Here is a 56,595-nt window from a genome sequence, read left to right as displayed (position 1 = left end):
CTACGCCTTCGGCACGCCGCCGACAGACGCTGAAGCGATCAAGGTTCGCCACGGCTGCGCGCTGGGGTCGATTGTCGGCAAAGATGAAAATGTTGAAGTGCCGAGCGTGGGCGGACGTCCGCCGCGTAGTCTGCAACGGCAGACGCTGGCCGAAGTCATCGAGCCGCGCTACACCGAATTGCTGAATCTGGTCAATGACGAGATTTTGCAGCTACAGGAACAACTGCGTCAGCAGGGCGTTAAGCACCATCTGGCAGCCGGGATCGTACTGACCGGTGGCGCGGCGCAAATTGAAGGGCTGGCCGCCTGCGCACAACGCGTTTTCCATACGCAGGTGCGTATCGGGCAGCCGCTCAATATCACTGGATTGACAGATTACGCGCAGGAACCTTATTACTCGACCGCAGTGGGACTGCTGCACTACGGCAAAGAGTCCCATATGAACGGCGATGCAGAGACGGAAAAACGCGCATCAGTGGGTAACTGGTTCAAGCGCATTAATAGCTGGTTGAAGAAAGAATTTTGATTTTAGAAAGGAGACCATGCTGGCACTGTTTATGGTCTCCAGGCGACAGGCACATAACGGAGAGAAATCATGTTTGAACCGATGGAATTAACCAATGACGCGGTGATTAAAGTCATCGGCGTCGGCGGCGGCGGCGGCAATGCCGTAGAGCACATGGTGCGCGAGCGTATCGAAGGTGTGGAATTCTTTGCTGTGAACACCGACGCTCAGGCGTTGCGTAAAACAGCGGTTGGCCAGACTATCCAGATCGGCACCAATATCACCAAAGGTCTGGGTGCCGGCGCGAATCCGGAAGTGGGTCGTACCTCGGCGGAAGAAGATCGCGAAGCACTGCGTTCTGCGCTGGAGGGAGCAGACATGGTCTTTATCGCTGCCGGTATGGGCGGCGGTACCGGCACCGGCGCTGCGCCGGTGGTGGCGGAAGTGGCTAAAGACCTGGGCATTCTGACCGTTGCGGTCGTGACCAAGCCGTTCAACTTCGAAGGCAAAAAGCGCATGGCCTTTGCTGAGCAGGGCATCGCCGAACTCTCTAAGCATGTCGATTCACTGATTACTATCCCGAACGACAAGCTGCTGAAAGTGCTGGGTCGCGGCATCTCTCTGCTTGACGCTTTTGGCGCAGCAAACGACGTCCTGAAAGGCGCTGTACAGGGCATCGCTGAGCTGATTACACGTCCGGGCCTGATGAACGTCGACTTTGCTGACGTACGCACCGTAATGTCCGAAATGGGCTACGCGATGATGGGTTCCGGTGTCGCCTGCGGCGAAGATCGCGCGGAAGAGGCAGCCGAAATGGCGATCTCCAGCCCGCTGCTGGAAGATATCGACCTGTCTGGCGCGCGCGGCGTGCTGGTCAACATCACGGCGGGCTTCGACCTGCGTCTGGATGAGTTCGAAACCGTGGGTAACACCATCCGCGCCTTCGCCTCTGACAACGCCACCGTGGTTATCGGTACCTCGCTGGATCCGGAAATGAACGACGAACTGCGCGTTACCGTCGTGGCAACCGGCATTGGCATGGATAAGCGTCCGGAAATTACCCTGGTGACCAATAAGCCAGCCAGCCAGCCTGTGATGGATCATCGCTACCAGCAGCACGGTATGTCGCCGCTGCTGCAGGAGCAAAAGCCGGCGGCTAAAGTGGTCAACGACCAGACTGCGCAGTCAAACAAAGAGCCCGATTACCTTGATATTCCAGCGTTTCTGCGTAAGCAGGCCGATTAGGAATAAGCTGAGAATTGGGATTCTCCGCTCTTTGTGCTAAAGTGTTCGCCCGCTGGTAAAGTATACTGGCGGTCGGATGGGTAATATTGCGAGATAATACGATGATCAAACAAAGGACATTAAAACGTATTGTTCAGGCGACTGGCGTCGGTTTACATACCGGCAAGAAAGTCACGCTGACACTACGCCCTGCGCCGGCTAATACCGGGGTCATCTATCGTCGCACTGACTTGAATCCACCGGTTGATTTCCCGGCTGATGCAAAATACGTGCGCGACACCATGCTGAGTACCTGCCTGGTGAATGATGAAGGCGTACGTATTTCGACGGTTGAGCATTTGAACGCCGCGCTGGCTGGTCTGGGTATCGACAACATCATTGTTGAAGTGGATGCGCCGGAAATTCCGATTATGGACGGCAGCGCCGCGCCCTTTATCTATCTGCTGATGGATGCAGGCATCGAACAGCTGAACAGCGCCAAGAAATTTGTGCGCGTTAAGCAGACTGTTCGCGTGGAAGATGGCGACAAGTGGGCCGAGATCAAGCCATACAATGGTTTCTCTCTCGACTTTACCATCGACTTCAACCATCCGGCGATCGACTCCAGCTCTCAGCGCTATCAGCTGAACTTCTCTGCCGACTCTTTTGTTCGTCAGATTAGCCGCGCGCGGACTTTCGGCTTTATGCGTGAAATCGAGTATCTGCAATCCAAAGGCCTGTGCCTGGGCGGTAGTCTGGATTGTGCGATCGGCCTCGACGACTTCCGCGTGCTGAATGAAGAAGGCCTGCGTTTTGAAGATGAATTCGTTCGTCACAAAATGCTGGATGCGATCGGCGACCTGTTTATGTGCGGCCACAACATTATCGGCGCGTTTACCGCGTTCAAATCAGGCCACGCACTGAACAACAAGCTGCTGCAGGCCGTCCTGGCGAAACAAGAAGCCTGGGAATGGGCTACCTTCGAAGACGAAGCGGAACTGCCGCTGGCGTTCAAGGCACCGAATCTGGTTCTGGCTTAATTACCCCGGAATTTTTAAAGGCTGGTATCTGCTGACAACCCTCTCCGGTCAGCAGCGCCAGCCTTTTTTATTGCGCTTTTTTTGGTCCCCTGAAATTTTCGGCATGCTTCGCAGCAAAGCGTGCAACGTTGCTGAAACGCTGAACAAACAGGCGGCTTTTCTTCCAGAGCGACTTTAAACACTGATGTGGGCGCCCCACATTAATGGTACTATCAGGCGCTCTGAGAAGCTGAGCGCCGCTGTTCAAAGAGAGCGGTAACCCCCTGACAACGACGCGGTCGTTGATGCGCAATGGAAGAGTTGTGATCGGAATTTTTCTACGCTGGCGACATTTAGGCAGACGCTATTTCTGGCCTCATCTCCTGCTGGGGATGGTGGCGGCCAGCTTTGGCTTGCCTGTCTGCGCCCAGAGCGCTGAATTCAACCCTTCATCCGAATCCTCTTCCAGCAGCCTTTTCGTCGGCAATGCCGCGCGCTTCGATCATCTGATCCGACTGCAGGAAACGGCGCGCCGTCCCAGCTTTACGATAGATTACTGGCATCAGCACGCCATCCGTACCGTTATCCGTCATCTTTCCTTTACCCTGACGCCGCAGGCGGAAACGCCCGATAACCTGCCGCTGGCTGCGCACAGGCTGGCGCTGATCGATTCGCTTCAGGCATTGCTGACCACTCATACTTCTTTACGCCAGCCGTCGCAGCCGGTCGCCAACGCGCCGTACGATGCGCTTGCTCCTGCCACTTCACTGGCCGACTGGCGCAGTAAAACCCATGCAATTCGCGCCGGACCGTCTACGCTGCTTGTCTGAAACGTCTTTTAAAATACCTTTATTCATTATCGCAGCCCGCATTACGCGGCTGAATTGAGAAGTTTTTAATATGTTAATCAAGCTTTTAACCAAAATGTTTGGCAGCAGCAACGATCGTACCCTGCGCCGCATGCGCAAAGTCGTCGACGTCATCAACAAGATGGAACCGGATTTTGAGAAACTTTCAGACGACGAGCTGAAAGCGAAAACCGACGAGTTTCGCGAACGCCTGAAAAAAGGCGAGACGCTGGAAAATTTGATCCCGGAAGCCTTTGCGACAGTGCGTGAAGCCAGTAAACGCGTCTTCGGCATGCGTCACTTTGACGTGCAGCTGATTGGCGGCATGGTGCTGAACGATCGCTGCATCGCGGAGATGCGTACCGGTGAAGGTAAAACGCTGACCGCGACCCTGCCGGCCTACCTCAATGCGCTGAGCGGTAAAGGCGTGCACGTCGTCACCGTCAACGACTACCTGGCGCAGCGCGATGCGGAAAATAACCGTCCGCTGTTTGAGTTCCTGGGGCTGAGCGTCGGCATCAACCTGCCGGGCATGCCTTCGGTGGCGAAGCGTGAGGCCTACGCGGCGGATATCACCTACGGCACCAACAACGAATATGGCTTCGACTATCTGCGCGACAACATGGCCTTCAGCCCGGAAGAGCGCGTGCAGCGCAAGCTGAACTATGCGCTGGTGGATGAGGTCGACTCCATCCTGATCGACGAAGCGCGTACGCCGCTGATTATCTCCGGTCCGGCAGAAGACAGCTCGGAAATGTATACCCGGGTTAACAAAATCATTCCTGGCCTGATCCGTCAGGAGAAAGAGGACTCTGACAACTTCCAGGGCGAAGGCGATTTCTGGGTCGACGAGAAAGCGCGTCAGGCGCACATGACCGAGCGCGGTCTGGTCAAGGTGGAAGAGCTGCTGGTGAGCCAGGGCATTATGGAAGAGGGCGAATCGCTCTATTCGCCGACCAACATTATGCTGATGCATCACGTCACCGCGGCTCTGCGGGCCCACGCGCTGTTTACGCGCGATGTGGATTACATCGTGAAGGACGGCGAAGTGGTTATCGTCGACGAACACACCGGCCGTACCATGCAGGGCCGCCGCTGGTCGGATGGTCTGCACCAGGCGATTGAAGCCAAAGAGGGTGTGGAGATCCAGAACGAGAACCAGACGCTGGCTTCCATCACCTTCCAGAACTACTTCCGCCTCTACGATAAGCTGGCCGGTATGACCGGTACGGCGGACACCGAGGCCTTCGAGTTCAGCTCTATTTATAAACTCGACACCATTGTCGTGCCGACCAACCGCCCGATGGTGCGTAAAGATCTGCCCGATCTGGTCTATATGACCGAAAAAGAGAAGATCGACGCGATTATCGAAGATATCCGCGAGCGTACCGCTAATGGCCAGCCGGTGCTGGTGGGGACCATTTCCATTGAAAAATCGGAAGTGGTCTCTAACGAGCTGACGCGTGCAGGTATCAAGCACAACGTGCTGAACGCCAAGTTCCACGCCCGCGAAGCGGATATCGTCGCACAGGCGGGGCAGCCGGGCGCGGTCACTATCGCCACCAACATGGCGGGTCGTGGTACCGACATTATGCTGGGCGGCAGCTGGCATGCGGAAGTCGCCGAGCTGGCAGAGCCGACCGAAGCGCAAATTGAAGCGATTAAAGCGGCCTGGCAGCAGCGCCACGATGCGGTACTGGCTTCAGGCGGTCTGCATATTATCGGCACCGAGCGTCACGAGTCGCGTCGTATCGATAACCAGCTGCGCGGCCGCGCCGGTCGTCAGGGCGATGCCGGTTCGTCTCGCTTCTATCTGTCGATGGAAGATGCGTTGATGCGTATTTTCGCCTCGGATCGCGTCTCTAACATGATGCGTAAACTGGGCATGAAGCCTGGTGAAGCGATCGAACACCCGTGGGTGACCAAAGCTATCGCCAACGCGCAGCGTAAAGTCGAGAGCCGCAACTTCGATATTCGTAAGCAGCTGCTGGAGTATGACGATGTGGCAAATGACCAGCGTCGCGCCATCTACAGCCAGCGCAACGAGCTGCTGGACGTTTCCGACGTCAGCGAAACCATCAACAGCATTCGCGAAGACGTGTTTAAAACCACTATCGACACCTACATCCCGCCGCATTCGCTTGAAGAGATGTGGGACGTGCCGGGCCTGGAAGAGCGCCTGCGCGCTGACTTCGACCTCGACCTGCCGATCGCCGAGTGGCTGGATAAAGAGCCGGATCTGCACGAAGAGACGCTGCGCGAGCGCATCATGACGCGCGCCCGCGAGAGCTACGCCAGCAAGGAAGAGATTGTCGGCGTCGAGATGATGCGCAACTTCGAAAAAGGCGTGATGCTGCAGACGCTCGATTCGCTGTGGAAAGAGCATCTGGCGGCGATGGACTACCTGCGTCAGGGCATCCATCTGCGCGGCTATGCGCAGAAAGATCCTAAGCAGGAGTACAAGCGCGAATCCTTCGCGATGTTCGCGGCCATGCTTGAGTCGCTGAAGTATGAAGTGGTCAGCACGCTGAGCAAGGTGCAGGTGCGCATGCCAGAAGAGGTGGAAGCGATGGAGCAGCAGCGTCGCGAAGAGGCTGAGCGTCTGGCGCAGCAGCAGCAGCTTAGCCATGTTGACGATGAGGCGGCCGCAGCCGCATCACTGGCGGCGCAGGGCGGCGAGCGCAAGGTCGGACGTAACGATCTTTGCCCATGCGGCTCTGGTAAAAAATATAAGCAGTGTCATGGCCGACTGGCCTGACAGTCGCAAAAAAGGCGCTTCGGCGCCTTTGAGCTTGTTAAAAAGTGCAGACGCGGGTGACAAGGCCCGATCGCAAAGACGCAAAAGCGGCATCCATGCCAGCTCGGCCCGCGCACTCCCTTGCGCGGGACGCTTTGCTCTTCAGTCCATGTCACCCGCGTTTAAAAATATGTCAGCTTTTAAAAGGCGCTTCGGCGCCTTTTTTCATGTCGACGCGGCGCGGTTAACTTTGCGCCATCCATGCTTTAAAATCAGCGCACCTTCACTTATCCGATGTGGAAAAAATTTATGAAGCACCTGCAGGTTGCCGTTGGCATCATCCGTAACGCCAATAAAGAGATTTTTCTGGCTCAGCGCCCGGCGTCGTCCCATATGGCGAATATGTGGGAGTTTCCCGGCGGTAAAATCGAGCCAGGCGAGAGCACGGAAGAGGCGCTGAAGCGCGAACTGCTGGAAGAGACCGGCATCGAAGTGACGCAGGCGACGGCGATTGGTGCGGCAGATCATACCTATGACGCGCTGCGCGTCACGCTCAACTTCTTTCTGGTGGAAGGCTGGGAAGGCGAGCCGTGGGGACGCGAAGGGCAGCCACAGCGCTGGGTTGCGCAACGCAATCTGGTCGCAGAAGAGTTCCCGCCAGCTAACCATGCGCTGGTTGCGCGTCTGGTCGCCAACGAGCTTTAATATCAGGGGCGCGAGCCCCTGCTGTCAGTGCTGTGCTTCACTCCAGTCATCGCTTTCGTTCAGATCGCCTTCGCTGGGGATCCGCTTCTCTTCGTCTGCCCATTCGCCTAAATCGATCAGCTGGCAGCGCTTGCTGCAGAACGGGCGCCACGGACTGAGCTCATCCCAGATTACATCTCTCCCGCAGTGCGGACACTGAACGGTAATCACTTCATTTTGCATAGCTACCTCTAACAACAGGCCAGTTCAAAGTTGAGTCGTGCGGGTACTTCGCCGCGTTCGCTGTCCAGCGGCAGAAAGCGGATGGCGTAACGACTTTTGTGGCCGGAAACCTGGGGATAAAGCGCATCCTCCAGCAGGAGCTGAAGGCGCAGCAGATCGGCACCTTCGGCGTTATCCTGATAAAAACCGTTCAGGCTGGTCTGATGGCGGAACGCGCCTGACTGGCGAATAAGATCCAGAATCATCGCCAGGCTCTGATGCAGCGGCGTCAGCGTCTCCAGCCAGGCGGCGACATGGCCGTCGCGCACCTCCTGCGGCTGATGCAGCCAGATATGCAGTCCTGGCAGATCGAAGCTGCAACAGCCGCCCGGAATGCTGAGCCGCTGACGCACCAGGCCGATAAGTCGATCTTCGCGCAGCTGCTGCCCCATCCTCGGCGCGCTGTTGAGCTGAACCGCCTGCGCTTTGAGCTTGTCGCGCAGCGCATCAACCACGGCCATGTCAACGCCCGGTACGTCTGCCCAGGCGCGCAGCTTTTGCTGCTGACGCTCCAGCTCCTTCAGCAGTTCGGTACGCATATCGCCGCGCTCGAAAATATCCAGCAGCTCGCCGATGATGCGGAAAAAGGTCAGCGCCGAGGCGGTGCGGGTAACCGGGACCGTTTCATGCAGCTGCTGAATTAAGAATTCCACGCGCAGCCAGGTGCGCATTTTTTCATTCAGGGGATGTTCAAACAGAACGACTGTACTCATGGCGTTAATCCTGTTGCGTTGCCGCCAGCGTCAGATAGCGCTGGTGCAGAGCGGCAACCTGCGGCAGCGCCTCATCGGGCGTGCCGCTGTTATTAATGACGTCGTCGGCTACGGCGAGGCGCGCGCTGCGCGTCGCCTGAGCGGACAGAATATTTTGCGCCTGCTGGCGATCGATGCCGTCACGCTGGATGGTGCGCCTGAGCTGCGTCGCTTCATCGACGTCGACCACCAGAACGCGATCCGCCTGATGCTGTAGGCCATTCTCGACCAGCAGCGGCACGACCCACAGCACATAGGGCGCGGTCGACAACGCTTTCAGCTGCTGCGTGCGGGCATTAATCAGGGGATGAAGCAGATTATTCAGCCAGGTTTTTTCATCGGGCGACTGGAAAATTATTGCTCTCAGTCGGGCGCGATTCAGTGCGCCATGCGCTGTCAGAATGCTTTCGCCGTGGCGCTCCGCTATTTGCCGCAGCGCCGCCGATCCCGGCTCGACCACTTCGCGCGCGATAACGTCCGCGTCAATAATCGGCACGCCAAGCGCCGCAAAAGCATTGGCGATGGTGCTCTTTCCACTGCCGATTCCTCCGGTCAGCGCCACGGTATAAGGCATATTACTCTCTCAGGCGCGCTACGCAGCGGGCAAGCCGAAGCGCAAAACTGAGCGCGCGATCACAATGAAAATTCTCAGCTAAATTTATCGGATTGTAGCTTAAATAAAGTGAAATTCGCAGTCTTGTCGGCAGACGCAGGGCGCGTATGATTATGCCACTGGAGCCGTGTGCGCTACCCGAACTGCGATTCGCTGCCACTTACCAGGACAATTTTTATGCGTATTGAAGAAGATTTAAAGCTGGGTTTTAAAGACGTGCTGATCCGCCCTAAGCGCTCCACGTTGAAAAGCCGTTCTGAGGTCGAACTGGCGCGTCATTTTACCTTTAAGCATTCCGGCCTGAGCTGGAGCGGCGTACCGGTGATCGCCGCGAATATGGATACCGTTGGCACCTTCAGCATGGCGGAGGCGCTGGCCAGCTTTGATATTCTTACCGCCGTGCATAAGCACTACGGCGTCGACGACTGGCGCGCCTTTATTGAGCGTTCGCCGGTGTCGGTGTTGAATCACATTATGGTGTCGACCGGCACTTCAGATGCCGACCTGCAGAAGCTGACGGCGATTCTGGCGCTCTCTGCCGATCTCAAATTCATCTGTATTGACGTAGCAAACGGCTATTCCGAGCACTTTGTCACCTTCCTGCAGCGCGCGCGCGAACGCTTTCCAGATCGCACCATTTGCGCAGGCAACGTGGTCACCGGCGAAATGGTAGAGGAGCTGATCCTCTCCGGCGCAGATATCGTTAAGGTCGGCATTGGCCCGGGGTCGGTCTGTACCACGCGTGTGAAAACCGGCGTCGGCTATCCTCAGCTCTCTGCGGTTATCGAATGCGCAGATGCGGCGCACGGCCTGGGCGGCCAGATTGTCAGCGACGGGGGCTGCGCGGTGCCGGGCGATATCGCCAAAGCGTTCGGAGGCGGCGCCGATTTCGTCATGCTGGGCGGCATGCTCGCCGCGCATGACGAGTGTGAGGGAACCGTAGTCGAGGAGAACGGCGAGCAGTTTATGCTGTTTTACGGCATGAGCTCGGAATCGGCGATGAAGCGCCACGTTGGCGGCGTCGCGCAGTATCGCGCGGCGGAAGGCAAAACGGTGAAGCTGCCGCTACGTGGTCCGGTTGCCGAGACGGCGCGCGACATCCTCGGCGGCCTGCGCTCAGCCTGCACTTATGTCGGCGCAGAGCGGCTGAAAGAGCTGACCAAGCGAACCACCTTCATTCGCGTCGCCGAACAGGAAAACCGCGTTTTTAACCGTTAACCTCTCTCTTTCATCAGGGTGCCTGGCGCACCCTAATGCATCACATTTCCCAGCCCAAACACCGGCAGATACATGGCGATCACCAGCGTGCCGACGATGGCGCCAACAATCACCATCATTGCGGGTTCCAGCGAGGCGGCGAGCATATCGGCCAGCGCCAGAGTTTGTGCCTCATGCCACTCCGCGAGCCGTGCCAGCATGGTGTCGAGCGCGCCAGCCTCTTCCCCGACATGCACCAGCTGCATGCAGAGCGGCGTAAACAGCGGATGATCCTGCATCGCCTGGTGCAGCGGCGCACCCTGCGCAATATGGTGCTGAAGCGCCACAACGGCGTCGCGCCACAGCCGCGTGGTCAGCGTCGCCTCCACCGCCTGTAACCCCTGTAGCAGAGTAATGCCCGCCCGCTGCGTGAGCTGCAAAACCGCAAAGATCTGGCTGAGCTGGCTGCCACGCCACAGATCCGAAAGCAGCGGCAGACGCAGCATCAGACGCTGCTCCCACAGCTGCCACGCCGGCGAGCGCCGACGCAGCGCGCGCCAGGCGGCAGCCACGACCAGCAGCGCGACCGCAACCCAGCCGCCCCAGCGCTGCAGACCGACGGAGAGCGCCATCACCGCCGCGGTAAAGGCGGGGAGCGGAGCATTAAACGAGGCGTAGACCGAGACGAATTCCGGCAGTACGAACAGCAGCATGCCGACGCTTACCGCCACGGCCACCAGTAAAATAAACAGCGGATAGCGTAGCGCCTTGACCACTTTATTCCACAGGTGCTGCTGACGCGCCTGCTGATCGGCCAGCTGGGCGCAGCAGACGTCAAGCTGCCCAGTCAGTTCGCCCACCTGCATCAGCGCGGCGAACAAAGGCGGAAAAATCTGCGGCCACTGGCTTAACGCCTGCGAAAAGGGCTCGCCGCGCACTATCCGCAGCCGCAGCGCATGCAGCAGTACGCGCCAGCCGGGATGCGGATGACCTTGCGACAGCAGCGCCAGCCCCTGTGCCAGCGGCAGGCCCGCTTTGAGCAGCGTGGCAAGCTGTCTGATAAGGTCGATCTTCTGCTGCCACTTCCAGTCGCGCGCGCGCCACGTCCTGCGGCGCTGCCAGCTAATCGGCAGCAGATCCTGTTGTGCCAGCTGCCGCAGCAGGCTCTCTTCATCAGCCGCCAGCAGCTGGCCTTCATGCAGCTGCTGCTGGCCATTGACCGCCTGCCAGCAATAGAGGCTAAGCCGGGACATCTTCCAGACCGGTCACGCGCTGCATCTCCTCCAGTGAGGTTTCGCCGCGGCTGACCGCCTCCAGCCCGCCGATGAACAGGGGGCGCATACCCTGTTTTTTCGCCAGCGCCAGTACGCTGTCGAGCGGCATCTCGGCGGCGATGGCGTTTTGCAGCTTGCTGCCGACCGGTAATATCTCAAACAGCGCGAGCCGTCCGAAATAGCCGGAAAAGCAGTGGTCGCAGCCGGGCGCGCGCCAGGTTTGCAGCGTGCCGGGCCAGACGTCGGGCGGAAAATGCGCCATCGCCTGCGCTGGCTGACGACAGTGCGGACAGAGGCGCCGCACCAGCCGTTGCGCCACGATGAGCCGTAGCGCCGGCCCGAGCAGGTAGCCAGGAATGCCCATCTGGCGCAGTCGCGTCAGGGTTTCCGCCGTCGAGTTGGTATGCAGCGTCGATAGCACCAGGTGGCCGGTCTGTGCCGCCTTGACCGCAATCTCCGCCGTTTCCGCATCGCGGATCTCACCTACCATAATGATGTCGGGATCCTGGCGCAGCAGGGCGCGCAGCACCCGGTTGAAGTCGAGTCCGCATTTAGGGTTGATCTGCGTCTGGTTAATGCCGGCAAGCGGAATTTCCACCGGATCTTCGACGCTGCTGACATTCATCTCCGGCCGGTTCAGCGTGCTCAGGCAGCTATAGAGCGTAAAGGTTTTCCCGCTGCCGGTTGGCCCGGTCACCAGGATGAGTCCCTGCGGCTGCGCCAGCGCGGCGCTCAGCAGACGGCGCTGCGCGGCGGGCAGGCCCAGCTTATCCAGCGACAGGGTGCTGCTTTCGCTCTGCAGCAGACGGATCACCGCTTTTTCGCCATACTGCACCGGCAGCGTCGCCAGACGGAAGGCGGCGGGTTTGCCCTCCAGCGTTAGCGTAAACTGTCCATCCTGAGGTAGCCGCCGCTCGGCAATATCCAGCCCGCCGAGGATTTTCAGCCTGGCGATCAGCGCGGCGGGCGGCGCCTCGCTCAAAGGCGTCAGCGGCTGCAGCACGCCGTCGATGCGCAGCCGGATGCGTACGCCGTCGCGCTGCGGTTCGATATGAATATCAGAGGCCCGCCGCCGCAGCGCCTGCTGCAGCATCTGGTTGACGGCGTCGACCGCCGATTCCGGCAGCGCCTCGCGCGGTACTTCCGCTGAGGCGCTACCGTGCTGGTGAAGGTCAAGCCGCGCCTGCGGCCAGCATTCGATCTCGATCTGACACTGGCTGGCGAAGTGCAGCGCCTCGCTGAGGCCCTCTGGCACCTGTTCCGCCACGGCGACGCGCAGCAGCGTCGCATCATGATGCAGCAACACGGCCCGATAGCGCTGGCACAGCGCACGTATAGCGGAATCAGGCATCGCCATCGTTAGCTCCTTTATCATCGAAGCGGAACTGCTCCAGACAGTTATCGCGCAGGTTGTCGCTGCTGCTGGTACAGCTGCGCTGCCATCTCAGGCTACCTTCCGCGCTGTCCCATACTGGCGTCATTTCGACGCTCAGGCCGTTCAGGCTCTCCTGACCGGTTAAGGTAATGACGCCGTTTACCACGCTGAGCGCGGAGACGTAACGCGAGCCTTTCGCCGCCGGAATGCCTTTCTCGCCAGCCTGACACTGCGCAGGGCCGCCGCGCTCCATGGCGCACAGCTCTACGGCCGTTTTATAAGGCACCATGGTTTGCAGCATGTCGGTGAGCGCCGCGCGCTGCAGGTAGTTTTGATAGGCCGGTAAGCCAATAGCGCTGAGGATCGCGACGATCCCCACCACAATCATCAGCTCGACCAGGGTAAAACCTTGTTGATTGGTCATGACATCGCCTCTTTCACGGAGAAGAGGGGGCAGAGTAGAAAAGCATGGGCGCTAAACCCAGCGGCGGATTTTCAGGCCGGAAAAAGGTGCGCAATAAAAGAGTTGGGTTGCAGTGCGGAGAACAATGAAGCGGAAGCTGACGCGCAAAAAAAGCCGTGCACGGCGGCACGGCGTAGGGACGTTACAGGCTGGTGAAGCGCATCGAGAGATCGAGCGCACGCACATGCTTGGTAAGCGCGCCGACGGAAACGTAGTCGACGCCGGTTTGGGCAATCTGCGGCAGCGTCGCTTCGGTCACGTTACCGGAGACCTCAAGCTGCGCGCGTCCCTGCGCACGCGCCACAGCCTCGCGCATCGCCTCGAGGGTGAAATTGTCCAGCATAATGATGTCAGCGCCCGCTGCCAGCGCCTGATCCAGCTCCTCCAGCGACTCCACTTCAACCTCCACCGGCACGTCCGGATGCAGCCAGAACGCTTTCTCTACTGCCTGCCGAATCGACCCGCTGGCGATGATATGGTTTTCCTTAATGAGGAAGGCGTCCGAGAGGCCGAGACGATGGTTCGCACCGCCGCCGCACAGCACCGCATATTTCAGCGCGGTGCGCAGGCCCGGCAGGGTTTTGCGCGTGTCCAGCAGCTGCGTGTGACTGCCTTCCAGCAGTTGTACATAGCGTCGGGTTTCGGTCGCGACGCCAGACAGCGTCTGGACAAAGTTCAGGGCGGTGCGTTCGGCGGTCAGCAGCAGGCGAGAAGGGCCGCTCAGGGTAAACAGCGTCTGATCGGGCGTCAGGCTATCGCCATCCTCGACCTGCCAGCTCAGCGTGGCATGGCCGCCAAGCTGATTAAACACTTCCTCCACCCAGCGTTTACCACAGAAAACACCCGCCTCGCGCGTGATGACACGCGCCTGGGCCTCACTCTCTTCAGGAAGCAGCTGGGCAGTGATGTCGCGGTCGGCGTCGATTTCGCCGCCCAGATCCTCCTGCAAAGCGCGCGCGACCGTGGCAGGAATGTCCTGTTCGATTCGGGCGATTAGCGCCTGGCGACGGCTATCGGCATTATAACGGCGGGTTGGCATAGCGATTTCGCTCCTGATGACCTGAACAAAGAGGAAGCCACAATAGATCGAAACGGCGCATTTCACCAGTCGAAGTCAAATTTTTGTTTAGTATACTTAACTTGAAAACGGGAGGCGGCACCGCCGCACCTTTAGGCTGCAAAAAGTTATCGAAAATCATGCTATTCTCAGCCGGACTTTGCTAAGGAAAAACCAGCATGAAACTGGAACAGGGCTGGCTGACCGACATTCGTCAGGTGCCGTCGCCGCATTTTAATCAACGTCCCAACGACGAGGCTCCCTCGCTGTTGGTGATCCACAATATCAGTCTGCCGCCGGGCGAATTCGGCGGGCCGTGGATCGATCGGCTGTTTACCGGCACCCTGCCGCCCGATGCCCATCCCTATTTTGCTGATATCGCTCACCTGCAGGTCGCGGCGCACTGCCTGATTCGCCGCGACGGCGAAATCGTGCAGTATGTCTCTTTCGGTCATCGCGCCTGGCACGCTGGGGTTTCCTGCTATCAGGGCCGCGAAAACTGCAACGACTTTTCCATCGGCATTGAGCTGGAAGGCACCGACGATCTACCCTACACCGATGCGCAATACCAGGCGCTGGCAGCCGTCACGCAGCTCCTGCTGCAGCACTATCCTTTAACGCCCTCGCGCATTACCGGACACAGCGATATCGCCCCGACGCGCAAAACCGACCCGGGTCCGGCTTTTGACTGGGAGCAGTATCAGCAGCGGTTGGCGCAGACTTCTTTTTGATTTTCGCGGAGCGGATATGACGTTGTTTTCGTTGTTACTGGTTTTAGGTTGGGAGCGCCTGTTTAAGCTGGGCGAGCACTGGCAGCTCGATCATCGGCTGGAGCCGATCTTTCGCCGCCGTCGCCGTTTTTCGCTGCTGCGCACGCTTGGCATGACCCTGCTGGCGATGGCGCTGACGGCGGTGGCGATCTGGAGCATAAAAGGGCTATTGTTCGGCATCGTGCAACTGCTGTTCTGGATCCTGATCGGCCTGCTCTGTATCGGCGCCGGATCGGCGCGCCTGCACTATCACGCCTATTTAAAAGCGGCGAGCCATGACGATGTCGCGGCGCATCAGGCGATGGCGGCCGAGCTGACGCTGATCCACGGCGTGCCGGTGGAGTGCAGCGAGCGAGAATTTCTGCGCGAGCTGCAAAACGCCCTGATCTGGATTAACTTCCGCTTTTACCTGGCGCCGATGTTCTGGTTTGTGGCGGGCGGCCCCTACGGGCCGGTGCTGCTGGTGGGCTATGCCTTCCTGCGTGCCTGGCAGAGCTGGCTGGCGAAACATCAGTCGCCGATGGCGCGCGCGCAGTCAGGCGTCGACGGCCTGCTGCACGTGATTGACTGGATCCCGGCGCGGCTGGCTGGGGTTGCCTATGCGCTGCTGGGGCACGGCGAAAAAGCACTGCCCGCCTGGTTCGCTGCGCTGACTGACCGTCACCGTTCGCAATATCAGGTGCTGACCAGCCTGGCGCAGTTTTCGCTGGAGCGCGATCCGCACCTGGACAAGGTCGAAACTCCGCGCATTGCGGTGGCGCTGGCGAAGCGCATCTCGCTGGTTCTGGTGGTAGTGGTCGCGCTGCTCACCATCTACGGCACGCTGGTATAATCCGCAGGCGGCACGCCGAAATCGGGCGTGCCGTCGTCGCGCCAGACAAAATGTTTCAGCCGCGTATGGCGATTGGGATCCCACAGTGGATCCCCTTCGATTTCCGTATAGTTGCGGGCATGATAGACCAGCACATCCTTACCGTTCTCATCCTGAGTAAAGCAGTTATGACCCGGCCCATACTGATGGTTATCCCAGTTTGAGGTAAAGACCGGCCGCGCCGATTTGTGCCAGTTAGCGGCATCAAGCAGATCCTGCTCAATGCCGATCGACAGCAGCCCCATACAGTAATTTTCGTCGGTGGCGCTGGCCGAATAAGTGACGAACAGCCGATCGCCATGCTTGATCACCGCCGCTCCTTCATTGACGCTAAACCCGGCGCACTCCCACTCATACTCCGGTCGGCTCAGCATCGTCGGCGCGCCTTTCAGCGTCCAGGGGTTAAGCAGCTCCGCCAGGTAGAGATTGGAGTTGCCTGGGATCGCCGGATCCTTCTGCGCCCACAGATACCAGTTTTTGCCCTGATGCACAAAGTGGGTGGCGTCCAGGGCAAAGGTATCGAACTGGCTAAACACCCGGCGCGGCGCCTGCCAGCGTCCGCTAAGCGGATCGGCGTCGTCGCATACCAGCGCGTACATGCGATGCTGAAACAGCCCGTCTTTTATGTCGCGCGTCGGCGCAGCGGCGAAATAGATCACCCACTGTTCGTCGATGCGGTGCAGCTCCGGTGCCCAGATCAGCTCGCTGCAGGGGCCGCTCTCCGGCTTGCGCCAGACCACGACCGGTTCGGCATGGCGCAGATCGAGCAGCGTGCTGGCGCGACGCAGCTCCAGCCAGTCATAGGCAGGTACGGAGGCGATAAAGTAGTAGTGCTGCTCATGGCGCAGGATAAAGGGGTCGGCCCGCTGTTCAATAAAGGGATTCGGCCAGGGTGTGCTCATTTCGCTTCTCCGGGTTGGGTGGTGACGCCGTCGCGCTGATGAATTTCATGCAGTTCGCGGAAGTTGGCGCGGCGCAGCGCAAGATCTTCCTGAATCGTGCGCATTAGCGTCCGATCAACCTTCAGCAGGCGCACGACGCCTGCGGTAATCAGGTAGCCAACGCCCGGGATAACGGTGAAGAGCAGCATAATGCCGTTTACCGCCTGCGAGGATTGCTGTTTCGCGCCCGCGTCGTAGCCGTAAATTGAGAGTAAAAAGCCGACCATCGCGCCCGCGACCGCCAGGCCGACCTTAAGGAAGAACAGGTTGCCGGAGAAGCTGATGCCGGTAATGCGCTTGCCTGTTTTCCACTCGCCGTAATCGTCGACGTCGGCCATCAGCGACCAGTGCAGCGGCGACGGGATTTGATGTAGCACGTTCAGCAGGAAATAGGCGATCACTACCGCGACGGTGGCGTGAGGATCGATCCAGTAAAAGCCGCAGGAAAATAAAGCCAGCGCGATATTGGTCCAGAAAAAAACCTTCAGTTTGCACCAGCGATCGGTAAGCAGTTTCGCCAGCGTACTGCCGAGCATCATGCCTACGACGCCGAGGCTGATAAACAGCGTGGCGAAGTGGGTCGTCTGGCCCATCACCCAAGTGACGTAGTACATGGTGGCGGCCATACGGATAAAGCCCGGGCAGACGTTGCAGAAGGTGAGCAGCAGAATGCGCACCCACTGGTCGTTTTTCCACACGTCGCGCAGATCGCTTTTTAGCGCGTCATGGGTCGGCACCGCCGGGCGAATACGTTCGCGCACCGTGGCGAAGCAGAACAGGAACATCCCCAGCCCAATCAGCGCCAGCACGCTCATCGCCAGCTGATAGCCGCGCGCCTTATCCTCACCGCCGAACCATTCCGCCATCGGCAACAGAGACAGGGAGAGGATCAGCGTCGCAATGCCGACCATCACAAAGCGGTAGGACTGGCAGGAGACGCGCTCGCCGGGATCGCTGGTGATGACGCCGCCCAGCGAACAGTAGGGGATGTTGATGGCGGTGTAGGTCAGGGACATCAGGAAGTAGGTGACGAAGGCCCAAATCACCTTGTTTTCGTAGCTCCAGTCCGGCGTGGTGAACATCAGCACGCTAAAGAGCACATAGGGCACCGAGATCCATAGCAGCCAGGGACGGAAGCGGCCCCAGCGGCTCTGGGTACGATCGGCGATGGCGCCCATAATCGGGTCAGTAATGGCATCCAGCACGCGCACCGAGAGTAAGAGCGTTCCTACCAGCGCAGGCGCCAGGCCAAAAACATCGGTGTAGAAATAGTTAAGAAACAGCATGATGGCGCCGCCAATCATATTACAGCCGGCATCGCCCATGCCGTAGCCGAGTTTCTCTTTAAAGGTAAGCACCGTAGACTTCATATCGCTTCTCCTGCGAATCATGACGCCAGTGATTATTGGCGCAGATTGAGGGAGCGTTGCAGTAACAAATGGTTGCAGAGATGGATAAAATCCGCGGGCGGGCAAAAACGTGAACTGGCGCGTATCATGAGACAGGCGCCAGAGAGGGGAGTAAAGATTAGCTGGTTGTTGTTGACGTGCCGGTAGCGCTCTCCACCAGACCGCCAAGCAGACCGCCTAGCCAACCGCCGACGTTACTGAAAAGCGAACCAGCGATCTTAGAAATAACCCCAGAAATAAACGGAATGGGCAACAGTGACCCAAGGGAAGAGCCAATAAGTGAGCCAGCCTGTTGACCAATCGTCGTAGCCATATCCTGAATAACACCGCCGCCGCTTACGGCGGTAAGTTCGCAAGAAGTGAGTTGACGCATCAAATATTTCCTTTTGTGTTTAAAAGAAAGGAAATGCTAACAGCGAGGGCGGGGAGAAAAATATAGTAAAAAGGCCATTTAAGCCGGTGCGCGTCTGTTACGCGCACCGGAGGAACGTTAGTTTTTTGCCGTGCTCTTGCGCGCGATAGCGTAGCCGATGGCCAGGACGACCAGCCAGACCGGGATTAGCCAGACCGATATCGCCATGCCCGGCGTCATCAGCATAATCACCAAAATGCCGGCCAGAAACGCCAGGCAAAGCCAGTTGCCTAACGGATAGAGCAGCGCCCTAAAGCGCGTTGTCACGCCCTGCTGATCTTTCTTACGGCGAAACTTCAGGTGAGCAAGGCTAATCATCGCCCAGTTGATCACCAGCGCGGAGACCACCAGCGACATCAGCAGACCGAAAGCTTCTCCCGGCATCAGATAGTTGATCAGCACGCAGAGTGCGGTCGCCACGGCTGAAACCAGAATGGTAGTTACCGGCACGCCGCGACGATCAACCTTCAGCAGCGCTTTCGGCGCATTGCCCTGCTGGGCCAGGCCGAACAGCATGCGGCTGTTGCAGTAGACGCAGCTGTTATAGACCGACAGCGCGGCGGTCAGGATGACCACGTTCAGCGCATTCGCCACCAGCGCATCGCCCAGTTCATGGAAGATCAGCACGAAGGGGCTGGTGTCTGCGGTGACGCGCGTCCAGGGCATCAGCGACAGCAGCACCGCCAGCGAACCGATATAGAAAATCAGGATGCGGTAGATAACCTGATTGGTGGCTTTCGGGATGCTCTGCTCGGGATTATCGGCTTCTGCGGCGGTGATGCCGACCAGCTCCAGGCCGCCGAACGAAAACATAATGATCGCCATCATCATTACCAGTCCACTGAAGCCGTGCGGCAGGAAGCCGCCCTGTGCCCAGAGATTGCTGACGCTGGCCTGCGGGCCGCCGGTGCCGCTGAGCAGCAGCCAGCCGCCAAACAGGATCATAGCGATAACGGCGACGACTTTGACGATGGAGAACCAGAATTCCATCTCGCCATAGACTTTCACGTTAGTCAGGTTAATGGCGTTGATCAGCACGAAAAAGACGGCGGCGGTGATCCAGGTTGGGATATCGGGCCACCAGAACTGAACGTATTTGCCGACGGCGGTCAGCTCGGCCATGGCCACCAGCACATAAAGTACCCAGTAGTTCCAGCCCGAGGCAAAGCCGGCGAAGTTGCCCCAGTATTTATAGGCGAAGTGGCTGAAGCTGCCGGCGACCGGCTCCTCAACCACCATCTCTCCCAACTGACGCATAATCAGAAAGGCGATAAAACCGGCAATGGCGTAGCCCAGAATAACGCCCGGCCCGGCCGCCTGAATTACCGATGCGCTGCCCAGAAACAGGCCGGTGCCCACGGCACCGCCCAGCGCGATCAGCTGGATATGACGGTTTTTTAGCCCGCGCTTCAGCGTATCGCCATGCTGTTGTTCCATACGAACCTCATATTGTTTTAATTCTTCTTTTGCAGCGCGCGATGGCTGTCAGGAAGTGGTTACATTAACGTACTGATTTATTTACGGTATCAGGCGCGCTCTCTGCCTGCGCAGGCTACCCTGGCGACAAGAATAGTGATATGCGATGCGCTTTGCACCTGCTTTCTCTTTTCGTGCTGAGACCTGACTGAAAAAGCACCGCCGCCATCACATTGCCGCCTGCGCCTTTTCTGCCATGAATCGTTCCTGAAGACGAATAAGATTGTCTTATGGTGCGTAAGAGGATCGCCCTTAACGCTGTGTAAGGTTTGGTAAAAGTAGCGAGAATTAACCTTTCCCGCGCAGCGCCATTTCTGTTTTTCCTGCGGCAACTTAAGGCCGTGAAGCGCCTTCCAGCATAAGGAATGTGACTGGCGTCATATAGACACAAGGTGAATACTTTGTTACTTTACGGCCAACTTTTTGAAATTGGTATTACCAATTTACTCCGGACGACGGCTTGATAAGAAGGGAAGATGGCTTACAGCAAGATTCGCCAACCCAAGCTCTCAGATGCCATTGAACAGCAGCTGGAATCGCTGATTATGGAAGGGACGCTGCGTCCTGGCGAGAAGCTATTGCCTGAGCGCGAACTCGCCAAACAATTTGATGTCTCACGTCCATCCCTTCGCGAAGCCATACAGCGTCTGGAAGCGAAAGGCCTGCTGCTGCGCCGTCAGGGTGGCGGCACTTTCGTCCAGCAGAATCTCTGGCAAAGCCTGAGCGATCCGCTCGTCAGCCTGCTTACCAAGCATCCGGAATCCCAGTTCGATTTACTGGAAACGCGCCATGCGCTGGAAGGGATTGCGGCATACTACGCGGCGCTGCGCGGCACGGAAGAGGATATTGAGCGTATCCGCCACTGCCACATGCAAATACAGCAGGCTCAGGAGAGCGGCGATCTCGACGCCGAGGCGAATGCGGTAATGCAGTATCAGATCGCTGTCACAGAAGCCGCCCACAATGTGGTCCTGCTGCATTTACTGCGCTCGATGGGCCCGATGCTGGAACAAAACGTTCGACAGAATTTTGAATTGCTCTACTCGCGCCGGGAAATGCTGGCGAAAGTGAGCGGTCACCGCGCCAGTATTTTCGCGGCGATTGTGGCTCGCGAGCCGGAGCAGGCGCGCGAAGCCTCACATCGTCATCTGGCGTTCATAGAGGAAATCTTGCTGGACAGAAGTCGGGAGCAGACTCGTCGTGAACGCTCCCTGCGTCGTTTACAGCAACGTAAGGAATAACGCGCGACAAAGAACGCGCGGATACCAACGACGGGCCTGTCTCCTTGTGCTTTTGTAACAGAGCACAGGGAGACAGGCTCCTGACAATTCAACGTATTAGACACAGATAAGGAATACCCCCCATGTCAGAACGTTTACAGAATGACGTGGATCCGATCGAAACTCGTGACTGGCTACAGGCGATCGAATCGGTCATCCGTGAAGAAGGTGTTGAGCGTGCGCAGTATCTGATCGATCAGGTGCTGAGCGCGGCCCGCAAAGGCGGTGTGAAAGTGGCGGCAGGCGGTAACGCCATCAGCAACTATATCAACTCTATTGCCGTTGAAGACGAGCCGGAGTATCCGGGTAACACGTCTCTGGAGCGTCGTATCCGTTCCGCTATTCGCTGGAACGCCATCGTATCGGTGCTGCGCGCCTCGAAGAAAGATCTAGAGCTGGGTGGCCATCTCTCCTCATTCCAGTCTTCTGCGACCATCTATGAAGTGTGCTTTAACCACTTCTTCCGCGCGCGCAGCGACAAAGACGGCGGCGATCTGGTTTACTTCCAGGGGCATATCTCGCCGGGTATCTACTCACGCGCCTTCCTTGAAGGTCGTCTGACCGAAGAGCAGATGAACAACTTCCGTCAGGAAGTACACGGCAACGGCCTCTCATCTTATCCGCACCCGAAACTGATGCCGGACTTCTGGCAGTTCCCGACCGTTTCTATGGGTCTGGGTCCGTTGAACGCCATCTACCAGGCGAAGTTCCTGAAATATCTGGAGCACCGCGGCCTGAAGGACACCTCTAACCAGACCGTTTACGCCTTCCTCGGCGACGGCGAGATGGATGAGCCGGAGTCCAAAGGCGCGATCACTATCGCGACCCGCGAGAAGCTGGACAACCTGGTGTTCATCATCAACTGTAACCTGCAGCGTCTGGACGGTCCGGTTACCGGCAACGGTAAGATCATCAACGAACTGGAAGGCATCTTTGCGGGCGCTGGCTGGAACGTCATCAAAGTGATCTGGGGCGGTCGCTGGGATGAGCTGCTGAAAAAAGATACCAGCGGCAAGCTGATTCAGCTGATGAACGAAACCGTCGACGGCGACTATCAGACCTTTAAATCCCGTGACGGCGCCTACGTGCGCGAACACTTCTTCGGCAAATATCCGGAGACGGCGGAGCTGGTTAAAGACTGGTCAGATGAAGAGATCTTCGCCCTGAACCGCGGCGGCCACGATCCGAAGAAAATCTACGCGGCACTGAAGAAAGCGCAGGAGACCAAAGGTCAGCCGACGCTGATCCTGGCGCATACCATTAAAGGCTATGGTATGGGTGACACCGCGGAAGGTAAGAACATCGCGCACCAGGTCAAGAAGATGAACATGGATGGCGTTCGCTACATCCGCGATCGCTTCAACGTGCCGGTTGCCGACGACAAGATCGAAGAGCTGCCGTACGTCACCTTCGAAAAAGGTTCGGAAGAGTACAACTACCTGCACGGCCAGCGCGAGAAGCTGGGCGGCTACCTGCCGACCCGTCAGGCGCAGTTCACTGAAAAACTGGATATGCCGAAGCTGGAAGAGTTCAAAGCGCTGCTGGAAGAGCAGAGCAAAGAGATCTCGACCACTATCGCTTTCGTGCGCGCCCTGAACGTGATGCTGAAGAACAAGTCGATCAAAGATCGTCTGGTGCCGATCCTCGCGGACGAAGCCCGTACCTTCGGTATGGAAGGTCTGTTCCGTCAGATTGGTATCTACAGCCCGAACGGTCAGCAGTACACCCCGCAGGACCGCGAGCAGGTTGCTTACTATAAAGAAGATGAGAAAGGCCAGATTCTGCAGGAAGGGATCAACGAGCTGGGCGCAGGTTCATCCTGGCTGGCGGCGGCGACCTCTTACAGCACCAACAACCTGCCGATGATCCCGTTCTACATCTACTACTCCATGTTCGGTTTCCAGCGTATCGGCGACCTGATGTGGCTGGCGGGCGACCAGCAGGCGCGCGGCTTCCTGGTAGGCGGCACCTCCGGTCGTACCACGCTGAACGGTGAAGGTCTGCAGCACGAAGATGGTCACAGCCATATTCAGTCGCTTACTATCCCGAACTGTATCTCTTACGATCCGGCTTACGCCTATGAAGTGGCTGTTATCATGCACGACGGTCTGGTACGTATGTACGGCGAAGCGCAAGAGAACGTTTACTATTACATCACCACGCTGAACGAAAACTACCACATGCCAGCGATGCCGGAAGGCGCCGAAGAGGGTATCCGCAAGGGTATCTACAAGCTGGAAACCGTGGAAGGCAGCAAAGGCAAAGTGCAGCTGCTGGGCTCAGGCTCTATCCTGCGTCACGTGCGTGAAGCGGCGCAGATCCTGGCGAAAGATTACGGCATCGGCTCCGACGTCTACAGCGTCACCTCGTTCACCGAACTGGCGCGCGACGGCCAGGACTGTGAGCGCTGGAATATGCTGCATCCGACCGAAGAAGCGCGCGTGCCGTACATCGCTCAGGTAATGAACGACGCGCCGGCGGTGGCATCGACCGACTACATGAAGCTGTTCGCAGAACAGGTTCGCAGCTATGTTCCGGCCAGCGATTACCGCGTGCTGGGCACCGACGGCTTTGGCCGCTCCGACAGCCGCGAAAACCTGCGTCACCACTTTGAAGTGGACGCCTCCTACGTGGTGGTAGCTGCGCTGGGCGAACTGGCTAAACGTGGCGAAATCGACAAGAAAGTGGTGGCGGACGCGATCGCTAAGTTCGACATCGATGCCGATAAAGTTAACCCGCGTCTGGCTTAAGAGGTAAGAGAGTAATGGCTACTGAAATTAAGGTACCGGATATCGGGTCTGATGAAGTTGAAGTCACCGAAATTCTGGTGAAGGTTGGCGACAAGGTGGAAGCCGAGCAGTCGCTGATCACTGTAGAAGGCGACAAAGCCTCTATGGAAGTCCCCTCGCCGCAGGCCGGCGTGGTGAAAGAGATCAAAATCGCGACCGGTGACAAAGTTGAAACCGGCTCCCTGATTATGATTTTTGACGCAGAGGGCGCGGCGGCAGACGCTGCGCCAGCGGCGGAAGAGAAGAAAGCCGACGCCGCTCCGGCACCGGCGGCCGCCTCTACCGAAGCTAAAGATGTCAACGTGCCGGATATCGGCGGCGACGAAGTGGAAGTCACCGAGATCCTGGTAAAAGTTGGCGACAAAATCGAAGCTGAGCAGTCGCTGATCGTCGTCGAAGGCGACAAAGCCTCGATGGAAGTGCCTGCGCCGTTCGCGGGCACCGTCAAAGAGATCAAAATCGAAACCGGCGCGAAAGTCAGTACCGGCTCGCTGATCATGGTCTTCGAAGCGGAAGGCGCTGCGCCTGCCGCTGCCGCGAAGCCTGCGCTGAAAGAAGAGGCGACCTCTGCACCGGCGGCGACTGCTGGCGCGAAAGAGGTGAACGTGCCGGATATCGGCGGCGACGAAGTCGAAGTCACCGAAGTGCTGGTGAAAGTCGGCGACAAAGTGGAAGCCGAACAGTCACTGATCGTCGTCGAAGGCGACAAAGCGTCAATGGAAGTGCCTGCACCGTTCGCCGGTACCGTCAAAGAGCTGAAAGTCTCTACCGGCGATAAAGTCAGCACCGGCTCGCTGATCATGGTCTTCGAAGTGGAAGGCGCGGCGAAAGTTGAAGCGCCGAAGCAGGAAGCTGCGCCTGCGCCGGCGAAAGCTGAAGCACCTGCCGCACCGGCAGCGCCGAAGGCTGACGCGAAAGGCGACTTCGCCGAGAACGATGCCTACGTGCACGCGACGCCGGTTATCCGTCGTCTGGCGCGCGAATTCGGCGTTAACCTGGCGAAGGTTAAAGGCACCGGCCGCAAAGGCCGCATCCTGAAAGAAGATGTGCAGAGCTACGTGAAGGACGCGGTGAAACGCGCCGAAGCGGCACCGGCTGCTGCCGCCAGCGGCGGAAGCCTGCCTGGCCTGCTGCCGTGGCCGAAAGTCGACTTCAGCAAGTTCGGTGAAGTGGAAGAGGTGGAGCTGGGCCGCATCCAGAAAATTTCTGGCGCTAACCTGAGCCGTAACTGGGTGGTGATCCCGCACGTTACCCACTTCGACAAAACCGATATCACCGATCTGGAAGCGTTCCGTAAGCAGCAGAACGCTGAAGCCGAGAAGCGCAAGCTGGACGTGAAGTACACCCCGGTGGTGTTCATCATGAAAGCGGTCGCTGCCGCGCTGGAGCAGATGCCGCGCTTCAACAGCTCGCTGTCTGAAGATGCGCAGCGCCTGACGCTGAAAAAGTACATCAACATTGGCGTGGCGGTTGATACGCCGAACGGCCTGGTGGTTCCGGTCTTTAAAGACGTGAACAAGAAGGGCATCACCGAGCTCTCTCGCGAGCTGATGGCGACCTCGAAGAAAGCGCGCGACGGCAAGCTGACCGCCAGCGACATGCAGGGCGGCTGCTTCACCATCTCCAGCCTTGGCGGCCTCGGCACGACGCACTTCGCGCCGATCGTCAACGCGCCGGAAGTGGCTATCCTCGGCGTCTCCAAATCGGCGATGGAGCCGGTCTGGAACGGCAAAGAGTTCGTGCCGCGCCTGATGATGCCGATCTCCTTGTCCTTCGACCACCGTGTGATCGACGGAGCGGATGGTGCACGTTTCATTACCATCATCGGCAATATGTTGTCCGACATTCGCCGTCTGGTGATGTAAGCACAATCAAGGCCGGCAATCGCCGGCCTTGTTGTAAAGATTCGTGGCATCGCGGTTTGCAGTTTATTAACAATTCTGTAAACTCTTGCGGTGATAAATGTCCCGGTGGAGCAAAGGACATCGTGAGCCTGTTTCGTCAGGCGTATCTGGCGCAGTCAGTTGTTAACGCCCAGCGCGCAGCACCCGCAGCGTACTCAAGATACGCAAAGCGCCGCGCACTGCCCGGATGCAAGTGGCCGACCAGCCTGATGAGAAGCGCTCTACGTCTGACCCGCCGGATCACAACTAAGAGGTCATGATGAGTACAGAGATTAAAACCCAGGTCGTGGTACTTGGGGCTGGTCCTGCAGGTTACTCTGCAGCCTTCCGTTGCGCTGATTTAGGTCTGGAAACCGTACTGGTAGAGCGTTACAGCACCCTCGGCGGTGTCTGTCTTAACGTGGGCTGTATCCCGTCAAAAGCGCTGCTGCACGTTGCTAAAGTGATCGAAGAGGCGAAAGCCCTGGAAGAGCACGGCATCGTGTTTGGTCAGCCCTCTACGGACATCAATAAAGTCCGCACCTGGAAAGAGAAAGTCATTAACCAGCTGACCGGCGGTCTTGCTGGTATGGCGAAAGGTCGTAAAGTCAAAGTGGTTAACGGCCTGGGCAAATTCACTGGGGCAAATACTCTGGTTGTGGAAGGTGAAGGCGGCGCGACCACCATCAACTTCGACAACGCTATTATCGCGGCCGGTTCTCGTCCGATCACGCTGCCGTTTATTCCGCATGACGACCCGCGCGTATGGGACTCTACCGATGCGCTGGAGCTGAAAGAAGTGCCGGAGCGTATGCTGGTGATGGGCGGCGGTATTATCGGTCTCGAAATGGGTACCGTTTACCATGCGCTGGGTTCGCAGATTGACGTGGTCGAGATGTTCGATCAGGTTATCCCGGCCGCCGACAAAGACGTGGTGAAGGTCTTTACCAAGCGTATCGCGAAGCAGTTCAATCTGATGCTGGAAACCAAAGTTACCGCGGTTGAAGCGAAAGAAGACGGCATTTACGTCACCATGGAAGGCAAAAAAGCGCCGGCCGAACCGCAGCGTTACGACGCGGTGCTGGTGGCAATCGGCCGCGTGCCGAACGGCAAAGGTCTGGATGCCGGTAAAGCGGGCGTGGAAGTGGACGATCGCGGCTTTATCCGCGTCGACAAGCAGATGCGCACCAACGTTCCGCACATCTACGCTATCGGCGATATCGTCGGTCAGCCGATGCTGGCGCATAAAGGCGTACACGAAGGCCACGTGGCGGCAGAAGTTATCGCCGGTATGAAGCACTATTTCGATCCGAAAGTGATCCCGTCAATCGCCTACACCGAGCCGGAAGTGGCATGGGTCGGCCTGACTGAGAAAGAAGCGAAAGAGAAGGGCATCAGCTACGAGACGGCGACCTTCCCGTGGGCGGCCTCTGGCCGTGCTATCGCCTCTGACTGCGCTGACGGCATGACCAAGCTGATTTTCGACAAAGAGACGCATCGCGTCATCGGCGGCGCGGTTGTCGGCACCAACGGCGGCGAGCTGCTGGGCGAAATCGGTCTGGCAATCGAGATGGGCTGCGACGCGGAAGATATGGCGCTGACGATCCATGCGCACCCGACGCTGCACGAGTCGGTTGGCCTGGCGGCTGAGATCTTCGAAGGCAGCATCACCGACCTGCCGAACCCGAAAGCGAAGAAGAAGTAATTTTTTTGCTGGTTCAGAGAAAGCCTCCGAAAGGGGGCTTTTTTATTGGCGGCTTATTTTGATTTCACTAAATCGATGATGAGCTCGCGAGGAAAAATAGTTTCCTCCGATTGCTCAATCTCATCTATTGTCCACCAGTGATATCTTCGAATGACGCGTTGTTCAGTATGACTCCAGCCGGTAACGTCGATCTCCTGACCCTTCACCCACACCCTAAAGAAACGCTCCTCGGCGAGAACGGCCTCTCCATCTGGCAGCATCATCGTAAAGCTTCTTTTCGCTAACTGCGGGCTGACCGTTTTACATATAAAGCCCGTCTCTTCGTACAATTCGCGCAAGGCCGCCTCTTCGAAAGATTCATCCCCTTTAAGCCCGCCACCTGGCGTTGCCCAGTACGATTCACCTTCAAGTGCATCATTTTGATGATGAAAATGAAAGAGGAGGATACGATTTTCAGGTGACAGAACAATCAATCTTGAGGCCGAACGTGTGCGCATAATCATTCTCTCGGTATGGCTGGGAATGGCTTAGGTTAACTTCAGGCTGTAAGCGCTGAGGGCTGGCGATTACAGGATGCAGATGAAGGAACAGGATGAACGATAAGCACCATGGGGAAGACCCTTTTTCTCATTAATTTTATAACTTACTGATTTTTAATGTTTTTATATTATCCCTGTAAAAAAGGGTTTTTTAAGAGATTTTGGTCAAAAATGAGTTCTTTTGAGTAGGTTAGAGTGTATGAGCAACAGTTCACTGCCGTACAGGCAGCTTAGAAATCCCCGTGAAAGTTCTTTTATTTGTTGATGGTGTTCACTGCCGTACAGGCAGCTTAGAAATTCCTGCACCTCCACATTTCCTGATGCGTTGTGTTCACTGCCGTACAGGCAGCTTAGAAAATCAGGATAGATATGCTCTGTGTAGTAACCAGGTTCACTGCCGTACAGGCAGCTTAGAAACACCAGCAGTTTATCGATATCGAGAAGCGCTTCGTTCACTGCCGTACAGGCAGCTTAGAAAGCCTCCAGAATTAATGAGCGACGTCGCTGTTAGTTCACTGCCGTACAGGCAGCTTAGAAATCGCCGGAGTATTCGCTCCCTGATCCCGGTGAGTTCACTGCCGTACAGGCAGCTTAGAAACATGTGTGCGCAAATCTCGATTCGTTAAACGTGTTCACTGCCGTACAGGCAGCTTAGAAAGTTTTCGGCATAGGGCGTAGCAGGGGCAAAAAGTTCACTGCCGTACAGGCAGCTTAGAAAGGTTATCAAAAAATGGCTGGGAGAGAAATCATGTTCACTGCCGTACAGGCAGCTTAGAAAAAAGAGTATCCAGGTAGGCGAGCACTGCAAAAGTTCACTGCCGTACAGGCAGCTTAGAAAACGCAGGACACGAAGGAGCAGGGCCTGGCTGCGTTCACTGCCGTACAGGCAGCTTAGAAACTTGCGTGAAGACGCCTGGTGCCAGATTTCTGTTCACTGCCGTACAGGCAGCCGAAAGCACATACGCTTTGCCTCTATCCTGTCAGGCATACTCTTACAATGATAAAACTCATAACTCCCACCTTCCTGTTTCCAGCAAAACTAGGTCAAAAAGTTATACTCCCATCCAACACTACCACTCCTGACCGTGCCTTTATGCTGCGACTAAAACCAGGAACGAACCCACGACATCTTTCTCACTTCAGCCCTCACTCATCAGCTAGCCCATAAACGCCAAAACCGCACTTTTTTACCCTGTTAATTATGTTGTGTTTTTGTAAACAGATTAACAAACAGCCTGAACCCTGCTATGCTGCCCCACGCGGAACCGGGCACCTTACCCTACTCATGGAATGCTTTGTCACCAGGGTGCACCGGAAACCCATACAATGTGAGCGAGGAGAACGTCGTGCTAGTAGAATACCGTAAGCACGTTGCCGAGCGTGCCGCCCAGGGGATCGTACCTAAGCCGTTAGATGCTTCCCAGATGGCCGCGCTGGTTGAACTGCTGAAAAACCCGCCAGCGGGTGAAGAAGAATTCCTGACCGATCTGTTGGTCAACCGTGTCCCACCCGGCGTTGATGAAGCCGCCTACGTTAAAGCGGGTTTCCTTGCCGCGGTGGCTAAAGGCGAAACGACCTCTCCTCTGGTATCCCCCGAAAAAGCGATTGAACTGCTGGGCACCATGCAAGGCGGTTACAACATTCATCCGCTGATTGACGCGCTGGACGACGCAAAGCTGGCGCCGATTGCCGCCAAAGCGCTGTCTCACACACTGCTGATGTTTGACAACTTCTACGACGTTGAAGAAAAAGCGAAAGCGGGCAATACCCATGCGCAGCAGGTGATGCAATCTTGGGCGAATGCCGAGTGGTACCTGTCACGCCCCGAGCTGGCAGAAAAAATTACCGTCACCGTGTTCAAAGTGACCGGCGAAACCAACACCGACGACCTCTCTCCGGCGCCGGATGCCTGGTCGCGTCCGGATATTCCACTGCACGCGCTGGCGATGCTGAAAAACGCCCGCGAAGGCATCAACCCGGATGAGCCGGGCAACGTCGGCCCGATCAAGCAGATTGAAGCGCTGCAGGCCAAAGGCTATCCGCTGGCTTACGTCGGCGACGTCGTCGGCACCGGCTCTTCCCGTAAATCCGCGACCAACTCCGTTCTCTGGTTCATGGGCGAAGATATCCCGAACGTCCCGAACAAAAAAGGCGGCGGTCTGGTGCTGGGCAGCAAAATCGCGCCAATCTTCTTTAACACGATGGAAGATGCGGGCGCGCTGCCGATTGAAGTTGACGTCGGCGAGCTGAATATGGGCGACGTGATCGACGTCTATCCGTACAAAGGCGAAGTGCGTAACCACGAAACCGGCGAACTGCTGGCCAGCTTTACGCTGAAAACCGACGTGCTGATCGACGAAGTACGCGCCGGCGGCCGTATTCCGCTGATTATCGGCCGCGGCCTCACCAGCAAAGCACGCGAATCGCTGGGCCTGCCGCACAGCGACGTCTTCCGTCAGGCGAAAGACGTGGCGGAAAGCACGCGCGGCTACTCGCTGGCGCAGAAAATGGTCGGCCGCGCCTGCGGCGTCGATGGCATCCGCCCTGGCGCTTACTGCGAACCGAAGATGACCTCGGTCGGTTCTCAGGACACCACCGGCCCAATGACGCGCGACGAGCTGAAAGATCTGGCGTGCCTCGGCTTCTCCGCCGACCTGGTGATGCAGTCGTTCTGCCACACCGCCGCCTATCCGAAGCCGGTCGATGTCAACACGCACCACACGCTGCCGGACTTCATTATGAACCGCGGCGGCGTCTCGCTGCGTCCGGGCGACGGCGTGATCCACTCATGGCTGAACCGCATGCTGCTGCCGGATACTGTCGGCACCGGCGGCGACTCGCATACCCGCTTCCCGATCGGCATCTCCTTCCCGGCAGGCTCTGGCCTGGTGGCTTTTGCCGCTGCGACCGGCGTGATGCCGCTTGATATGCCTGAATCCGTGCTGGTGCGCTTTAAAGGCAAAATGCAGCCGGGCATCACCCTGCGCGATCTGGTACACGCTATTCCGCTGTACGCCATCAAGCAGGGCCTGTTGACCGTTGAGAAGAAAGGCAAAAAGAACATCTTCTCTGGCCGCATTCTGGAGATTGAAGGTCTGCCGGATCTGAAGGTCGAGCAGGCGTTCGAACTGACCGACGCCTCGGCCGAGCGTTCGGCCGCGGGCTGTACCATTAAGCTGGATAAAGCGCCGATCGTTGAATACCTCAGCTCCAATATCGTGCTGCTGAAGTGGATGATCGCGGAAGGCTACGGCGATCGCCGTACGCTGGAGCGCCGTATCCAGGGCATGGAAAAATGGCTGGCGGATCCGCAGCTGCTGGAAGCGGACGCCGACGCCGAATACGCGGCGGTGATCGAGATCGATCTGGCCGATATCAAAGAGCCGATCCTGTGCGCGCCGAACGATCCGGACGACGCACGCCTGCTCTCTGACGTGCAGGGCGAGAAGATCGACGAAGTGTTTATCGGTTCGTGCATGACCAACATCGGCCATTTCCGCGCGGCAGGTAAACTGCTCGACAGCCATAAAGGCCAGCTGCCGACCCGCCTGTGGGTGGCGCCGCCGACCAAGATGGATGCGGCTCAGCTGACCGAAGAGGGCTACTACAGCGTCTTCGGCAAGAGTGGCGCGCGTATCGAGATCCCGGGCTGCTCGCTCTGCATGGGTAACCAGGCGCGCGTGCAGGACGGCGCAACGGTGGTTTCCACCTCGACGCGTAACTTCCCGAACCGTCTCGGTACCGGCGCCAACGTCTATCTGGCATCGGCGGAACTGGCTGCGGTTTCTTCCCTGCTCGGCAAACTGCCGACGCCGGATGAGTACCAGCAGTTCATGGCGCAGGTGGATAAAACCGCCAGCGACACCTACCGCTACCTCAACTTTGACCAGCTGGATCAGTACACCGATAAAGCGGACAACGTGATTTTCCAGACGGCGGTCTGAGTGACCAACTAAAAACCGAAGGGGCGATAATCGCCCCTTTTTCTTTTGCTTTTTCCCCGCAATAATGTCGCCCCGATCTCACTTTAGCGTTGATGATGCGCACACACTATTTTGGTGCGGATTCACTCGCGTCATTAACCAAAGGGTTAGCCCATGGAATACGAATTTTTACGCGATCTCACCGGACAGGTGAAAGTACGCATGTCGATGGATCACGAAGCGGTGGGCCACTGGTTCAACGAGGAAGTGAAAGAAAACCTGGCGCTGCTGGACGAGGTTGAAGCCGCGATGCGCAGCATCAAGGGCAGCGAGCGTCAGTGGCAGCGCATCGGCCATGAATATACGCTGTGGATGGACGATGAAGAGATCATGATCCGCGCCAACCATCTCGCCTTAGAGGATGACGGGCTGGAAGAGGGCATGAACTACTACGACGAAGAGAGCCTGTCGTTCTGCGGCGTGGAGGATTTTCTCGCCGTGATGAACGCCTACCGTCAGTTTCTACAGGGTCGCTAAGTCAGCTCGCCCATTCCCAGGGATTAAGCAGCTGCACGCCCATGCCGGTAAAGTCCTTTACGTTGCGCGTGACCAGTATCATATCGTGCTGCCAGGCGATGGCGGCAATAATGGCGTCGTTCGCGGCGCGTTTATCCGGCACCTGCAGCCGGGCGCAGTAGCGCGCCGCTTCTGTTTCAAAAGGCAGAATGCGATCGCTGAACTCTGTCAGCACCGCCGTTTCAAACCATTCACGCAGGCGGGCAGCCTGAGCAACCTCGCGACGCGCCACCTGAGCAATGCCTTTCTCTATTTCCATAATGGTGATCGCCGAGAGAAACAGATCGCCTGCATCGACGCTATCGGTCCACGCAGAGACGGCAGGATCGATAGCGCGCGTGCGCGCCTTGCGCAGTTCGGAAATTACGTTGGTATCCAGCAAATATCTCATGACAAATCGACGTCCCTGAAATCGATGTCGCCACGTTCCGGCGCAAAGTCGATCGCCGCCACATCGGGCATCGCCAGCGCGTCCTGAATATTGCGACGCGTGCCGGTCAGTTTTTTATATGCCTCAAAAGTGAGTAAAACGTGAGCGGGTTTGCCGCGATCGGTAATGTAGACCGGGCCTTCCTCCGCCGCTTTTTTCGCGTTCGACACCTGCTGGTTAAACTCTCTGCTCGACAGCGTGAAAATTTTCATCGCGCGACTCCTGCTTTGTAGTGACGTTGCTACATTTTAACCGGGTCGGGCATTTTTTCAACTACCAGCAGAGCGAATATACCGCTGACAGGCTGAGTTAACGACTTTGCGGTTTAAGCTTTGCGTAGCGGTACGCAAAAGGGCAAGCTCTGTGGAACCCTACATTAAGGACAATCATGATGTTTTCTTTGACAAAACTTCTTGCCGCTTCGCTGCTGTTCAGCGCCGCGCTCGCTCAGGCTTCGATAAACGATGAGGGTCTGGCGGCTGTTGCGCAGCAGGAAGAGCAGGCGCTGAAGGCGCGTATCGGCATCGCCATCATTGATACCGGCGCAGACAGCGTCGCCAGCTATCGCGGCAATGAGCGCTTTCCGCTTAACAGCACGCATAAGGCGCTGTTGTGCGGCGCGCTGCTCAGCGCGCAGGATAAAGGCAAACTGCGGCTTGCGGATCGCACCCGGTTCGATCGCACCGCGCTGGTCGCCTATTCGCCGGTCACCGAAAAGTTTGTCGCGCCCGCCGGGATGAGCTGGGGGCAGCTCTGCGAGGCGGCTATCGGCTGGAGCGATAACACCGCGGCGAATCTGCTGGCGAACAAGCTGGGCGGTCCAGTCGCGGTGACGCGTTTTTTCGCCGATCTGGGCGACAAGGTCACGCGGCTCGACCGCCTCGAGCCTGAGCTGAACAGCGCCATACCGGGCGATATGCGCGATACCACCACGTCGCTGGCCGTCAGCGAGACGCTGCAAAAGCTGACGCTGGGAACGGCGCTAACGCCCGCTTCGCGCGCGCAGCTGCTGCAGTGGATGCGCGATGATAAGGTCGCCGGTGCGCTGCTGCGTTCGGTTTTGCCAGCGGGATGGAGCATCGCCGACAAAACCGGCGCTGGGGAGTCTGGTTCGCGGTCGATTATCAGCGTGGTATGGCCGGAAAACGGCAAGCCGCTGATTATTGCTGTCTATATTACGCAAACAGAGGCGACGCTTGCGCAGAGCAATGCGGCGATCGCCCGCATCGGCAGGGCGATTTTCGCGACGGTGCGCGCGCCGCGTTAAAGGCAAAAAGGCTCCGATCGCCATCAGAGCCTTTTTTCACGCGCCTGTCAGACGCTGCTGGCGACCGCCTGCGGCTCTTGCACCTTCTTTTCATCGACAATTGGCTCAACCTTGCCCATCAGGAACAGATAGTTGAGGATGCCGATCACCACAAGCACGGCGGAGAAGACCAGTGCCCAGGTAAAGTGTCCGGTGGCGCCGACAATGGCGCCGGTAATAATCGGGCCGACCGCGCCGCCCATATTCGACACCGTGTTCTGTAGCCCGGCGACAATAGAAACGCTGTTCTTCGGCGCGACGTCACCCGGCAGTGCCCACACCTGCGAGGCGGCAACGGTCGTGCCCGACTTGGCGATACAGAGCAGCAGCACGGTCATAAGCACCGACTCGGTAAAGGGTGCGAAACCGATACAGAGCGCCATCAGCAGGCCAATGGTCAGGAAGAGCTTGCGCGTGGCGGTCAGCGACAGCACCTTTTTATGCACCATGCGATCCGACGCCCATCCCGCCAGCACCTCGATTACCATGCCGCAGATGAGCGGCAGTGCGGCAACGAAGCCCATCTTCAGAAAGTCCATGCCCTTGTCTTTGACCAGGTAGGTCGGCAGCCAGGTAATGAAAAAGTAGGAGGTGTAGTTGATAGTGAAAAAGCCGATGCACATCGCCCAGATATTGCGGTAGCGCAGCAGCCGGTACCACTTCATTGGGCGCACGCCTTTCTCACCGTGCTTCTGCGCCTGGCCGTCGCGGATCAGCCGCACTTCGTTCCGGTCAATCTTTTTATGATCTTCCGGGTTTTCGGCGTAGATAAAATACCAGGCGATCACCCAGAACAGGCCGATGGCGCCGATCACCAGGAAGGTGATGCGCCAGTCCACCATGGCGATCATCCAGACGATCAGCGGCATCGCCACCGCGCCGCCGAATTTCGAGGCGCTGTCGAACAGCCCCGATACGGTGGCACGCTCGCGATCCGGGAACCAGCGCGCGGCAATGCCCGCGTTGCTGGGATAGGCGGCCGCTTCGCCGACGCCCAGCGCCAGGCGCAGCGCCAGCAGCGATTTAAAGCCGGTCGCCAGTCCCATCGCCATGGTGGCGATTGACCACCAGCCGACCGCGATGCCGAGCCCTTTTTTCTGACCGAAACGATCGGCGAACCAGCCCGCCGGGATTTGCAGCAGCGCATAGGACCAGAAGAAGGCGGCCATAATCAGGCCCATCATCTCCGGGTTGATCTCCAGTTCGGTGATCAGATGCGGCGCGGCGGCGGAGAGCACCGTCCGGTCAATATAGTTGATGGCGACTGCCAGCCACATCAGGCCAGCGATCCACCAGCGAATTTTGGTCGAGCGCAGCGTAGGGTTCATCATTATTTTCCACTCGAATCAGGTTGCAGGCGAGGGCGGCGCTTATGCCAGCCCGTTCATGACGTTGATCGGCCGCTCGTCCTGACGGACGCACTGCACAATCTGCGCCACGCAGCGTTCACCGATGGCGCTAATGGCGCCGTCGGTGTAGCCCGCGATATGCGACGTCGGGATAAAGTTCGGCAGGCTAAACAGCGGATGCGAGGTCAGCGGTTCCTGAACAAAAACGTCGGCCGCCGCGCCAGCAATCACGTTGTCCTGCAGCGCATTAAAGAGATCCTCTTCATTCACGACGCCGCCGCGCGAGACGTTGATCAGGAAGGCGCGCTTCTTCATGCGGCGCAGGCGGGCACCGTCGAACAGGTCGCGCGTCTCGTCGGTCAGCGGCGTGTGCAGCGTAATGAAGTCGCTCTCTGCGGTGAGCTGGTCGAGACTGACAAAGGTAACGCCGTGCTCGGCGGCAAAGGCCTCGTCAGGATAGAAATCAAAGGCGATCACGCGCATGTTGAAGCCTTTCGCGCGCAGCGCCACCTGCTTGCCGATATTGCCCAGGCCGACAATGCCCAGCGTTTTGCCGTAGACGTCGGTAGCGAAGATACGCGGCCAGCCACCCGCGCGCGTTTCCGTGACCGCCTGCGTCAGCTGGCGCGCGGCGTTGAGGATCAGCGCAAAGGCGAAGTCGGCGACGGCGTGCTTGTTGGCGTCCGGTACGTTGGTGACATAGATGCCGCGCGCGCGCGTGGCGTCGAGGTCGATATTATCGACGCCGACGCCATGCTTGCAGACGATCTTCAGCTGCGGGGCCTGCACCAGCAGCGCCTCGTTAACCTCGGTAAAGGCGACAATCATCGCCACGGTCTCCGGCAGATGCGGCGCCAGCGCTTCAGGCGTTGCGTCGGCGGGCAGGGTCACCAGCTCAAAGCCGTGCTGTTTCAGGGTATCGATCGGCGTCGTGTCATATTTAGCGAACGACGGCGAGGTGCAGATTACTTTCATCGCGTTTCCCAGGGGATAAGTCGAACAGGCAAGGGCAGCAACGGCTGCCCTGACGGTCATTACTTCAGGTACTGATTGACGACCTGACGAATCTTTTGCTCTTCATCGGCGCTGAATCGCACCGAGTAGCGGCTCTCGCCGACGTCATAGCCCAGCAGCGAAACTGCTTTTTTCACCGCTGCCGGCGAGAAGCCGATGCTGTAGAGATCGGTGCGCAGGCCGGTAACGTTCTCCTGTGCCGCGCGCGACCCCTCAATATCGCCTGCGTTGAAGCGCGCCCAGATGGCGTTGATCTCTTTTGGCGCGGCGTTGGCCAGGCCGGAGATACAGGCGGAGCAGCCGTCGACGAAGCCCTGATGGATTAGCGAGTCCGGCCCGTTAAGCACGTCGAAGTTATCAATGCCTTCCGCCGCCTTAATAAAGCCGCTCAGGCTCTCATAGCTGCCCGCCGAGTCTTTGATGCCGATAATGTTGGGATGTGACGCCAGAGTACGTACGGTTTCCGGCTGCAGCGTGTTGCCGGTGCGCGCCGGAATGTTGTAGAGAAACAGCGGCACATCCAGCGCGTCAGCCACCGTCTGGTAGTGGTAGATCAGCTCGTCCTGCTTAAGCGGCACGAAGTAGGGCGTGATCACCGACACCGCCTCCACCCCGAGCTTCGCAATCTGTCTGCCGAGACGGATGGTTTCGCGCGTCGAAATCTCGCCGATATGGGCGACAACCGGCGCGCGGCCGTTCACCTCATCGACGCAGGTTTCGGTAACCGCGATCTTCTCCTGCTCGTTGAGCACAAAGAACTCGCCGTTGGTGCCGCCGCAGAAGATGCCGTTGCCCGCATCCAGCTGGCGTTTTACCTGCTCGCGCTGGGCTTCAGGGTTATAGGCGCCTTCCCGATCGAAACAGGTGACGATAGCGGTCAATACGCCGGTAATTTTCTGGCTCATACAATCCTCTTTATTCCTGATGTGAAGGAAACAGCGTCAGGTAGACGTCGCGAACGTCATGTGCGCTGACGGCAGCGGGCACGTTCTTCATCAGACGCTGCACGTCGAGCGCCGCTTCCACTAAATAGGGCAGGTGATCCGGGCCGATGCCCAGCTCTTCAAGGCTGGCGGGCAGCTGCAAACGTTTAACCAGCGCGGTGAAGTAAGCCACCAGCGCGTGCGATTTGCTCTCATTATCCAGCGAGGTATCTGCATCCGGCAGCAGATCGTAGGCCTGAGCGAATTTGTCCACTGCGGCTGGTCGCACAAAGGCCATGCAGGGCGCCAGCAAAATGGCGTTGGCGACGCCGTGCGGCAGATGATATTTGCCGCCCAGCGGATAGGACATGGCGTGCACCAGATGCGTGCCTGCATGGGCGATCGCCGCGCCGCCGTAATAAGAGGCCCACAGCATATCCAGCCGCGCCTGCAGGTTGTGCGGCTCGGCAACGGCGGTTTCGAGGCTGGCGAACAGCTTTTTCATGCCGATCAGCGCGTAGTTGTCGCTTACCGGGTTCGACACCGTGGCGGTGAAGCATTCAATCAGATGACAAAGCGCATCGATGCCGGTCGAAGAGGCGATATGCGGCGGCATGCTGGTGGTCAGCTCCGGCACCAGCGCCACAAAATCGGGCAGCATCACCGGCGAGATAATGCCGACTTTGGTTTCACGCTCCGGGATCGCCAGGATGGCATTGGGCGTCGCCTCTGAGCCGGTGCCTGCAGTGGTCGGGATCAGCAGTGAGGTGGTGCGCGCGGTTGGCTTTTCACCCGCCAGCAGCGCCTCCAGCGACGGGGCGTTATCGACGCACAGCACCGACAGCAGCTTAGCGACGTCGAGCACGCTGCCGCCGCCGACGCCGATCACCATATCCACGTCGCGCCCAGGCAGCGCCGCCAGCACGGCGGCAACGTCGTGCTGGCTCGGCTCCGGCGGCACGCTGTTAATCACGCTGACGCTGGCGATATGCTGTTTCAGTTGAGCGATAAGCGCCTGCACCGCCGGAATGGTTTCAATATTCTTGTCCGTCACCAGCAGCGCGCTGGCTTTTCCTTTCAGCAGATAGCTAATGTCGTTCAGCGCCTGAAAACCGCTAATTACCGTGCTGTTGATATTCATCTCATACCCTTATTACGACGAATCTGGAGCAAATGATTAGATTTGCTCATATTAGTGCGATATCTGTCACTTGCTGTGCCTAAATTTATAGGGCATATCGATTTCGATTAATTTGATCTTGCTCACATATAATCAATCATGATTGAATATAATCATTCACAGCGGCATACGGCCGAATCAGGAGAGAAGATGACGCAGAGGTCATGGAAAACGCCCGTGCTGGTGATAGCCGATGACTTTACCGGCGCGAACGACGCAGGCAGCGGACTGGCGCAGGCGGGCGCGCGCGTGCATGTCCTGTTCAGCAGCGAGACGCCGCTGGATAGTGCCGCCGCCGACGTCTGGGTGATCAGCACCGACAGCCGCGCCGTCAGCCCCGCAGAGGCGGCGGCGCGGACTGAAGCGGTGGTGCGTCAACATCAGGCTTTTATCGCCCAGGGCTGGCTGTTTAAAAAGATCGACTCCACGCTGCGCGGCAATATCGGCGCCGAAGTGCATGCCGCGCTGGCCGCCAGCGGCAAAAAGCGGGCGCTGATCGTGCCTGCCGTACCACGGCTGGGCCGCGTCACGCGCCGCGGCGAGGTGCGGGTGAACGGGGTACCGCTGACCGAGACCGAATACGCCAGCGATCCAAAAACGCCGGTGATCAGCGCGCGGGTATTAACGCAGCTCGGGATCGCGGGCGTCGAGATCGATCTTGCCGCGCTGCGCAGCGATCGTTTTGCCGCGTTGCTGGCGGAGCAGCAGGGCGCGGTGGTGATCGATGCGGAAAGCGAAAGCGACATTGCGCTTATTCTGACCGCCGCCGCGCAGCTTGACGAAACTCCGCTGCTGGTTGGCGCCGCCGGACTGAGCGATGCGCTCGGCGCGCAGCTGGCGGCACGCCACCCCGCGCCGGTGCTGGCCGTTATCGGCTCGATGAGCGCCAGCGCCCAGCAGCAGATCGCGCGGCTGGCGGCGCAGCGAGATATCGCGCTGGTGGATATCGATATCCGCCAGCTGTTTGAACGCCCTTGCTGGCCGAATAGCACGCAGTGGACAGAGCAGGCGCTCGCCGCGCTGCGCAATGGGCGGCATACGGTGATCCGTACCTGTCAGCGCGCCGATCAGCGCCATGAGATCGACGCGCTATGCCAACAGCAGCAGATCACACGGCAGCAGCTTGGCGAGGCGATTTGCCAGTTTCTGGGCGAACTGACCCTGACCATCAGCCGCGCGCAGCGCCCGGCCGGGCTCTATCTCTCCGGCGGCGATGTGGCGATTGCGGTCGCGCAGGCGCTGGGCGCCAGCGGTTTTCAGATTCAGGGCATCGTGGCGGGTTGCGTGCCGCACGGCGTCCTGCTTAACAGTGAATTTACCCTGCCGGTGATGACCAAAGCGGGCGGTTTTGGCGACGAAAACACCCTGGTAGCAGCCATTCGTTTTATCGAGGAGAAGTCGAGTGAGTAAAATTATTGCGGTGACCATGGGCGATCCGGCGGGCATCAGCCCAGAGATCATTATCAAAGCGCTGGCGGAAGGCGACCTTAACGGCGCGCCAGCGGTGGTGGTGGGGTGCGCGGCGACGCTGCGCCGCATCCTTGCGCTGAATATTACCCCACAGGTCGAGCTGCGCGTGCTGGATAGCGTAAAAGAGGCGCGCTTTGCGCCAGGCATCGTCAACGTTATCGACGAGCCGCTGGCCGATCCGCAAGCGCTAAAGCCTGGCGTGGTGCAGAAGCAGGCGGGTGATCTTGCCTGGCGCTGCGTGAAGCGCGCCACCGAGCTGGCGCTGGCGGGCGATGTTCAGGCCATCGCCACTGCGCCGTTGAACAAAGAGGCGCTGCACTCGGCGGGTCATCTTTATCCCGGCCATACCGAGCTGCTGGCGCACCTGACCGCCACCAAAGATTACGCGATGGTGCTCTATACCGATAAGCTAAAGGTCATTCACGTTACGACGCATATCGCGCTGCGCAAGTTTCTCGATACGCTGAACCAGACGCGTATCAAGACGGTGATCGGCATGGCAGATACCTTTCTGCGCCGCGTGGGCTTTGAGAAGCCGCGTATCGCGGTAGCAGGCGTCAATCCGCACGCTGGCGAAAACGGCCTGTTTGGCGATGAGGAGATCACCACTGTCGCGCCTGCGGTGAAGGCGATGAAAGAGCAGGGCATTGAGGTTTTCGGCCCCTGCCCGCCAGATACGGTGTTCCTGCAGTGTCAGGAAGGACAATATGACATGGTGGTGGCGATGTATCACGATCAGGGACATATCCCGCTGAAACTGCTTGGCTTTTACGACGGTGTCAATATCACTGCTGGCCTGCCGTTTATCCGCACCTCTGCGGACCACGGCACCGCTTTTGATATCGCATGGACAGGTAAAGCGAAGTCTGAGAGCATGGCGATCTCCATTAAACTCGCGATGCAGCTAGCATAGGGAAATATGAAGGGACAAAGTCGCCTTGACCAGATTATGGACTATCTGAAAAGCCATAATCTGGTGACTGTTGATCAGCTGGTGAGCGCCATTTCCGCCTCGCCAGCAACCATTCGACGTGATTTGATTAAGCTGGATAAAGAAGGGGTGATTAGCCGTAGCCACGGCGGCGTCACGCTGAACCGTTTTATTCCGGCGCAGCCCACCACGCTGGAGAAGATGCAGCGTAACCTGGCGGAGAAGCAGGCTATCGCCCACCACGCCGCCACCTTCGTACAGTCGGGTGATGCGGTCGTGCTGGACGCTGGCACGACCATGCTGGAGCTGGCGCGTCAGCTGACCCATTTGCCGCTGCGCGTCATTACCGCCGATCTGCATATCGCGCTGTTTCTCTCGGAATTCAAACAGATTGAAGTGACCATTATCGGCGGCCGCATCGACGATTCGAGCCAGTCGTGCGTCGGCGAGCACGGGCGCCGCCTGCTGCGCAGTATCAATCCCGATATCGCTTTCGTCAGCTGCAACTCCTGGAGCCTGGAGCGGGGCATCACCACGCCTACAGAAGAGAAGGCCGGGCTGAAGCGCGATCTACTGGCGAATGCGCGCCGCCGTATTCTGCTGGCGGACAGCAGCAAGTATGGCTCCTGGTCGCTGTTCTGTGCCGCGCCGGTGGATGAGCTGACCGACGTGGTGACCGACAGCCGCTTAGACGACGATGTCTGCCGCACGCTGCGCGAGCGCGGCATTGCGCTGGTGCTGACGGATTAAGCCGATAGTTTCGGTGGCACGTCCTGCGTCCGTTTTTTCGTTTTAAACCACCGCAAAGCGCAGGGATGACGCGTGGTATTGGGTATGGGCAGGATTAGGCGATTTGCTGGCAAATGCGATGCTGCTGTTTGTTGCGAGCGTTCTCACCTCAGGCTTGATTTTGAGTGTTTCTCAAAACCCTTTTTTTGCGTTTTTTTTAACTTATTGAAAAGTAAGAAGTCGCTGCGCGGGCAAAATAAAAGGGTTAAAGCTGCGATACTGCGCTTTTTTGCTGGGATATGAGTAGGTTAGTTTGGTAAGGTAACAGTTCACTGCCGTACAGGCAGCTTAGAAAACTGTGCACCGATTTCAGATGCTAGGTATATCTGTTCACTGCCGTACAGGCAGCTTAGAAATCGCTACTACGGCGCAAAACTGGCGCAAGAAGGTTCACTGCCGTACAGGCAGCTTAGAAACGCACCCAGGCGCAAGCGGTATCAATTAGACGGTTCACTGCCGTACAGGCAGCTTAGAAACTCTTTGTGCCGGTTGAAAAGCGCGACCTGCGCGTTCACTGCCGTACAGGCAGCTTAGAAACCGCCAGTGCAGCAAGAGTTACTTTTTTCATATGTTCACTGCCGTACAGGCAGCTTAGAAAAAATCAATCATGACCCGCGCATGGGTGCTGGCGTTCACTGCCGTACAAGCAGCTTAGAAAGCGACTAGCATGGACAAGCGCCTGGCCGCCTTGTTCACTGCCCACAGCTCAACAGCCAGCAAACTCGCCTGAATTTTCATTAGGTTATCAGCAACGCAACAACAGACCCCAAGGCAGTCATCTAACGATGATAAACATCGTTCTCCGACAGCGTTATGGCCGGGGCATCCAGCGTTACCTGGTCGAAAACCAGTCTATTGACGCCAGCGATTTTGCCAAACTCCTGCGCCTGCAAACGAATCTCACTGAAACAAAGGCCCTCAATCGGACGTTCAGCAGCACCCTCAATAAAGAACGCCCGCGAAAACGCAGCGGGGTGCGTAAGCGTGCTGCTGACATGGCTGATAGCGATATTTTCTACCTGCGTCAAACCCGCTTCGCCTTCCACGCCTTCAGTCAGCTTCCGCCAGTGTGGTGGCCAGTCTGGATCGACAGAGTGCTCGCCGTAGCTGTACTGCGGGAACCAGTTCAGCTGCAACATAAAGGGATAGCAAACATCCTCCAGCGTCAGATGGCGAACGGTCACGTTTTTGATCCAGCCGCCGCGATTGCGGGCCGATTTGATACGAAATCCCACGCCGGTGCCGGAAAAATGGTTGTGCTCAATCAGGACATTTTCAATCCCGCCGGAGGTCTCGCTGCCGAGCGTAATGCCTGAGCCTTTCAGCAGCGTACAGTTGCGGATAGCGATGTCGCATGCCGTCCTCGCCAGCTGCTGTGCTTCCTTGCCGCGCCCGGCTTTAACGCAGATATTGTCGTCATTGCAGGAAACCGTACACTTCTCCACGCGCACCTGCTGACTGGAATCGATATCAATACCGTCCGTGCTCGGGCCCGTTGAGTTGTGTACATTGAGTCCCTGCAAATAAACCTGCTGTGAATAACAAACGTGAATATTCCAGAAGCCAGACTCACGCGATGTAAATCCCTCCAGCGTGACGCTCTCACTCTCATACACCAGCAGGTTGCGTGGCCGTTCGCAGTCATAATCCACCACCCAGCGCAGGCCGCGCTGGCTATAGTCCGCCAGCATGCCGCTGCCTTCATCGTCGCCCCAAAATTTGCGCCACCAGACCGCTCCCTGGCCATCAATCGTACCGCTTCCGCTAACGGTGACATTTTGGCAGTGATTGACGTTAAGCAGCGCCGCAGGCCAGACCATATCAATGCCCGCGACGCGCGTTGCAATTTTGGCATAGTCCTCCAGCCGCTCGCTGCCAAGCAGCACGGCACCCTCTGCCAGTTTTAGCGTCAGGTGGCTTTTCAAAAACAGCGAGCCGGTCAGAAAGCGGCCGGAAGGGATCAGCACGGTATCGCCAGCAGAGGCCTGGTCGATAGCGCGCTGTATTGCCTGAGTGGACAGGGTCGCGGCGTCCGGGACGGCATTGAAATCTGTTATATTTAGCGTTGTCATTTTTCTGCCTGTAGTGGTCGATGAGGATAAAAACAGAGCGCTGAAAATAGCACTCCCACTCAGGGAGTTTATTGTTTGCGATCAGGCAAATTCCGCCGTCGCTATTCTGGCAGGTAGAAGTGTGAAAGAGCGCGCATCCGCAAAATAGCCCGGAGGTGCGCGCATAATAATTACAGGGTCTTTAATCCCAACGCCGGAATATTGCGGCCGTAGTAAATCTCGCGCATCTCTTTCCACAGCAGGTCGGTAATACGCTTATGTTCCGCCGGGCTGAGATCTTCAGGACGGGTATTGAAGAGGTAGTGCTTCAGTTCAAATTCTTTCAGCAACATCTTGGTGTGAAAGATGTTTTCCTGATAAACGTTCACATCCACCATGTCATACATCGCCTTCATATCTTCTGACATAAAGTTCTGGATGGAATTAATTTCATGGTCGATAAAGTGTTTCACGCCATTCACGTCGCGGGTAAAACCGCGCACGCGATAGTCGACGGTCACAATATCGGACTCCAGCTGGTGGATCAGGTAGTTCAGCGCCTTCAGCGGGGAAATCACGCCGCAGGTTGAGACTTCGATATCCGCGCGGAAGGTGCACAGGCCGCCTTCAGGATGGCTTTCTGGATAGGTGTGCACGCAGATATGGCTCTTATCCAGATGCGCCACGACGGAATTAGGCAGCGGGCCGGGATGTTCCGAATTGTCGATGTCCTTTGGATCGATCGGCTCTTCGCTCACCAGGATGGTAACGCTGGCGCCCTGAGGTTCATAATCCTGGCGCGCGATATTCAGCACGTTGGCGCCGATGATCGAGCAGGTTTCCGTCAGAATCTCGGTCAGACGAGTGGCATTGTACTGCTCGTCGATATAGGCGATGTAGCCATCGCGTTCGGCTTCAGTATTCGCATAACAAATATCGTAAATACAAAAACTCAGGCTTTTGGTCAGGTTGTTGAAGCCATGCAGTTTAAGCTTTTGCAATTTGGTTCACCTCCTTATAAAGGCTGTTCAGCAGACAGGGCGGTCAGCAGGTACTGCGGCAGTGCGAAACTACCCGCATGGATAGCTGAATTATAGTAGCGGCACGCCAGTCCAGCCGCCGCGAAACGCGCCTGCAGCGTAGCGAGATCGAGCTGCCGCAGCGCCGGATTATCGCTCGCCCAGGCGAAGGTCATAATGCCGCCATAGTAGGTCGGAATCGCTGCCTGATAAAAAGTGACGTCGGCGAAATAGTGGCTCAGTTTACGATGGCTGTTAATTGCCTCTTCCTGCTGCAGAAAGCAGACGCCGTTCTGCGCCACGAAAATCCCGCCGGGATTGAGAGCGTTTTTACAGCCCGCGTAAAATTCCGAGGTGAACAGGCTCTCGCCCGGACCGACAGGATCGGTGCAGTCGGAGATAATCACGTCGAATTTTTCCTGCGTCTGGTTGACGAAGTTTACGCCGTCGTCGATGACCAGATTGAGACGCGGATCGTTATAGGCGCCCTGGCTATGGTTGGGAAGATATTGCTGACAAAAGGTGACAACGCCAGCGTCAATCTCCACCATCGTGATGCTTTCCAGCTGCTGATGACGTGCGACCTCGCGCAGCATCGCGCCGTCGCCGCCGCCGATGATCAGCACGCGCTTCGCCGCGCCGTGCACCAGCAGCGGCACGTGCGTCATCATTTCGTGATAGATGAATTCGTCGCGCTCGGTGGTTTGCACCACGCCGTCCAGCGCCATTACGCGGCCCATCTGCGCGTTTTCGAAGATGATCAAATCCTGATGCGCGGTTTTTTCCCGGTACAGCTCTTTGTCGACCGTGAAATATTGTCCGAAACCGGCATGAAGGGTTTCATACCACATTTCTTTTTGCGCCATGGTGGGCTCCTCTCTGATGACTTCGCCATGAAAAAGAGCGACACATCATAACCAGGAGTGACCGTGCATGCACGGTCGAATGATCGGCAAAGAGGCGGGCTTACGGCTTATTTAACGTAGGCGAGCAGGCTGAGGGAATCACGCGCCAGCGACTTACACTTCTTGTCGTTAGTAATGGCGATGCCGCTCAGATCTTTATAGCTCGCTTCGCCAAGCGCCTTCATATTGTAGGCGGCGTAATTACTCAAATCCCAGCGGTTCTGCTGGGCGAAAAACACCAGAGCTTTGCGGATTTGCGCATCAGGCAGATCCTGATAGCCGCAATCATTTTTCAGATAAACGAATACCGCGGTGAGATCGGCCAGATCTTCTGCTTCGGATTCGCTCAGCGCGAAACTGGTGGAGGAGAAGCCAAGGAGTCCTGACAGTAACAGGATCTTGATGCTTTTCTTCATAGTGGTTCTCATTCATTAATCATTCATGTGACGATAGCACAGTGCCTGGCAGGATTCCGATTATTTTGCCGCTGGACGCTGGCTTAAGCACTTTTTTCAGGCGTTTCCGCCATCAAGCGCTTGACCCTCCCTCAGGGGAAGGGTTTAGGCTGTGGTTCCCTTATCACACGGATGAATAAGCTATGCATCGTCGACACTTTCTTAAGCTGACCGCCGCGCTGAGCGCAGCCGGGGCGCTGCCGCTCTGGAGCCGATCTCTGATGGCGGCCAGCCGTCCGCTGCTGCCGGTTCCATCACGACTGGAGGCGGATCCGCGCGGCCAGATCCAGATCACCGCCATGACTGGCACCAGCCAGTGGCAGGGCAAGAGTGTGCCGACGTGGGGCTATAACGGCGCGCTGCTGGGGCCAGCCATCGTGCTGCGCCGCGGCAAACCGACCACGGTCAATATTGTTAACCGGCTGCCGGAAGCGACCACGCTACACTGGCACGGCCTGGCGATCCCTGGCGACGTCGACGGCGGGCCGATGGCGCGCATCGAGCCTGGCGCGGCGCGGCAGGTGAGCTTTACGCCGGATCAGCCCGCCGCCACCTGCTGGTTCCATCCGCACCTGCATGGCAAAACTGGCCACCAGGTGGCGCAAGGGCTGGCAGGCCTGATCCTGCTGCAGGACGAGGAGACCGACAAACTGCGTCTGCCGTCGCAGTGGGGCTCGGACGATGTGCCGCTGATTTTCCAGGACAAGCGGCTCACCCAGGATGGCAGCCGCATCGACTATCAGCTCGACATCATGAGCGCCGCGGTAGGCTGGTTCGGCGATATGATGCTGACCAACGGTGTCCAGTATCCGCAGCAGGCGGTGCCGCGCGGCTGGCTGCGCCTGCGCCTGCTGAACGGCTGCAACGCGCGCTCGCTGCATATCGCCGCCAGCGATAACCGACCGCTCTATGTTATCGGCAGCGACGGCGGCCTGCTGGCGGAGCCGGTAAAGGTTGCGTCCCTGCCGCTGCTGCCGGGCGAGCGCTTCGAGGTGATGGTCGATACCTCCGATGGCAAAAGCTTCGATATCGTTACCCTGCCGGTTGAGCAGATGGGCATGACGCTGGCGCCGTTCGACCAGCCGCTGCCGCTGGTGCAGATCCTGCCGCTGCGCGTAATGGCGAGCGCGACGCTGCCGGATAACCTGGTGCAGCTGCCGCCAGTGCCCTCGGCGGAAGGCGCTAACGCGCGCTGGCTGCAGCTGATGATGGATTCGCAGCTCGATCAGCAAGGCATGGCGGCGCTGATGCAGCGTTACGGCGATAAAGCGATGGGCAAGGCGGGCGGGCATCACGCCATGCCGTCAGGCGGCGAGGCGATGAAGATGGATGGCCATGATATGGCGATGCATGACGCGCACGGCGGCGCAGCCCAGGGCTACGACTTCCACAGCGGCAATAAGATCAACGGTCAGGCTTTTAATATGGCGAAGCCGATGTTTAACGTGACGCCCGGCCAGCTGGAAAAATGGACCATCTCCGGCGAAGGCGACAAGATGCTGCATCCTTTCCATATTCACGGCACGCAGTTCCGCATTCTCTCAGAAAACGGCAAGCCGCCTGCGCCGCATCGCCAGGGCTGGAAAGATATGGTCAATGTCGACGGCTGGCGCAGCGAAGTGCTGGTGCGCTTTGACCATCGCGCCGCCGCCGAACACGCCTATATGGCGCACTGTCATCTGCTGGAGCATGAAGACACCGGCATGATGCTGGGCTTCAGCGTCGGCTGATCAGGCCTTCTCGAGCGCCAGGCGAATGTCTTCCACCAGATCGCCGGCGTTCTCAATGCCGATAGAGAGACGGATAGTGGCGTCGCTGATGCCGATGCGCTGCCTGACCGCCTCGGGCACGCCGGAATGGGTGGTGCTGCCGGGATGGCTGGCAAGCGATTCGGTGCCGCCCAGGCTCACCGCCTGCTTAAACAGCGCCAGCGCGTTCAGGAAGCGGAACGCGGCGGGCTGTCCGCCGACAATATCAAACGAAAAGGTCGAACCGGCGCCGCTGCACTGCTGGCGGAAGGTGCGGCCTTCGGCGCTGTGCTCGTCGAGGTAGGGCAGCCACTGTAGCTTCGCCACCTTCTCATGGTCGCGCAAAAAGGCGGCCACCGCCTCGGCGTTCTGCCAGGCCTTCTCCATTCGTAGCGACAGCGTCTCCAGTGAACGGCCGATCATCCAGCTGGAGTGCGGATCGAGCTGGGTGCCGATGGCGCTGCGCAGCGAGCGTATCTGCGTAATCAGCGCTTTGCTGCCCATCGCCGCCCCGGCGATCAGATCGGAATGGCCGCCGACATATTTGGTCAGCGAGTAGAGCGAGATATCGGCGCCGAAGTTCAGCGGACGCTGAAACAGCGGGCCGAGCAGCGTATTGTCGCAGGCCACCACCGGACGCGATCCCTGCTGCTGGCCGATCTCGTCGGCGATGCGCGCGATTAGCGCGATGTCCACCAGGCTGTTGGTGGGGTTGGCGGGCGTCTCGATCAGGATCAGCGCGACGCGCCCCATGCTCAACGCCTTCTGCGCGGCGGCGCGCACTTTCTCCTCGTCGGTGCCGTCGCTGAAGCCGACCGGCTCGATATTCAGGTTGTGCAGCGTTTTGCTCAGCAGCGTTTCGGTGCCGCCGTAAAGCGGCTGCGAATGGAGGATCACATCGCCCGGGCGCGCAAAGGTCAGCAGGGTAGTGGAGATGGCTGACATGCCTGAGGAGAAGAGGGCGCAGCTCTCCGCTTCCTCATAAATCGCCAGGCGATCTTCGACAATTTCGCTGTTGGGGTGGTTAAAGCGCGAATAGACCAAGCCGCCGCTTTTGCCTTCCGGCGGCTGGCGTCGTCCGGATACGTAATCGAAGAAGTCTCGCCCCTCTTCGGCGCTGTTGAAAACAAAGGTCGAGGTCAGAAATACCGGCGGTTTGACCGCGCCTTCCGACAGGCGCGGATCGTAGCCATAGTTCAGCATCTGGGTTTCAGGGTGCAGCTTACGATCGCCAATATGGGTTTTTTTACTGGAGCTGTGGGACATGGGATCTCCTGCTCAGGGCAGAGGTAAGGTAACGATATGTTGGACATAAGCTAACATGCAGCGGAATGTTCTGGTAAAGGCCGGTAAGTTCTAAGTTTATATCATCCAGGCACGATGAGGCTGGCAACGCCATAGCGCGGCATCTCGCCGCGTCTGGCAAGCTGTGATACTCTCCTGCAAATCGCTACCCGCTCAGGTCTGAGCGGGTTCTCTCTGTTCATCCGCGGCTGAGGATGGACGATCCCTTTAAAATCAACGAGAAGTACAGGTTTTGAAACATACTGTTGAAGTGATGATTTCCCAGGAGGCGATCGCAACGCGCATTGCCGAACTGGGTAAAGAGATTTCCGAGCGCTATCGCGACAGCGGCAGCGAGATGGTGCTGGTCGGGCTGCTGCGCGGCTCCTTTATGTTTATGGCCGATCTCTGCCGCGCCGTCGAGGTGCCACACGAAGTCGACTTTATGACCGCCTCCAGCTACGGCAGCGGCATGTCCAGCTCGCGCGACGTGAAAATCCTTAAGGATCTCGATGAAGATATTCGCGGCAAAGATGTGCTGATTGTCGAAGATATAATCGACTCCGGCAACACGCTGAGCAAGGTGCGCGAGATCCTGCGCCTGCGCGAGCCGAAGTCCCTCGCCATCTGCACGCTGCTGGATAAGCCCGAGCGCCGCGAAGTGGAGGTGACGGTGGAATATGTCGGCTTCGCCATTCCTGACGAGTTCGTGGTCGGCTTCGGCATCGACTACGCCCAGCGCTATCGTCATCTGCCCTATATCGGCAAAGTGGTGCCGCTCGAATCCTGAGCCTGACCGCACAATCTTCCAAGGCTGACCGCGTCAGCCTGGTGTAGGCTGTGCTCCGGTTCGGGAGTTCAGCCCACACCTCCGCAAAAAAATGCCCATCCAGGAAGATTTTACGCTTAGGGTGGCTCATCATAAGTAGCAACGTTGCGGCGACATCGCGTCAGCCTGCGGCTCGCTATGTCTGTCGCGACACACCGACATTAAAACAGGATATGGATTCGGAATGACTTATGCACTGGAACTTTCCCGGCTGACCAAGACCTATTCCGGCGGCGTGCAGGCGCTGAAAGGGATCGATCTTAACGTCGAAGCCGGCGATTTTTATGCGCTGCTGGGGCCGAACGGCGCGGGCAAATCGACCACCATTGGGATTATCAGTTCGCTGGTGAACAAATCGGGCGGCAGCGTGCGCGTGTTCGGCTACGACCTGGAGAAAGAGGTGGTCAACGCCAAACGCCAGCTCGGCCTGGTGCCGCAGGAGTTTAACTTCAACCCGTTCGAGACCGTGCAGCAGATTGTGGTGAACCAGGCGGGCTACTACGGCGTTGAGCGCCGCGACGCGCAGCAGCGCGCAGAGAAATATCTGACGCAGCTCGATCTCTGGGGCAAGCGCAACGAGCGCGCGCGGATGCTTTCCGGCGGCATGAAGCGTCGCCTGATGATCGCCCGCGCGCTGATGCATGAGCCGAAGCTGCTGATCCTCGACGAACCGACGGCGGGCGTCGATATCGAGCTGCGCCGCTCGATGTGGACCTTCCTGAAAGAGCTGAACGAAAAAGGCACCACCATTATTTTAACCACGCACTATCTGGAAGAGGCGGAGATGCTGTGCCGCAACATCGGCATTATTCAGAGCGGCGAGCTGGTGGAGAACACCTCTATGAAGGGGCTGCTGGCCAAGCTGCAGTCGGAAACTTTTATTCTCGATCTCGCGCCGGGCAGCGCGCTGCCAACGCTGGAAGGGTTCCAGTATCGTCTGGTGGACGCCTCGACGCTGGAGGTCGAAGTGATGCGCGAGCAGGGGCTGAACAGCGTGTTCAGCCAGCTTAGCACGCAGGGCGTTCAGGTCCTGAGCATGCGTAACAAGGCGAACCGCCTGGAAGAGCTGTTTGTCAGCCTGGTGCAGGGCAAAGGAGTGAAAGCATGACACATTTGTACTGGGTAGCGCTGAAGAGTATCTGGGCTAAAGAGATTAACCGTTTCGCGCGCATCTGGATCCAGACGCTGGTGCCGCCGGTGATCACCATGACGCTCTATTTTATTATTTTCGGCAACCTGATCGGCTCGCGCATCGGCGATATGCACGGCTTCAGCTATATGCAGTTTATCGTGCCGGGCCTGATTATGATGGCGGTGATCACCAATGCCTACGCCAACGTCGCCTCGTCGTTCTTCAGCGCCAAATTTCAGCGCAATATTGAAGAGCTGCTGGTGGCGCCGGTGCCGACGCACATTATTATCGCCGGCTATGTCGGCGGCGGCGTGGCGCGCGGTCTCTGCGTCGGGGTGCTGGTCACGGCGATTTCGCTGTTTTTCGTGCCGTTCCACGTCCACTCCTGGACAATGGTGGCGGTGACGCTGCTGCTGACGGCGATCCTCTTTTCGCTGGCTGGCCTGCTTAACGCCGTATTTGCGCGCACCTTCGACGATATCAGCCTGATCCCGACCTTTGTGCTGACGCCGCTGACCTATCTGGGCGGGGTGTTCTATTCGCTGACGCTGCTGCCGCCGTTCTGGCAGGCGGTGTCGAAGCTGAATCCGATTGTCTACATGATCAGCGGCTTCCGCTTCGGCTTCCTCGGCATCAACGATGTGCCGCTGGTGTTCACCCTGTCGGTGCTGATCGCCTTTATCCTGGTGTTTTATATTCTGGTCTACACGCTGATCCAGCGTGGACGCGGCCTGCGCACCTGATAAAAAAAGCAGCCGGATGGCGGCTTAAGATGAGAAGCGAGAGCTGGCGCAGGTAACAGGGCCCGATCGCAAAGTCGCTCAAGGCATCCCTGCTCGCTCGGCCCGCGCCCTCCCTGGCGCGGGACGCTTTGCTCTCCGGTCCCTGTTACCCACGCTTTAGCATCAGAGTTGACTGCTGCCGCCCGCGTCAGCACCTTGTCCCTCAGGCGACCTGCACCGGCAGCGCCTTCGCCAGACGCTTCATCTCGTTGTCGCCGTCGAAATAGGCGACCTTCGGCTGCCACTGGCGCGCTTCCGCATCCTCGACCTGCACGTAAGAGCAGATAATCAGGATATCCCCTTCGCAGGCGCAGCGGGCCGCCGCGCCGTTGACGGAAATAATCTTCGAGCCGCGTTCGGCGGCAATCGCGTAGGTGGAAAAGCGCTGGCCGTTAGTGACGTTATAGATATCGATGGCTTCATACTGCAGGATGCCGGAGGCGTCGAGGAAATCCTGATCGATGGCGCAGGAACCTTCATAGTGCAAATCCGCCTGAGTCACCTTTACGCGGTGCAGCTTGCCTTGTAAAACGGTACGTATCATAACCAGAAGACCTTGTTGTTCTGCCTGAAAACGACCCCGCCTACTGCGTGAGGTCGACCTGTTGATTATCAATAAGACGCGCTTTGCCCAGCCATGCCGCCATCAGGATCACTGCGCAACGGCTCTCGACCGTCAGCGGCTCCAGCGTATCGGCGTCGCAAATGGCCAGTCCGTCCGGGCGCAATCCTTTCTCGCTAAGCGCCGCCTCGGCGGCTTCGATAATCTCTTCGATATGGCGTTCGCCGTTGGCAAGGCGCGCCGCCATGCCGTTCATCACCTGCGCCAGCGCAGGTGCGAGCTGACGCTCGTCGTCGGTGAGATAGCCGTTGCGCGAGCTGAGTGCCAGGCCATCTTTGGCGCGCACCGTCGGCACGCCGACAATCTCAATATCGAAGCCCATATCCGCCACCATTTTGCGAATAATCGCCAGCTGCTGAAAATCCTTCTCGCCGAAACAGGCGATATCGGGCTGCACCAGATTAAACAGCTTGCTGACAATAGTCGCGACGCCGCGAAAATGGCCGGGGCGGCTTGCGCCCTCCAGCAGCGACGACAGCACCGGCACCTCGACAAAGGTCTGGTTTGCCAGCCCGTGCGGGTAAACCTCCGCAGGCGCGGGCGCGAAGACCACATCGACGCTGCGGCGATTGAGCTTCTCGCAGTCCTCCTGCAGCGTGCGCGGGTAGCGCGCCAGATCGTCGGCGCGATCGAACTGCATCGGGTTGACGAAAATCGATACCACGACAATATCGCCGCGCTCGCGCGCCTCATCCACCAGCGTTAAATGGCCGTCATGCAGATTGCCCATGGTCGGCACCAGCGCGATGCGTTTTCCTGCCTGCCGCCAGCGACGAATTTCACGGCGCAGCATCGGCAGCGTTTCTATGATCAGCACGGTAAAGCTCCTGAATTACTGGAAACTGTGTTCAGCCGCAGGATAGGTTCCCGCTTCAACTTCGGCGATATAGTGACGGATAGCGGCGCGAATGTCGCCCGCCTCAGCGAGAAAGTTCTTCGCAAATTTCGGGATATGGCCGCCGGTAATGCCGAAGGCGTCATGCATCACCAGAATCTGGCCGTCGGTGACGTTGCCCGCGCCGATGCCGATAACCGGAATCGTCAGCGCCTGGGTGATGCGCTGCGCCAGCGAAACCGGCACGCACTCCAGCACCATCAGCTGCGCGCCCGCGGCTTCCAGCGCCAGCGCGTCGGCCAGCAGCCGCTCGGCAGCCGCCTCGTCGCGGCCCTGCACCTTATAGCCGCCGAAGATATTCACCGACTGCGGCGTCAGGCCGAGATGGCCGCACACCGGCACCGCGCGCTCGGTCAGCATGCGCACCGTCTCCGCCAGCCAGGCGCCGCCCTCCAGCTTCACCATATTGGCGCCGGCGCGCATCAGCTGCGCGGCGCTGTCGAAGGTTTGCTGCGGCGTGGCGTAGCTCATAAAGGGCAGGTCGGCCATCACCAGCGCCTGCGGCGCGCCGCGACGCACGGCGGCGGTGTGATAGGCGATATCGGCGACGGTGACCGGCAGCGTCGACTCATGACCCTGAACCGTCATGCCGAGCGAATCACCGATCAGCATCACCTGGATGCCTTCGTCAGCGAACAGGCGGGCAAAGCTGAAATCGTAGGCGGTCAGGGTGGCGAACTTACGTCCGCTCGCTTTCCACTGACGCAGATGAGAAATAGTGGTGGGTTTCATTGCGCTCTCAACTCAGGTATTTCAGATGGGCGCAGTGTACTGGATAGCGCGAGAGAGCGGAATCTCCCGCGTATCAATCTGTGCGGCGTCAGCCGTGCCAGAGGCGAATAGCGCTGGCGTCGAGGGGAGCCAGCAGATCGCGCAGCGGGCGGCCGTCCGGCAGCGTTGCGCCGGGCGCGATCTCCAGCAGCGGCACCAGCATAAAGGCGCGGTTGTGCATATCGTAGTGCGGCACGATCAGACGCGGCATGCTGAGGCGCTGCTGGCCGAAAAGCAGGATATCGATATCGAGCGTGCGCGGCCCCCAGCGTTCGGCTTTGCGCACGCGGCCGTGCTCATGCTCGATACGCTGGGTATGATCGAGCAGCGCTTCTGGCGCAAGAGTGGTCTCCAGCGCCACCGCCGCATTCAGGTAGTCCGGTTGATCCGGCGGACCGTAAGGCGGCGTGCGGTAAAGAGAGGAGGTGGCGACGCGCGCCGTCTCCGGCAGCGCGTCGAGCGCCCGCAGCGCCGCGTCGACCTGTTGCAGCGGATCGGCAAGGTTGCTGCCGAGCGCCAGGTAGACGCGTGTCACGACGCGTTTTGACCGTCGCGGCGCGGGGCGGTCGGGCGGCGGCGCGGACGACGCGTTTTGCGGCGCGGCGTCGGGTCGTCGCCCAGCGTATTGAGCATGGTTTTCTGCTGCGTCGGCGCGGCGGCCTGGAATTCGCCCCACCAGTGGCTGAGACGGATCAGTTCCGGGTTGTTCTCGACCTCGGCGCGCAGCGCCAGCAGATCGTAGGCGGCGCGGAACTTCGGATGCTCCATCAGCTTCCAGGCGCGTTTGCCGTGACGGCGCGACATGCGCAGCTGCAGCTGCCAGATATCGCGGATCAGCGTGGTGATGCGTTTCGGGATCGCCAGCGCGCGGCAGGCTTCATCCAGCGTATCGTTCATCGCCATCGCGAAGGCGTCGAAATAGGTCAGGCCGCTCTCCTGCGCAATGCGCTGCGCCGCTTCGAGCTGCGGATACCAGAACATTGCCGCAAACAGGAAGGCTGGATTGACGCGCATATCGTTGTGGATGCGGTTGTCGGTGTTTTTCAGCACCTGCGCCACCATCCGCTCCATATTGCTGTCGCCCTCTTCGGTGAAGTTGCGCGTGATGGTAGGGAACAGCGGCTGGAACAGCTGAAATTCGCGCAGCTTTATATAGGTGCTATAGCCGTAGCCCGCCTGCAGCAGTTTTAGCGCCTCTTCAAACAGGCGCGCCGGCGGGATATCGCGCAGCAGCGTGGCGAGACGCGGGATCGGTTCGGCGGTTTCCGCCGCAATGGTCATATTGAGTTTGGCAGCGAAGCGCACCACGCGCAGCATGCGTACCGGATCTTCGCGGTAACGCGTCTCGGGATCGCCAATCAGGCGAATGATGCCCTGCTGCAAATCCTGCAGACCGCCAACATAGTCGCGTACGGTAAAGTCGGCGACGTTGTAATAGAGGCTGTTGATCGTCAAATCGCGGCGCTGCGCATCATCTTCGATGCTGCCGAAAATATTGTCGCGCAGCAGCATGCCGCTCTGGGCGCGCTGCGACTGGTTGCGATCCTCCTGGACATCGTCATCGGCCTGATGATGGCCGCGGAAGGTCGCGACTTCGATCACTTCAGGGCCGAACATGACGTGCGCCAGACGGAAGCGACGCCCGACCAGACGGCAGTTGCGGAACAGCTTGCGCATTTGCTCTGGCGTGGCGTTGGTGGTGATATCGAAGTCCTTGGGCTTTTTACCCAGCAGCAGGTCGCGAACGCCACCGCCCACCAGATAGGATTCATAGCCTGCTTTGTTCAGGCGATAGAGTACCTTGAGGGCATTTTCGCTAATGTCTTTGCGCGAGATGTTATGGCTCTCACGAGGGATAATGGTCATCTGATGACGCTCAGTTTCAACCTCGACAGGCGCCTCCTCATCACGCATGAGGACTTTCCGGCAAAAATTAGCAACTCGGGTAAAAATGGGACACCTCGACAGCGACGTAAAGTGGTGTAAATAAAATCAGCGGCTAATCATAGCCTGTTGCGAATCATTTAGGAATGGTGTTGTCGGCTCTGCCGGTTTCAGGGCGTTCTCCCGCGGTATCAAAGCGATATTCCACTGCGAGAGGGCACT

Annotated in this window: 52 protein-coding genes and 2 CRISPR repeat arrays (2 of these 54 only partly in view); of the genes, 23 read left to right on the top strand and 29 right to left on the bottom strand. The window is 58.4% G+C overall.

Annotated elements, in window-relative coordinates; translation table 11 throughout:
* The 6 genes from ftsA to mutT all read left to right on the top strand — a co-directional run.
* Positions 1-526, top strand: partial view of a cell division protein FtsA gene (gene ftsA / locus Q9R34_RS04355; protein WP_033749492.1) — the final stretch only. It extends 731 nt beyond the left edge of the window; the window shows 526 of its 1,257 coding nt (coding positions 732-1,257); its start codon lies beyond the left edge, outside the window; the stop codon is at positions 524-526.
* 69 nt (positions 527-595) lie between these two features.
* A complete protein-coding gene (ftsZ, locus tag Q9R34_RS04350) occupies positions 596-1,750 on the top strand; it encodes a cell division protein FtsZ (RefSeq protein WP_485892533.1) in 1,155 nt (384 codons plus the stop codon).
* Between the two features lie 101 nt (positions 1,751-1,851).
* On the top strand, positions 1,852-2,769 hold the full coding sequence (gene lpxC, locus Q9R34_RS04345) for a UDP-3-O-acyl-N-acetylglucosamine deacetylase (RefSeq protein WP_033749496.1): 918 nt from the start codon (positions 1,852-1,854) through the stop codon (positions 2,767-2,769).
* A gap of 302 nt (positions 2,770-3,071) precedes the next feature.
* Positions 3,072-3,578, top strand: a complete 507-nt coding sequence (secM, locus tag Q9R34_RS04340; RefSeq protein WP_485892532.1) for a secA translation cis-regulator SecM — start codon at positions 3,072-3,074, stop codon at positions 3,576-3,578.
* A 70-nt stretch (positions 3,579-3,648) separates the two neighbouring features.
* Entirely contained in the window at positions 3,649-6,354 is a 2,706-nt protein-coding gene (secA, locus tag Q9R34_RS04335; RefSeq protein ID WP_485892530.1) for a preprotein translocase subunit SecA, read from the top strand.
* 288 nt (positions 6,355-6,642) lie between these two features.
* On the top strand, positions 6,643-7,038 hold the full coding sequence (mutT, locus tag Q9R34_RS04330; protein WP_485892528.1) for an 8-oxo-dGTP diphosphatase MutT: 396 nt from the start codon (positions 6,643-6,645) through the stop codon (positions 7,036-7,038).
* 24 nt (positions 7,039-7,062) lie between these two features.
* On the opposite strand, the gene yacG is transcribed toward mutT, so the two are convergent.
* From yacG to coaE, 3 genes are read right to left on the bottom strand one after another with little or no spacing between them, the layout of a single operon-like run.
* A complete protein-coding gene (gene yacG / locus Q9R34_RS04325; RefSeq protein WP_434126263.1) occupies positions 7,063-7,260 on the bottom strand; it encodes a DNA gyrase inhibitor YacG in 198 nt (65 codons plus the stop codon).
* A gap of 8 nt (positions 7,261-7,268) precedes the next feature.
* A complete protein-coding gene (gene zapD / locus Q9R34_RS04320; protein WP_434126262.1) occupies positions 7,269-8,012 on the bottom strand; it encodes a cell division protein ZapD in 744 nt (247 codons plus the stop codon).
* Positions 8,013-8,016: 4 nt separating this feature from the next.
* Positions 8,017-8,625 (bottom strand): dephospho-CoA kinase, encoded by a 609-nt coding sequence (coaE, locus tag Q9R34_RS04315; RefSeq protein WP_434126260.1) that lies wholly within the window; start codon positions 8,623-8,625, stop codon positions 8,017-8,019.
* A gap of 216 nt (positions 8,626-8,841) precedes the next feature.
* Between coaE and Q9R34_RS04310 the strand changes: the two genes are divergently transcribed.
* Positions 8,842-9,882, top strand: coding sequence for a GMP reductase (locus Q9R34_RS04310; RefSeq protein ID WP_485892525.1), 1,041 nt, complete (start codon positions 8,842-8,844; stop codon positions 9,880-9,882).
* 32 nt (positions 9,883-9,914) lie between these two features.
* Here Q9R34_RS04310 and hofC read toward each other — a convergent pair whose 3' ends face one another.
* The 4 genes from hofC to nadC all read right to left on the bottom strand — a co-directional run bounded on the left by hofC (position 9,915) and on the right by nadC (position 14,012).
* The gene (gene hofC / locus Q9R34_RS04305; protein WP_485892524.1) at positions 9,915-11,114 is read right to left on the bottom strand and encodes a protein transport protein HofC; all 1,200 of its coding nucleotides are present in this window, start codon (positions 11,112-11,114) and stop codon (positions 9,915-9,917) included.
* Positions 11,101-12,492: a type II secretion system protein GspE gene (gene gspE, locus Q9R34_RS04300; protein WP_485892523.1), complete on the bottom strand. Its 1,392-nt coding sequence runs from the start codon at positions 12,490-12,492 to the stop codon at positions 11,101-11,103. Before gspE ends, hofC begins: the two co-directional genes overlap by 14 nt.
* Positions 12,479-12,934: a prepilin peptidase-dependent pilin gene (gene ppdD / locus Q9R34_RS04295; protein WP_485892522.1), complete on the bottom strand. Its 456-nt coding sequence runs from the start codon at positions 12,932-12,934 to the stop codon at positions 12,479-12,481. The genes gspE and ppdD overlap by 14 nt, the downstream gene beginning before the upstream one ends.
* 181 nt (positions 12,935-13,115) lie before the next feature.
* Positions 13,116-14,012 (bottom strand): carboxylating nicotinate-nucleotide diphosphorylase, encoded by an 897-nt coding sequence (gene nadC / locus Q9R34_RS04290; RefSeq protein WP_434126253.1) that lies wholly within the window; start codon positions 14,010-14,012, stop codon positions 13,116-13,118.
* Positions 14,013-14,209: 197 nt separating this feature from the next.
* On the opposite strand from nadC, the gene ampD reads away from it, so the two are divergent.
* Positions 14,210-14,761, top strand: coding sequence for a 1,6-anhydro-N-acetylmuramyl-L-alanine amidase AmpD (gene ampD / locus Q9R34_RS04285; protein WP_485892521.1), 552 nt, complete (start codon positions 14,210-14,212; stop codon positions 14,759-14,761).
* A gap of 16 nt (positions 14,762-14,777) precedes the next feature.
* The gene (gene ampE / locus Q9R34_RS04280; protein WP_434126251.1) at positions 14,778-15,632 is read left to right on the top strand and encodes a beta-lactamase regulator AmpE; all 855 of its coding nucleotides are present in this window, start codon (positions 14,778-14,780) and stop codon (positions 15,630-15,632) included.
* Here ampE and Q9R34_RS04275 read toward each other — a convergent pair.
* The 4 genes from Q9R34_RS04275 to aroP form a co-directional block, all read right to left on the bottom strand.
* Positions 15,614-16,573, bottom strand: a complete 960-nt coding sequence (locus Q9R34_RS04275; protein ID WP_485892519.1) for a glycoside hydrolase family 43 protein — start codon at positions 16,571-16,573, stop codon at positions 15,614-15,616. The two genes, ampE and Q9R34_RS04275, sit on opposite strands and share 19 nt — an antisense overlap.
* On the bottom strand, positions 16,570-17,982 hold the full coding sequence (locus Q9R34_RS04270) for a glycoside-pentoside-hexuronide (GPH):cation symporter (RefSeq protein ID WP_485892517.1): 1,413 nt from the start codon (positions 17,980-17,982) through the stop codon (positions 16,570-16,572). The genes Q9R34_RS04275 and Q9R34_RS04270 overlap by 4 nt, the downstream gene beginning before the upstream one ends.
* Before the next feature lie 157 nt (positions 17,983-18,139).
* Positions 18,140-18,394: a hypothetical protein gene (locus tag Q9R34_RS04265; RefSeq protein WP_485892516.1), complete on the bottom strand. Its 255-nt coding sequence runs from the start codon at positions 18,392-18,394 to the stop codon at positions 18,140-18,142.
* 117 nt (positions 18,395-18,511) lie between these two features.
* On the bottom strand, positions 18,512-19,870 hold the full coding sequence (aroP, locus tag Q9R34_RS04260; RefSeq protein WP_485892515.1) for an aromatic amino acid transporter AroP: 1,359 nt from the start codon (positions 19,868-19,870) through the stop codon (positions 18,512-18,514).
* Positions 19,871-20,385: 515 nt separating this feature from the next.
* Here aroP and pdhR point away from each other — a divergent pair.
* The 4 genes from pdhR to lpdA all read left to right on the top strand — a co-directional run bounded on the left by pdhR (position 20,386) and on the right by lpdA (position 27,566).
* On the top strand, positions 20,386-21,150 hold the full coding sequence (gene pdhR / locus Q9R34_RS04255; protein WP_434126243.1) for a pyruvate dehydrogenase complex transcriptional repressor PdhR: 765 nt from the start codon (positions 20,386-20,388) through the stop codon (positions 21,148-21,150).
* A gap of 122 nt (positions 21,151-21,272) precedes the next feature.
* The gene (aceE, locus tag Q9R34_RS04250; RefSeq protein ID WP_434126242.1) at positions 21,273-23,939 is read left to right on the top strand and encodes a pyruvate dehydrogenase (acetyl-transferring), homodimeric type; all 2,667 of its coding nucleotides are present in this window, start codon (positions 21,273-21,275) and stop codon (positions 23,937-23,939) included.
* A 14-nt stretch (positions 23,940-23,953) separates the two neighbouring features.
* Positions 23,954-25,843 carry a pyruvate dehydrogenase complex dihydrolipoyllysine-residue acetyltransferase gene (gene aceF / locus Q9R34_RS04245; RefSeq protein WP_485892513.1) on the top strand — a complete coding sequence of 630 codons (1,890 nt, stop codon included), beginning with the start codon at positions 23,954-23,956 and terminating at the stop codon, positions 25,841-25,843.
* A 298-nt stretch (positions 25,844-26,141) separates the two neighbouring features.
* Positions 26,142-27,566: a dihydrolipoyl dehydrogenase gene (lpdA, locus tag Q9R34_RS04240; RefSeq protein ID WP_033749657.1), complete on the top strand. Its 1,425-nt coding sequence runs from the start codon at positions 26,142-26,144 to the stop codon at positions 27,564-27,566.
* A gap of 53 nt (positions 27,567-27,619) precedes the next feature.
* Here the strand turns inward: lpdA and Q9R34_RS04235 are convergent, their stop codons facing one another.
* Entirely contained in the window at positions 27,620-28,063 is a 444-nt protein-coding gene (locus Q9R34_RS04235) for an NUDIX hydrolase (RefSeq protein WP_485892512.1), read from the bottom strand.
* Positions 28,064-28,314: 251 nt separating this feature from the next.
* Positions 28,315-29,062: a CRISPR direct-repeat array (repeat unit 28 nt; unit sequence GTTCACTGCCGTACAGGCAGCTTAGAAA).
* A gap of 389 nt (positions 29,063-29,451) precedes the next feature.
* Between Q9R34_RS04235 and acnB the strand changes: the two genes are divergently transcribed.
* Both acnB and yacL read left to right on the top strand, forming a co-directional pair.
* Positions 29,452-32,049, top strand: a complete 2,598-nt coding sequence (gene acnB / locus Q9R34_RS04230) for a bifunctional aconitate hydratase 2/2-methylisocitrate dehydratase (protein ID WP_434126863.1) — start codon at positions 29,452-29,454, stop codon at positions 32,047-32,049.
* Between the two features lie 153 nt (positions 32,050-32,202).
* Entirely contained in the window at positions 32,203-32,565 is a 363-nt protein-coding gene (yacL, locus tag Q9R34_RS04225; protein ID WP_103793960.1) for a protein YacL, read from the top strand.
* A gap of 1 nt (position 32,566) precedes the next feature.
* Here the strand turns inward: yacL and Q9R34_RS04220 are convergent, their stop codons facing one another.
* Together Q9R34_RS04220 and Q9R34_RS04215 are read right to left on the bottom strand one after the other, a co-directional pair.
* Positions 32,567-32,995, bottom strand: coding sequence for a PIN domain-containing protein (locus Q9R34_RS04220; RefSeq protein ID WP_485892511.1), 429 nt, complete (start codon positions 32,993-32,995; stop codon positions 32,567-32,569).
* Entirely contained in the window at positions 32,992-33,246 is a 255-nt protein-coding gene (locus Q9R34_RS04215) for a type II toxin-antitoxin system Phd/YefM family antitoxin (RefSeq protein WP_434126861.1), read from the bottom strand. The genes Q9R34_RS04220 and Q9R34_RS04215 overlap by 4 nt, the downstream gene beginning before the upstream one ends.
* 179 nt (positions 33,247-33,425) lie before the next feature.
* Between Q9R34_RS04215 and bla the strand changes: the two genes are divergently transcribed.
* Positions 33,426-34,301: a class A beta-lactamase gene (bla, locus tag Q9R34_RS04210; protein ID WP_485892509.1), complete on the top strand. Its 876-nt coding sequence runs from the start codon at positions 33,426-33,428 to the stop codon at positions 34,299-34,301.
* Between the two features lie 47 nt (positions 34,302-34,348).
* Here the strand turns inward: bla and Q9R34_RS04205 are convergent, their stop codons facing one another.
* From Q9R34_RS04205 to Q9R34_RS04190, 4 genes are read right to left on the bottom strand one after another with little or no spacing between them, the layout of a single operon-like run.
* Positions 34,349-35,668 carry an MFS transporter gene (locus Q9R34_RS04205; protein WP_485892637.1) on the bottom strand — a complete coding sequence of 440 codons (1,320 nt, stop codon included), beginning with the start codon at positions 35,666-35,668 and terminating at the stop codon, positions 34,349-34,351.
* Between the two features lie 42 nt (positions 35,669-35,710).
* Positions 35,711-36,664 (bottom strand): phosphoglycerate dehydrogenase, encoded by a 954-nt coding sequence (locus Q9R34_RS04200; protein ID WP_485892508.1) that lies wholly within the window; start codon positions 36,662-36,664, stop codon positions 35,711-35,713.
* Positions 36,665-36,723: 59 nt separating this feature from the next.
* Entirely contained in the window at positions 36,724-37,608 is an 885-nt protein-coding gene (locus Q9R34_RS04195; RefSeq protein ID WP_485892506.1) for a dihydrodipicolinate synthase family protein, read from the bottom strand.
* A gap of 10 nt (positions 37,609-37,618) precedes the next feature.
* Positions 37,619-38,767 (bottom strand): iron-containing alcohol dehydrogenase, encoded by a 1,149-nt coding sequence (locus tag Q9R34_RS04190; protein WP_485892505.1) that lies wholly within the window; start codon positions 38,765-38,767, stop codon positions 37,619-37,621.
* A 189-nt stretch (positions 38,768-38,956) separates the two neighbouring features.
* Here Q9R34_RS04190 and dtnK point away from each other — a divergent pair, with 189 nt between their 5' ends.
* Genes dtnK through Q9R34_RS04175 form a run of 3 tightly spaced genes read left to right on the top strand, consistent with a single transcriptional unit; the run spans position 38,957 to position 41,957 of the window.
* Positions 38,957-40,216 carry a D-threonate kinase gene (gene dtnK, locus Q9R34_RS04185; RefSeq protein WP_485892504.1) on the top strand — a complete coding sequence of 420 codons (1,260 nt, stop codon included), beginning with the start codon at positions 38,957-38,959 and terminating at the stop codon, positions 40,214-40,216.
* Positions 40,209-41,189, top strand: a complete 981-nt coding sequence (locus Q9R34_RS04180) for a D-threonate 4-phosphate dehydrogenase (RefSeq protein WP_485892503.1) — start codon at positions 40,209-40,211, stop codon at positions 41,187-41,189. The genes dtnK and Q9R34_RS04180 overlap by 8 nt, the downstream gene beginning before the upstream one ends.
* 6 nt (positions 41,190-41,195) lie before the next feature.
* The gene (locus Q9R34_RS04175) at positions 41,196-41,957 is read left to right on the top strand and encodes a DeoR/GlpR family DNA-binding transcription regulator (protein ID WP_434126854.1); all 762 of its coding nucleotides are present in this window, start codon (positions 41,196-41,198) and stop codon (positions 41,955-41,957) included.
* Positions 41,958-42,263: 306 nt separating this feature from the next.
* Positions 42,264-42,654: direct repeats of the CRISPR family, unit length 28 nt; unit sequence GTTCACTGCCGTACAGGCAGCTTAGAAA.
* 121 nt (positions 42,655-42,775) lie between these two features.
* Here the strand turns inward: Q9R34_RS04175 and Q9R34_RS04170 are convergent.
* From Q9R34_RS04170 to Q9R34_RS04155, 4 genes are all read right to left on the bottom strand, one after another.
* Complete coding sequence (locus tag Q9R34_RS04170) at positions 42,776-44,068, bottom strand: glycoside hydrolase family 28 protein (protein ID WP_485892502.1); 1,293 nt, start codon at positions 44,066-44,068, stop codon at positions 42,776-42,778.
* A gap of 170 nt (positions 44,069-44,238) precedes the next feature.
* Positions 44,239-45,048, bottom strand: coding sequence for an adenosylmethionine decarboxylase (speD, locus tag Q9R34_RS04165; protein WP_485892501.1), 810 nt, complete (start codon positions 45,046-45,048; stop codon positions 44,239-44,241).
* A gap of 14 nt (positions 45,049-45,062) precedes the next feature.
* Positions 45,063-45,932, bottom strand: coding sequence for a polyamine aminopropyltransferase (speE, locus tag Q9R34_RS04160; RefSeq protein ID WP_485892500.1), 870 nt, complete (start codon positions 45,930-45,932; stop codon positions 45,063-45,065).
* Positions 45,933-46,039: 107 nt separating this feature from the next.
* Positions 46,040-46,387, bottom strand: a complete 348-nt coding sequence (locus Q9R34_RS04155; protein WP_033749537.1) for a YacC family pilotin-like protein — start codon at positions 46,385-46,387, stop codon at positions 46,040-46,042.
* A 182-nt stretch (positions 46,388-46,569) separates the two neighbouring features.
* Between Q9R34_RS04155 and cueO the strand changes: the two genes are divergently transcribed.
* A complete protein-coding gene (gene cueO / locus Q9R34_RS04150; protein ID WP_485892499.1) occupies positions 46,570-48,156 on the top strand; it encodes a multicopper oxidase CueO in 1,587 nt (528 codons plus the stop codon).
* Here the strand turns inward: cueO and Q9R34_RS04145 are convergent, their stop codons facing one another.
* Entirely contained in the window at positions 48,157-49,440 is a 1,284-nt protein-coding gene (locus Q9R34_RS04145) for a cystathionine gamma-synthase family protein (RefSeq protein WP_485892498.1), read from the bottom strand.
* A gap of 271 nt (positions 49,441-49,711) precedes the next feature.
* Between Q9R34_RS04145 and hpt the strand changes: the two genes are divergently transcribed.
* From hpt to Q9R34_RS04130, 3 genes are all read left to right on the top strand, one after another.
* A complete protein-coding gene (gene hpt / locus Q9R34_RS04140; protein ID WP_434126848.1) occupies positions 49,712-50,248 on the top strand; it encodes a hypoxanthine phosphoribosyltransferase in 537 nt (178 codons plus the stop codon).
* A 223-nt stretch (positions 50,249-50,471) separates the two neighbouring features.
* Positions 50,472-51,395, top strand: a complete 924-nt coding sequence (locus Q9R34_RS04135) for an ABC transporter ATP-binding protein (RefSeq protein WP_434126847.1) — start codon at positions 50,472-50,474, stop codon at positions 51,393-51,395.
* Positions 51,392-52,162 (top strand): ABC transporter permease, encoded by a 771-nt coding sequence (locus Q9R34_RS04130; RefSeq protein WP_434126846.1) that lies wholly within the window; start codon positions 51,392-51,394, stop codon positions 52,160-52,162. The genes Q9R34_RS04135 and Q9R34_RS04130 overlap by 4 nt, the downstream gene beginning before the upstream one ends.
* A 202-nt stretch (positions 52,163-52,364) precedes the next feature.
* Here Q9R34_RS04130 and panD read toward each other — a convergent pair whose 3' ends face one another.
* The 6 genes from panD to gluQRS all read right to left on the bottom strand — a co-directional run.
* Positions 52,365-52,745 carry an aspartate 1-decarboxylase gene (gene panD, locus Q9R34_RS04125; RefSeq protein ID WP_434126844.1) on the bottom strand — a complete coding sequence of 127 codons (381 nt, stop codon included), beginning with the start codon at positions 52,743-52,745 and terminating at the stop codon, positions 52,365-52,367.
* A 40-nt stretch (positions 52,746-52,785) separates the two neighbouring features.
* Positions 52,786-53,640, bottom strand: coding sequence for a pantoate--beta-alanine ligase (gene panC, locus Q9R34_RS04120; RefSeq protein ID WP_485892497.1), 855 nt, complete (start codon positions 53,638-53,640; stop codon positions 52,786-52,788).
* 15 nt (positions 53,641-53,655) lie between these two features.
* A complete protein-coding gene (gene panB / locus Q9R34_RS04115) occupies positions 53,656-54,450 on the bottom strand; it encodes a 3-methyl-2-oxobutanoate hydroxymethyltransferase (RefSeq protein ID WP_048783853.1) in 795 nt (264 codons plus the stop codon).
* An 88-nt stretch (positions 54,451-54,538) separates the two neighbouring features.
* Entirely contained in the window at positions 54,539-55,024 is a 486-nt protein-coding gene (folK, locus tag Q9R34_RS04110; RefSeq protein WP_485892495.1) for a 2-amino-4-hydroxy-6-hydroxymethyldihydropteridine diphosphokinase, read from the bottom strand.
* Entirely contained in the window at positions 55,021-56,442 is a 1,422-nt protein-coding gene (pcnB, locus tag Q9R34_RS04105) for a polynucleotide adenylyltransferase PcnB (RefSeq protein WP_485892635.1), read from the bottom strand. Before pcnB ends, folK begins: the two co-directional genes overlap by 4 nt.
* 39 nt (positions 56,443-56,481) lie before the next feature.
* Positions 56,482-56,595 carry the 3' portion of a tRNA glutamyl-Q(34) synthetase GluQRS gene (gene gluQRS / locus Q9R34_RS04100; RefSeq protein ID WP_485892494.1) on the bottom strand. It continues 816 nt past the right edge of the window, so 114 of the gene's 930 nt are visible here — the last part of the coding sequence; its start codon lies off the right edge, out of view; its stop codon occupies positions 56,482-56,484.

The sequence above is a fragment of the Enterobacter sp. BRE11 genome (assembly GCF_031844285.1).
Taxonomy (GTDB): Bacteria; Pseudomonadota; Gammaproteobacteria; order Enterobacterales; family Enterobacteriaceae; genus Pantoea.
This window is presented reverse-complemented; position numbering and strand designations above follow the sequence as displayed.

Excerpts from the sequence above, each read along its gene's own strand:
- coaE (WP_434126260.1), bottom strand. The coding sequence starts at position 8,625 with ATGCCTTATACCGTGGCGCTGACCGGAGGAATCGGCAGTGGAAAGAGC.
- Q9R34_RS04265 (WP_485892516.1), bottom strand. The coding sequence starts at position 18,394 with ATGCGTCAACTCACTTCTTGCGAACTTACCGCCGTAAGCGGCGGCGGT.
- pdhR (WP_434126243.1), top strand. The coding sequence starts at position 20,386 with ATGGCTTACAGCAAGATTCGCCAACCCAAGCTCTCAGATGCCATTGAA.
- Q9R34_RS04145 (WP_485892498.1), bottom strand. The coding sequence starts at position 49,440 with ATGTCCCACAGCTCCAGTAAAAAAACCCATATTGGCGATCGTAAGCTG.
- ftsZ (WP_485892533.1), top strand. The coding sequence starts at position 596 with ATGTTTGAACCGATGGAATTAACCAATGACGCGGTGATTAAAGTCATC.
- Q9R34_RS04195 (WP_485892506.1), bottom strand. The coding sequence starts at position 37,608 with ATGAGCCAGAAAATTACCGGCGTATTGACCGCTATCGTCACCTGTTTC.
- speE (WP_485892500.1), bottom strand. The coding sequence starts at position 45,932 with ATGGCGCAAAAAGAAATGTGGTATGAAACCCTTCATGCCGGTTTCGGA.
- dtnK (WP_485892504.1), top strand. The coding sequence starts at position 38,957 with ATGACGCAGAGGTCATGGAAAACGCCCGTGCTGGTGATAGCCGATGAC.
- ampD (WP_485892521.1), top strand. The coding sequence starts at position 14,210 with ATGAAACTGGAACAGGGCTGGCTGACCGACATTCGTCAGGTGCCGTCG.
- bla (WP_485892509.1), top strand. The coding sequence starts at position 33,426 with ATGTTTTCTTTGACAAAACTTCTTGCCGCTTCGCTGCTGTTCAGCGCC.
- Q9R34_RS04270 (WP_485892517.1), bottom strand. The coding sequence starts at position 17,982 with ATGAAGTCTACGGTGCTTACCTTTAAAGAGAAACTCGGCTACGGCATG.
- aceF (WP_485892513.1), top strand. The coding sequence starts at position 23,954 with ATGGCTACTGAAATTAAGGTACCGGATATCGGGTCTGATGAAGTTGAA.
- ppdD (WP_485892522.1), bottom strand. The coding sequence starts at position 12,934 with ATGACCAATCAACAAGGTTTTACCCTGGTCGAGCTGATGATTGTGGTG.
- Q9R34_RS04190 (WP_485892505.1), bottom strand. The coding sequence starts at position 38,767 with ATGAATATCAACAGCACGGTAATTAGCGGTTTTCAGGCGCTGAACGAC.
- Q9R34_RS04175 (WP_434126854.1), top strand. The coding sequence starts at position 41,196 with ATGAAGGGACAAAGTCGCCTTGACCAGATTATGGACTATCTGAAAAGC.
- nadC (WP_434126253.1), bottom strand. The coding sequence starts at position 14,012 with ATGCCAACCCGCCGTTATAATGCCGATAGCCGTCGCCAGGCGCTAATC.
- lpdA (WP_033749657.1), top strand. The coding sequence starts at position 26,142 with ATGAGTACAGAGATTAAAACCCAGGTCGTGGTACTTGGGGCTGGTCCT.
- ampE (WP_434126251.1), top strand. The coding sequence starts at position 14,778 with ATGACGTTGTTTTCGTTGTTACTGGTTTTAGGTTGGGAGCGCCTGTTT.
- Q9R34_RS04205 (WP_485892637.1), bottom strand. The coding sequence starts at position 35,668 with ATGAACCCTACGCTGCGCTCGACCAAAATTCGCTGGTGGATCGCTGGC.
- gspE (WP_485892523.1), bottom strand. The coding sequence starts at position 12,492 with ATGGCGATGCCTGATTCCGCTATACGTGCGCTGTGCCAGCGCTATCGG.
- Q9R34_RS04130 (WP_434126846.1), top strand. The coding sequence starts at position 51,392 with ATGACACATTTGTACTGGGTAGCGCTGAAGAGTATCTGGGCTAAAGAG.
- secA (WP_485892530.1), top strand. The coding sequence starts at position 3,649 with ATGTTAATCAAGCTTTTAACCAAAATGTTTGGCAGCAGCAACGATCGT.
- mutT (WP_485892528.1), top strand. The coding sequence starts at position 6,643 with ATGAAGCACCTGCAGGTTGCCGTTGGCATCATCCGTAACGCCAATAAA.
- yacL (WP_103793960.1), top strand. The coding sequence starts at position 32,203 with ATGGAATACGAATTTTTACGCGATCTCACCGGACAGGTGAAAGTACGC.
- hofC (WP_485892524.1), bottom strand. The coding sequence starts at position 11,114 with ATGTCCCGGCTTAGCCTCTATTGCTGGCAGGCGGTCAATGGCCAGCAG.
- panB (WP_048783853.1), bottom strand. The coding sequence starts at position 54,450 with ATGAAACCCACCACTATTTCTCATCTGCGTCAGTGGAAAGCGAGCGGA.
- aceE (WP_434126242.1), top strand. The coding sequence starts at position 21,273 with ATGTCAGAACGTTTACAGAATGACGTGGATCCGATCGAAACTCGTGAC.
- Q9R34_RS04155 (WP_033749537.1), bottom strand. The coding sequence starts at position 46,387 with ATGAAGAAAAGCATCAAGATCCTGTTACTGTCAGGACTCCTTGGCTTC.
- yacG (WP_434126263.1), bottom strand. The coding sequence starts at position 7,260 with ATGCAAAATGAAGTGATTACCGTTCAGTGTCCGCACTGCGGGAGAGAT.
- Q9R34_RS04220 (WP_485892511.1), bottom strand. The coding sequence starts at position 32,995 with ATGAGATATTTGCTGGATACCAACGTAATTTCCGAACTGCGCAAGGCG.
- Q9R34_RS04135 (WP_434126847.1), top strand. The coding sequence starts at position 50,472 with ATGACTTATGCACTGGAACTTTCCCGGCTGACCAAGACCTATTCCGGC.
- lpxC (WP_033749496.1), top strand. The coding sequence starts at position 1,852 with ATGATCAAACAAAGGACATTAAAACGTATTGTTCAGGCGACTGGCGTC.
- Q9R34_RS04275 (WP_485892519.1), bottom strand. The coding sequence starts at position 16,573 with ATGAGCACACCCTGGCCGAATCCCTTTATTGAACAGCGGGCCGACCCC.
- Q9R34_RS04215 (WP_434126861.1), bottom strand. The coding sequence starts at position 33,246 with ATGAAAATTTTCACGCTGTCGAGCAGAGAGTTTAACCAGCAGGTGTCG.
- Q9R34_RS04170 (WP_485892502.1), bottom strand. The coding sequence starts at position 44,068 with ATGACAACGCTAAATATAACAGATTTCAATGCCGTCCCGGACGCCGCG.
- Q9R34_RS04200 (WP_485892508.1), bottom strand. The coding sequence starts at position 36,664 with ATGAAAGTAATCTGCACCTCGCCGTCGTTCGCTAAATATGACACGACG.
- aroP (WP_485892515.1), bottom strand. The coding sequence starts at position 19,870 with ATGGAACAACAGCATGGCGATACGCTGAAGCGCGGGCTAAAAAACCGT.
- cueO (WP_485892499.1), top strand. The coding sequence starts at position 46,570 with ATGCATCGTCGACACTTTCTTAAGCTGACCGCCGCGCTGAGCGCAGCC.
- panD (WP_434126844.1), bottom strand. The coding sequence starts at position 52,745 with ATGATACGTACCGTTTTACAAGGCAAGCTGCACCGCGTAAAGGTGACT.
- Q9R34_RS04310 (WP_485892525.1), top strand. The coding sequence starts at position 8,842 with ATGCGTATTGAAGAAGATTTAAAGCTGGGTTTTAAAGACGTGCTGATC.
- Q9R34_RS04235 (WP_485892512.1), bottom strand. The coding sequence starts at position 28,063 with ATGCGCACACGTTCGGCCTCAAGATTGATTGTTCTGTCACCTGAAAAT.
- zapD (WP_434126262.1), bottom strand. The coding sequence starts at position 8,012 with ATGAGTACAGTCGTTCTGTTTGAACATCCCCTGAATGAAAAAATGCGC.